This window comes from Sulfurovum aggregans, assembly GCF_055385215.1.
The window spans coordinates 691,551-749,221 of record NZ_AP042387.1; the positions used below are offsets into that span (position 1 = coordinate 691,551).

Below are 57,671 nucleotides of genomic sequence, written 5' to 3' on the forward strand. Positions count from 1 at the left end.
ACACAGGTCAAGGCAATGACATCATGTCTGTCATGATGGAAGAAATCACTGAGTGCCCGGTGTGGTTTTCGTCCCTGTCTAGGGAAAGAGAACTCATGGACCGCTCTGCCGACAATGTTTGCCAGAGGCTCCCTGTTGGCATTTGCATCTACATTCCACCCTTCACTCTCATCAAAAAGTATCAACTCCTGGTCATTGCTTCTGCATGGATAGTAACCGTAGATGATGGTAGGTTCAAAAAGATCTTTCTCTATAAACTCTCGTTTTAAACGTTCATAGGCAGGATAAACTGTTTTATCAAGGAGTTTTTGGTACTCCTCTTTACTCATACCCTTGCTTTTGTAACCCCAATGCATCTTGATAACTGTTTTCTGGTTTACCCAGCTAAAGACCATATCCAGATCCAGATCTTCTTTTTTAAGTACCCTTCTTCCCCAGAACGGCGGTGTAGGTACCGGTGCCGGCTCCGGCATTTTGATCTCTTCAAAAGGAGGGATGACTACCTCTTTTTTGGCCTTCTTCTCACGTTCGACCATATCTCCTGCCAAACGGGTATCCAGTCCGACACTTGGGTCTTCATTGTACTTTTCTATACGACTCATAGCAATGACCCCGTCAAACGCATCACGACAGTAGAAGATAGGACCTTTGTAGATGGGACGGCAGAAGTCATCCACAAAACTGCGTGTCAATGCAGCACCGCCTAACAGTACCGGTATCTCCATACCCATCTCTGCCATCGCTTCAAGATTGTCTTTCATGACTGCTGTGGACTTTACCAGCAATCCACTCATTCCTATGGCTTGTACATTGTGTTCCCTGTGTGCTCCAAGGTAGGTTTCCAGATCTGTTTTGATCCCTACATTGATGACTTTAAAACCGTTATTTGAAAGAATGATATCTACCAGATTCTTCCCTACATCATGCACATCCCCTTTGACCGTACCGATGACCAGTGTCGTATCTGTCTCTTTCTCCTGCTTGGTCAAATATGGGTTCAGATAATCCACAGTTGTCTTCATGGTCTCCGCTGACTGCAGAACAAACGGCAACTGCATCTGCCCCGAACCAAAAAGTTCACCTACGACTTTCATCGCATCTATAAGTATCTCATTGACGATATGGTCCGGGTCTATCTCTTTTCTGGCCTCTTCAACCAGAGGTATCATACGCTCTTTGTCACCGTCAAGGAGCAGTTTGGAGATCTTCTCTTCATAGCTCATTGCTTCATACTCTTCATCTGTAGCAGAATCATCTACGGTTTTGTCTGAAAAATGTTCGATGAACTTAAAGAGTGACTCATCATCAGGATGGAACAACAGCTCTTCACAGATATCAATATCTTCCTGGCTCATCTTTGCCATAGGAATGATATGTTTTACATTGATGATCACCGATGTCATTCCCGCCTGGATACAGTGGTGCAAAAAGACTGAATTGAGATAGATCCTCGCATTCTTATCGAGTCCGAACGAGATGTTGGAAAGTCCCAGTGTAGAACCTACTTCAGGGTGTCGTTTATGCAGTTCGCGTATGGCTTCAAGCGTTTGTATGGCTGCATCACGGTACTCCAAATCACCTGAACCCACCGTAAAAGTAAGCATGTCAAATATGAGATTTCTGGGATCAATGCCGTGACGGTTCACGCAGAGGTCATAGATACGTTCTGCCATAGCAAGTTTGTCTTTTGTCGTCTTTGCCATCCCTGTCTCATCAATGGTCAGACAGACCAGTGCTGTTCCGTAACGTTTGGCCAACTGACAAATGGCATCAAGTTTCTCTTCCCCGTCTTCAAGGTTGACTGAGTTGATGATGGGCTTTCCGCCAATACATTTCAACCCTGCTTCCATCGTGTTCACGCGGGTGGCATCAGGCATAAGCGGCAGAGGTATCTTTTGGTTATATAACTCCATCACTGCTGCCATATCTGTAGCACCGTCACGCCCTGCAAACTCTACATTCACATCAAGACAATGTGCTCCATCGCGTACCTGTGCCTGCCCTACCGTTAAAGTTCCCTCATAATCTCCAGCGATAATGAGCTCCCGGAACGCTTTAGAGCCCGTAGCATTACTTCTCTCACCTATAAGTAAGGGTGCCGGTTTTTGAAACAATTCGACACTGTTGAAAAGTGAAGCAATACTTGGTTCTATACTCCCTGTTGGCTTTTTAGGTTTTATAACTTCTACAGCTTTTTTAAGTGCCTGTATATGTTGTGGTGTTGTTCCGCAGCATCCACCTAAGAAACTTACTCCATCAAAGGCTGTGAACTCCAACTGTTTTTCAGTGAATTCATCCGGTCCCATAGGGTAATAGGTATACCCTCCACGGTTTTGGGGAAGTCCGGCATTGGCATGTACTGAAATAGGTATGGCACAAAGTTCACTCAGTGTCTTAAGATGTTTTTTTACCTGGTCCGGCCCTGTACCACAGTTGAAACCAAGCGATAGAATGTCAAACGGTTCCAAGATCGTTACGATGGTCGTTGCATCTGTACCGATAAGCATAGAACCACTAAGTTCTATCGTTACAGAGACCATAACAGGCAGTTCAACTTCTCTCTCTTTATTTGCATCCTGACAGGCATGCAGTGCTGCTTTTATCTGTAGCGGATCTTGACATGTTTCCAAAAGGAAGAGATCACATCCACCATCAATAAGACCCAATGCACAAAGTTTATACCCTTCATACATTTCATCATAATGAATATGCCCTAAGGATGGCAGTTTTGTTCCCGGGCCTATGGAACCCAGTACAAATCTGGGTGCTTCATCTGTACCATATTCTTCACATATCTCTTTAACAAGCAATGCACCTTTTTTTGAAAGTTCATACGCACGTTCACCCATTTGATATTCATCAAGTACCCATGGCATTGTTCCAAAAGTATTGGTTTTAATAAGGTCTGCTCCAGCCATCGCATAACGTTTATGTATACGTTTTATAAGATCAGGAGCAGTATCATTAAGAAGTTCATTACATCCCTCCTGATCCGTACCCTTATCATCGATCCAGGCTTCTTTTGGTACTTCAAGATCTTGTATCTGTGTACCCATGGCACCATCAATCACTAAAATACGTTCTTCCAATAATGAATTTATCGTTTCATCAATAGACAAAAAACTTCCTTTAAAGGGGTATTACATCACCAACTCTGAAGAGCTTAATATTCAAGGCAGTGTTTTCACCCGTATATAATGTTGTAATTGTAGCAAAGTATGGAATAAATCTAATTAAAGAAGCAACTATCTTGTCTCTTATAACTATATAAGCTATAGATGGATATTATTACAAAGTATATACATTGTAAAAACTAAACTCATTGTGAAGTGAGGACAGAAAGTCATGGGTCTTATATAAAGATTGCCAGATTGCCTAATTGTATTCTGAGATATATCCTTTCTTGTTTCTACTCAAAACTGCTGAACTTCCAATGCTAAAAATCCTCTGAATAATGGAGCTACATATGGGACAAACTATAAAAAATATTATTACCGGTAAAACAATTACGAAACCTGAACCTATAGATGAAGAAGTGATCTTTGATGGCGGTGTGATGATCACAGAGACAGATACTGCAGGGATCATTACTTATGCCAATCGTAAATTCAGAGAAATGACAGGCTATTCAAAAGAAGAACTGATCGGTTCACCGCACAGTATCAACAGACATCCGGATATGCCAAAAGCTGCTTTTAAAGGTATGTGGGAAACAATTAAAGGCGGGAACTACTGGGAAGGCTTTGTCAAGAACATGACAAATGAAGGAAAATATTATCTTGTTGTTGTCTGGATCAAACCGAAATTTGATGATAATGGAGAAATTATTGGCTATATTGCAGGAAGAAAGATCCCGGATAAAGACTCTATGCAGAAAGCCCTCTCCCAATATAAAGAGATGGTTGCTGCTGAGTAATCAGCAGCTTTTTTACATTAGAGACTTTTTTTTGCTTCTTGCAAAGCAGCGATCACCGCATCAATATTCGTTTTAGGGATATGCACTTTCCAATCCGGTTCTCCGGCATCAGCCTGAAGAGAGATACCGATACTTGCTACACTTTCACTACCCTTCCCATAAGGCTCAACTATGGTTGTAATAGAGATTTTTCCATCTTTTGTGCTTCCAAGTGCAATTTCATCTATTTTTGTTACTGTCCCACTCATATTAATCCTTTATATTATATAGACTGATTATATCACAATTATTTTCGTTTCAGTAACCCAGCTATCTTTGCTTGCATACGCAACCACATTTTATGGTCTATGGCAGGAAAACCAGCATAGGTTTTTCCTCCTTCAAGCGATTTTGTTACACCGCCTTTACCGGCAATAGTCGCAAAAGCACCTATTGACAGATGACCGGCTGTTCCACTTTGTCCACCCATAACCACATTTCTGCCTAAAGTAGTGGAGCCGGCAAGTCCTACCTGTGCTGCACAAAGCGTATGTTCTCCTACATCACAGTTATGTGCGATCTGTATAAGATTATCCAGTTTGGTACCTTTACGGATAATAGTAGTACCGAATACTGCTCTGTCTATGGTACAGTTTGCCCCTATCTCAACATCATCTTCTGCCACAGCATTACCATTTTGATAGATCTTTACATGCTCTCCCTGTTTTGTATGTGCAAAACCATATCCGTCACACCCGATCACCGTACCACTGTGAATAATACATCTTTTTCCCAGCTTTGTTCCATGATATAGCGTTACATTTGGATGCAGTAATGTATCTGAGCCTATTGTCACATTATCACCGATATAACATCCTGCCAATATAGTTACATTATCTCCAAGTGTAACATTTTTACCAAAATATACACGCTTGTCTATATCGCATCCTTCACCCATATGAGGGTGTTCGCCTTTAGTCTCTAATTTATGTGCAAAGAATTTAGTAGCCAATGCTAATTTCAAGTAGGGCTCATCTGTGATAAGTGCCATAGTCGTTGAGGGTAATAACGCTGCATGTTTTTTCTCTATAAGTACGGCTGCTGCTTTTGTATGAGCTAATTGTGATGCATATTTACTATCATTAAAAAAACTAAGCTGTGTAGGTGTTGCTTCACTTAAAGTATGAATACCATCTATATCTATGTCATTTCCATTAATATCTATGTTAAGTTCTTGAGTAATTTGGGAGAGTTTGTAAGTCATAAAGAGAATCCTTTTATTAAAATAACCCTCGTTCCCACTCTCCTGAGTGGGAATGCATACTTCAATAAAATCAAAGAAATAAGCTTATACTTCTATAGCAAAACTCTTATATGCATGCCCACACAAAGCATGGGAACAAGTTCAGTAGTTAAATTATCTTTCAATAGCCACAACACCACCACGTACAACTTCACTAGGATTATAACGTTGTGCAGCTTCAATAAAATGTTTGATACGGTTCGGTTCATCAGCCACTTGGGCAATAACCATTTCTGTCCCTACATTCACAATACCGCCATTATAGGCAGCACATAATGCCGATATATCACTAAGATTCTCAGCAATAGGGAATTTTACAAGGACCATCTCCTTTTCAACCATCTCTTCATGCTCGATCACCTTATAGACAGGGATAAGCTTATGAAGCTGTTTTGTGATCTGTTCCATCACTTTTGTAGAACCATTGGTCGCAATAGTAATATGTGACATATTGCTGTTAGGGATAGGTGCTACAGTCAATGACTCGATATTATACCCGCGACCGGCAAAAAGTGCTGTGACACGGGCAAGTACAGAACTCTCATTCATTACAATAACAGAAATAACCCGTCTTTCATTTTTAGAATTGGCCATTACTTCTCCTCCCCGTTATTTTCTGTTTTTTGGGGCAACATCATATTGAACAATGCCCCTCCTGACGGAACCATCGGAAGTACATTTTCAAAACGATTTACTGCAACATTCATAAAGCAGACTTTATCTTGCTTAATAGCATCTTTAAGTGCTGCATCAAACTCCTCTTTCGTCGTAACATCATACCCGATGCCCCCACATGCTTCAGCCAATGCTTTAAAGTTTGGCTGGAAAGTCAGATCCGTCTCAGAATAACGTTTCTCATAAAAGAAGGTTTGCCACTGTCTTACCATTCCTAAAAAATGGTTATTCAAAATAATATTGATAACTGGGATCTTATACTCGGCAGCAGTGACCAGTTCCTGCATATTCATCAAGATAGAACCATCACCGGTAATGTTGATAACCGTCTTCTCAGGGCATGCTTTTTTTGCACCGATAGCTGCGGGGAAACCAAAGCCCATTGTTCCCAAACCGCCAGAATTTATCCATTGACGCGGTCTGTCAAACGGATAATGCTGTGCAGCCCACATCTGGTGCTGTCCGACATCCGAAGTGATAATAGCATCTTCACCTATAAGCTCACCGATACGCTCTATAGCCCATTGCGGTTTGATCACCTCATCAGAATCCACATAGGACTGAGGATGAAGTTCATCATAACGCTTGAGTATCTCTCTCCATGCCTGATATCTGTCAGTATCGACATCATCAAGCAGAGGTATCATCTTCTCAAGTACCTGTGTCACATCACCTACAATCGGATAATCCACATCTACCAACTTCGCAATATTGGCAGGGTCAATATCAACATGTATCACATCTGCATATTTTGCAAACTCAGAAAGTTTGCCTGTCACCCTGTCATCAAATCTTGCACCAAGAGAGATGACCAGATCTGTTTCAGACATCGCCATGTTTGATGCGTAATTTCCATGCATACCGAGCATACCGAGAAGGAGTGGGTTTTTCGCACCCAATACGCCTCTGGCCATCAAGGTTTCAACCGCTGGTATCTGTGTTTTTTCTGCAAGCTCCCGTACCAGGTCACTTGCATTTGAAAGAACAACTCCGCCACCGATATACAGCAGAGGTTTTTTTGCAGACTTGATCGCTTCAACTGCTTTTTCTATCTGTCTTTTATTTCCTTTGTAAGTCGGCTTATAACTGGGGATATCTACAGAATCAGGATAGACGAACTCACCGATCTCGACTGTGATGTCTTTTGGAATATCCACAAGTACCGGTCCGGGTCTTCCACTGCGGGCAATATAGAATGCTTCTTTAAGTATACGGGGAAGCTCCTCAAGAGTACGCACTAAAAAATTATGCTTGGTACATGGCCTTGAGATACCTACAGCATCTATCTCCTGAAAACCGTCCGTACCGATAAGGGCCAAAGGTACCTGCCCGGAGATAACGACCAGGGGAATAGAATCCATATAAGCTGTTGCAAGTCCGGTAACCGCATTCGTGAACCCCGGTCCGCTGGTCACCATGGCAACCCCTACTTCACCCGTAGCTCTTGCATAACCGTCTGCTGCATGAACAGATGCCTGTTCGTGACGGTTAAGTATATGTTCAAAACCGTTTTGTTTGTAAATTTCATCATAAACGTGCATGATCGCACCTCCGGGATAACCGAATACGGTCTTAACCCCCTCAGCGATAATTGCTTCACATACCATTTGTGCACCACTCATCTGCATGGTTTACACTCCATTAAATTAGAATTTTTTTGATTATAGCTAAAAAATATTAGATGTGCCTACCTAACTGTACTTTTCTTGATGAAAATCATGAAAATATTCATCTTTTTTTACTATACTTATCAGATGGATTTTACACAAGCAATAGAAATCGCCAAAGATATTTACTGGGTAGGGATGTATCTTAAGAATGACCCTTTTCAATGCCACCCCTATTTCATAAAAAACGGCAAGGAATCTGTATTGATCGATCCGGGTTCCATGCTGGAGTTTGATGCAGTGGTAAAAAAGATCAATTCTATAAGTTCTATGGATAATGTAAAATATATTATTTTACATCATCAAGACCCCGATCTGGCAGCCTCTGTTCCAGAGATGGAAAAACTCATTGACCGTAATGACCTTCGTATCATCACCCATAGTCGTATGGTACCTCTGGTCAAACATTATTTGATACAGTCAGCTTATTATGAGATAGACAAACATCAGTATGAACTGCAATGCGGTAACTTGAATTTAAGATTTTTAACCACACCATATTGCCATTCACCCGGTGCTTTTGTCACCTATGAACAAAAAACAAAAACACTCTTTTCCGGTGATATTTTCGGCGGCCTGGAAGAGTCCTGGGATTTTTTTGCAGGAGATGACTATTTTGAAAAAGCCAAACAGTTCCACGCAGAATATATGCCAAGCCGGGATATCTTTAACTATGCTCTCTCAAAAATAGAAACGTTGGATATGGATCTTATAGCACCTCAGCACGGGTCTATCATTCAAAAGGAGAGGATTGCTCCCCTGATCACTCAGATGAAAGCATTGGAATGCGGACTTTATATTGAAGAGGGCTACAAGGATGAACTCATCTATACGATCGAGGCACTGAAACAAAAAGACCTTGCACTTGTAGCTTCACTTAAACAGCTAAAGGAAAAGGAGGAATTTCTTTTCCAAAAAGCCAAAATGGCAGATATGGGAGAGATGATAGGAAACATTGCACACCAATGGCGACAGCCTCTTGCCATCAACAATACTATTATCTCTATTCTTAAAGAGAAAAGCCAAAGGGAGATACTGGAAAACAGGGAACTTATGAGTAAACTCAAAGAGATGGAAAATAATATTCAATATATGTCAAAAACCATTGATGATTTTATGCGTTTCTACCATCCGGAAAAAACAAAAACGAATTTTTCTGTTTCTGATGTTGTTGATCATGCGCTGACGATCATGCGCCCTATGCTGAACAAAGCAGGAATAGAGATTCTTTTTCAGAACCACAGTTCCTCCTGTGTAAGCGGCTATATGAATGAATACACCCAGGTCGTTGTCTCCATTTTAACCAATGCCAAAGATGTACTGATTCACAAAAAAGTCAAGGATGCTTATATCCGTATCATTTTATCCGAAACAAATACCAGTATTGTACTTACCATCAGCGATAATGCAGGAGGGATCAAAAAAGAACATATACATCGTGTATTTGACCCCTATTTTACAACCAAACACAAATCCATGGGAACAGGATTGGGGCTCTATATCTCTAAAATGATCATTGAAAAAAATATGGGTGGGTCATTAAGTGTAGAAAATACCCGAGAAGGTGCAGTATTCAAAATAACTATGGAGAGGGTCAATGGATAATACAAAGATAGGTGATATTTCTATACTCATTGCTGAAGATGAAAAAAAACTGCTGCATTCAATGGTAGAGTATCTACAGCTTTTCTTTACACATGTGTATACTGCCGAAGACGGTATCAGTGCATATTCTATCTACCAAAAAGAAAAACCAGATATCATTGTTGCTGACATTCATATGCCTCGTATGGATGGCCTCTCCATGATAGAAAAGATCCGTAAAAAAGATAAAGAGACAAAGATCATCATCACTACTGCACACTCGGATAAAGAAAAACTTTTACAAGCTATCGAGTTGCACCTTGTAAAATATTTGGTAAAACCTGTGCAAAGCGATCAACTAAAAGAGATCCTTCTTTCCATTGTAGATGAATTGCGGAAAAAAGATCATTATACCTATCTGAAAGAAGCATTTTATTGGGATAAGACAAAAAAGAAACTCTTTCAAAACGGAAATGAGATCGAACTGAAACCTAAAGAGCAAAAAGTACTTGATCTTCTATGCTCCAAAGCAAATCAAACCATTTCATCGATTGATATTTACAATTATCTGTATGAAGACCAACCCGAACGTGACTTCTCTTCAAATGCAATTACTTCTCTGATGAAACGCATTCGTCATAAACTTCCAAAAGGGACAATAAAAAGCAATTATGGTGTAGGATACATCCTTCAGACAAATTAATCAAAAAAAGTTATTTTGACAAACTTTGACAAACTCTTCTATTATACTTCCAAAAGGAGGTGAAATAGTATCCCCCCTTTGTAATATACTAAAGAAAAACACCTCTAAATGACTGCACTAACTTAATAGGTTTCTTCCGGCCTATTGAATAACAGACTTCACCTTGTATGTCTTTCTTCTTTTTTAAGTTGGTTAGTGTAGGATTTACATCCTTCTAAAGCCACACCCTCACGTAATCCGTCATCTATCACTATGCAACTGTCAAACTCTACAATACTGAAAAGTTGTTTCAGTATAAGTATTCCTGCAGCGATCAGGTCACTTCTCCCGATTCCTACAGTCATTTCCCTCTTTTCAAAAGGCATGGCAAGCAACTTTTCCAAATAGAAATCCAATTCTTCCACTTTCAATGAAGTGCCATTGACTTTTTTTGCATCATATGTTTCATACGTCTGTCCCAGTTTCATAGCTGCAACTGTCGTAGGTGTACCCGCCGTAGCCACAAAAGAATCTACTTTTCCCCGTATCGCATACATTTCTGCACATAACATTTGCATCTCCAACATTTCCGATGGCAGTATATTTTTGATATTTTCAAGCGTTTCATATTGCTGAGCAATCGTTACGATACCTACAGGGAAACTTTTAGAGATGGTCTCATCAGGATAATGGAAAATAAGTTCCGTCGAACCTCCGCCTATATCAACAAGGATAAAAGAATCTGATGCATATTGCAGTTTGGCAAGTCTGTATTTGACTGCCATAAGTGTCAGTCTTGCTTCTTCATCACCTGAAATGATCTCAAAAGAAACACCTGTCTCTTTTTTGATCCTACTTAATACTTCATCAGAATTTGAAGCCTGACGTACAGCCTCGGTTGTTACTGCTCTTATCTCCTGGGAAGAGAAATCGATCTGTGTCTGTGCTTCTTTTATCGCTGCAATGATCCTGGCCTCAGCATCACGGTTTATCACACCATATTGTACCAATCCGTCTGCTGTTTTTACTATTTTTTCAAACTCGGCTATCTGCTTCGCACTATCACAGTCATACTCCAATACACGCAATGTATTTGAACCCAAATCTATGGCTATCACTATTTTCCCTTACGTTCTTCATTGCTCATTGCTACCTGCTCACTCTTTTTAGTGTTCTTCCTTGAAAGTAAAACCGCCCTCTTGCAGTTTCTGACGGATCAACTCCTGATGCTCTTCACCTTTTGTCTCCAAAGCTACCGATACATGGGCATCTCCAAATTCCAAATCTATCGAGGTTCTGTCATACCCTATCTGAACGATATTTGCACCTACCTCTGTAAGTATCTGTGTAAATGACTGCAATGCACCCGGTTTATCTACCAGTGTCACCATCAGCTTCATCTTTCTTGCTGATTTCATCAGTCCTTTTTCTATGATAAGTGCGAGCATCGTTACATCAATGTTCCCTCCGCTGAGTACCACTCCTACCCTGCTGCCTTTTGGCAAGTTCAACTTTCCATGTAACAATGCGGCAACACCGACTGAACCGGCACCCTCTACAAGTACCTTTTGTCTCTCCAGTAAAAAGAGTATGGCTGAAGCTATCTCATCTTCACAGACACTTTCAAATCTATCCACATACTTTAAGATATACTCCAAAGTAACAGGTGAGGTGTCACGTACTGCTATCCCGTCAGCAATGGTCCGTACAGATGTGGTATCAAGCGGTTGTTTTGCATCATAAGAGTTCTTCATTGCAGGAGCACCCTGTGCTGAAACACCGATCACTTTTACCTCAGGCCTGATCGCTTTTGCCGCGACGGACATACCTGAGATCAGTCCTCCTCCGCCTACCGGAACAACAATAGCATCAAGATCTTTAACCTCATCAAACATTTCCAACGCAACCGTACCTTGCCCTGCCATCACTTCATCATCTGTAAAAGGGTGAACAAAATTATAGTTATTCTCTTTCGCGAAGGCTACAGCATATACATAGGCTTCATCATAGTTAGCACCATGAAGAATGACCGTAGCACCAAACTCTTTTACCCCCTGTACTTTTGTTAACGGCGTTGACTCAGGCATGACAATAGTAGCATCTATCCCAAAGTGTTTAGCAGAAAATGATACACCCTGAGCATGATTACCTGCAGAGGCAGCCACAACACCACCTTTCTCTCCACTCTCAATTAACGAGGCTATTTTATTAAAAGCTCCCCTCAGTTTAAAGGCTCCTGTACGCTGAAGATTCTCTTTTTTAAGATAGACTTCATATCCGCTCATCCGGCTCAAAATAGGTGCATAGGAAAAAGGTGTGTGATATACCACCTTTGACACTCGTGCATAAGCTTTTTTTATACTGTTTAAGTCTAACATTATCTTTCCTAAGTCATAATTGGCGCAATTATATCACAATCCTATTTATGGGATAGGGTTAAAACGAAGGATAAAGTATGGAATGTGAATTTCCAACAGTCAATAGTAACAAAGAAGAGATGCAAGAGATATTTAATATGGTTAAAACCATTGCTGTACTTGGGCTCTCTCCGGATGAAAGTAAAGCCAGTAACCGTGTAGCACACTATTTACAAAGTGTAGGTTATAAGATTGTTCCGGTTTACCCTAAAGGAGAGACCATTTTAGGGGAAAAGGTCTACCGTTCACTGGCAGAGATCCCTTTTGAGGTAGACATGGTAGACATCTTTAGAAAACCCGCTGCCTTTGATGCCATAGCAGATGCATGCATAGCCAGAGGAGATATCAAAGTATTTTGGGGGCAAGTTGGACTTGTTAATAATGATGCCGCACAAAAAGCCAAAGATGCCGGGATGAAAGTTGTACAAAATTACTGTAGCATGGTAGAATATAAAGCCTTGGCATACTAAGACTTTTTCTGTAAACACACCCCACTCTTCACATGTTCCGTATGCGGGAATTGGTCATATATTGCTGCTTCTATATACTTTCGTCACTTAACCTAGAATTTCTAAAGTTTAGAATCAGTTAAACAATGATTATTGGGTTTAAAATTAAAGATTTTAGTTTTATTTGAATATACCCGGTTTAAAAATTGACAATTTTCCCATTAGTAATAGAATTAAAGGGATTATATATTATATAAAGATAAAAAAGATGCATGAAACACTTTAAAAAGATACATAAATATATTAAAATTAAAGCAGGTGCTTTTATGGTAAAATTGTAAAATCCTCTAAATATCTTAACTCCCAAACTGAGAGATTGTAAAGAACTGCAGCCTTTCAAAAATTAAAACTTCAGCCATAACTAAAATTAGACTTATATTAGTAATAATAAGAGTCTAAAAACTTTTTTTAAAAAATGATATAATAGTCCTGCTTATTAAACAACATATAAAGTGAGATTCTATGTTAGATGCATTTTTCGAAGTTTTTTTAGCTGATACCCCTGAATCAAAAAAAATTCATTATCATATACGATATAAAGTTTATTGTGAAGAACGCGGCTTTGAAGATAAAGCTTCCTTTTCCAATGCTATGGAAAAAGATGAGTGGGACCAGGATTCCATCCATTTTATTGCAAGGAACAAAAATACCCATGAATGGATAGCTGCTATACGCCTTGTCCCCCACCGTAACAGGAAATTTCCTATCAATAAACACTGTCTTTTTGTCCCTCCATCTGATATTTTAACTTATGAAGCGATGGAAGTCTCCCGTTTATGCATTATTAAAGCTTTCAGATGGGAGGAACAGCCTGAATTGAACAATACAAATATGGTCCAATCTGCCAGAAAACAGAAAGTTGTTCAAAAAACACTGAAAAAAGAACATCAAATAAAACATGCATTAACTTTACGTCTACTGCAAGCTGCCTGGAAATATAGTCTTGAACACAACATCAAATACTGGTACTTTTTAACAACCGGTGCATTGGCTCGAATGCTTAAAAGAGAAAATATTATGCTACAACCTGCAGGCGAAGCCTGTGAACACCGTGGCATACGTTATCCTTACATCGTTATTCTAAAAAAATATGAAGCAAAAATGCTGAAACTTCTGAATAATCCAAATAATGCAAAACCTTTTATCACAGGAGAGAAAGAGAAATTCTATCGTACCTATTCACAATTACATTCATCTGAAAAAAAGGAGTATACTTCCCATGTATGAAGATCTGAGTATTGTTCTTTCCGCTTTTTCATCGATCATTGGTGAAACACATCTGATTACTGATAATGAAGAGCTAGAACGTTACGGAACAGCCACTTTCAAAACCAATAAAAATATACTGGCTGTCCTTCGTCCAGGATGCAGAGAAGAGGTACAGGCATGTGTTAAAATCGCCAATACATACCATATCCCACTCTATCCTATCAGTACTGGATTAAATATCGGGTACGGTTCACGTGTACCTACAGCAGACAATTGCATTATTCTTGAGCTGAAACGGATGAAAAGAATTATAGATTTTAACAAAGAACTTGCCTGTATTACTTTGGAACCAGGTGTTACCCAGGGAGAACTTTATAATTTTTTACAAGAGCAAAACAGTGGCCTGTGGATGGATGCAACCGGAGCATTCTCTACACATAGCATCATTGGAAATATCGCTGAACGTGGATTTGGACACACACCTTACGCCGACCATTTCGCCTATGTCGGAGGAATGGAGGTAGTTCTGCCTGAGGGTGATGTTATCCATACTGGATTCGGTCGTTTTGAAAATGCCAAAGCTGCCGGTATTTACCGCTGGGGGGTGGGCCCTTATATAGACGGATTTTTTACACAGTCCAACTTCGGTATTATTACCCAGGTTACATTATGGCTAATGAAGGCGCCAGAATATTTTCAGAGTTTCTATTTCAGTGTAACGAATGATGCTGAACTTGAAAAGGTGATTGAACTTCTCAAGCCACTCAGACTTGAAGGAATCATTGACAGTGCAATGCATATAGGCAATGACTACAAAGTATTCTCCTCTATCCAACGCTTTCCCTGGGAAAAAGCTGACGGAAAAACAGCTCTCTCAAAAACACTGCTGAATGAATTTGCCAAAAGCTGGGATTTTGGGGCATGGAATGCCTCTGGAGCACTTTATGGTACAAAAGAGGAAGTTGCCTATGCTCGGAAGCGCATTAAGAAACAACTGAAAGGAAAGGTAAAAAAGCTTCGCTTCATTGATGAACGTACCCTCAAACTGGCTGAAACATTGAAAAAACCCCTCCAATGGCTTACCGGTACCAACTTTACAGAAATGCTTAAGATCATTAAACCGGTTTTTGGCATGACCAAAGGTATTCCTACCGATGCGATAATGGCAAGCAGTTACTGGCGGAAAAAAGGGGATATTCCCAAAAATATGGATCCGGATAATGATGGATGCGGCCTTCTCTGGTGTGCCCCTGTTGCTCCAACCAACGGAAAATATGCCATGGAGATGTGGAAGATCACACAAGAAACTCTCTTAAAATACGGATTCGAACCTGCTGTATCCATCACTCTGATCACTGAAAGGGCAATGGACTGTATCATTTCCATCACTTATGACCGTACTATTGAAGGAGAAGATGGAAAAGCACAGGCCTGTCATGATGAATTGTTAGGAAAACTGACTGATGCAGGCTACTACCCTTACCGCCTTGGTATTCAGTCGATGCAGGGGTTACCTATGGCAGAAGAAGCATATATCTCTTTTATGCAGAAACTTAAATCATCACTGGATCCCAAACAGATCCTTTCTCCAGGCAGGTACAGTCCCAAACCACCTAATAAAGTTCTGTAATAGGCCGCCGATAGGACAGGCGGTATAAAAAAAGACCCTATACCAATTTCAAGTAGCACGGGACCCTCTATTTCCAAGAGATAAAGTTCTGCCTGCTCCTTAATTCTTCTTCTGTAAAAACACACCACTCTCCACATGTTCCGTATGGGGGAACTGGTCATACATCGCTGCCTCGACCACCTCATGCGTTTGCATCAATATCTCAAGATCCCGTGCAAGTGTTTCCGGATTACAGGAGATGTAAATGATATGCTCTATATCTGAGATGAGTTCTATGGTTCCTTCATCAAGTCCAGCACAATAAATTTTTACCTTTGCTGACTCATGATAACCAAAAATGATTCAAATGTATTGGTAATATGTTCCTTAATGCTGTATTAGAAAAGAAGTTCTCTGTCTTCATCTTTAGCAAAAAAATAAAAAAGATACAAATTACCTAAATAAATCCAAACAAAGATGGTTAAAAACAGGCTTAAGGAACTAAGTTCCTTAAGCCTATCTATCTGAAACTCTTAATTTAAAACAAAATTATTTGAAATTTTTTTAAGAGTTAATAAACAATGTCATCTATCTTATTGAGAAACTATCCTGAATGAAACTCCACAAGAATAAGATTAGAGGAATATTCTAACACTATCATTAACTTTAGTTATGAATATATATTAAGTTAATAATTAAGTTAATCCCAAATCCCGAAATAGAAAAACAAAAGAATAAGTGAAGATGCCGTAAAATACGAAGAAAGCCAGAGAAAAAGCCCACTCAACGCTTTCACCCAATGGGTGAGCTTTTTCCAGGAGGATAAAAGTATGGCACAAAGTGTTTTAAATTTCACTGTAGAGAGCACCGAAGAGAGACTGACACCCAGAGCAGGAGAGGCAGTCTTTGGAGAGTTTTTAAAAGCAATCAAGCTTGATCGGTTATGCAACCGATATCTTCCTTTACCTAAAAGTAACCGAGGCTACGATCCTTATACCTTTATCCATTCACTTGTTCTAATGTTACACAGTGGAGGCAGATATCTGGAGGATATCCGCACCCTTCAGTCCGATCACGCACTTCAAGAACTACTTGGGATAAAGCATATTCCCACAGCAGACAGTATCGGCAAATGGCTCAAACGCTCCGGCAAAGTCAAGATGTCGGGGATGGAAAAACTCAACCGTACCTTGCTACAACGCTATCTTCGCAGAATAGATGAACCTTTGGTGCTTGATATTGATGCAACCGTGATAGAAAGCCATAAATCTATTGCGTTTACCACCTATAAAATGTTCCCGGGATTTACTCCCATCATTAGGCATCTTAATGGCGGCTATGTGATTCATCAGGAGTTTAGAGCCGGTAATGTAGCACCTGCTGATCATAATCTTGCATTCGTCAAACAGTGTGAAGCACAACTTCCCAAACATCGAAAACTCTCCTATCTGAGAGCCGATAGCGCTTCGTATCAGTCATCACTGTTCAATTATTGCAATAATCGTAATATCATCTATGTGGTAGGCGGGCATCTTGACAGGAGTGTACTGACAAACATTGAAACAATTGATTCCTGGGAACCCCTTAGAACAATAAAAGGTACCGCACATCATCTCAAAGAAGAGGTAGCAGAATTTTACCACACGATGCAGAATACCGATCATGCCTTTCGTATGATTGTGATTAAAAAAACCACCACCCCATTGCTGCATGGCATGGAGGCGTTTCTAAGCCAGGAAGAGAAGCTGGCACTCGCTTCTGAACGTTACAGTGTGATTGCCACCAATGACTTGGAGAAAACAGCTGAAGAGATTGTACGCTTTTACCGACAACGGGGTGATACCAGTGAAAACCGAATCAAAGAACTGAAAAACGGGTTCAATCTGAAGTACCTGCCAACTTCAGACTTTCAAGCCAATGCGCTCTACTTTCATATCGGTACATTGGCATACAACCTGTTCATACTCTTTAAACGTATATTACATGTCAGCTGGCAAAAACACACCATTCAAACCCATTCGCTATAAACTGTATCATATTGCAGGTAAAGTAGTCCATCATGCTCGCCAAATCGTGCTTAAAGTCAATGAAGCGTTTGTGGATATCCTCAATCACATACGGCATCAATGCTATTTGCTCAGTTTAGAGTAGCAACTTCACCACTGCGGCATTCCCTTTATCATTTCTTCTTCAGACAAAGTGACAGGATAGCTATGTCAAAAAATCAGGAAAATGGCTTTAAAAAGAGTATTTGACGCACCACTTTGTTGACATAGGGATACAAAGAGCTCTTTTAAGCACACTTTTTTACAGTTCGGAGACAAAAACGGGTTATAGTCTCTCAATTTTTATGAAATGAATTTTCTATTTCGGGATTTGGGTTAATAATTAAGAAATACTTTATATAATAACTGTGTTTAACTTCGATTAAACATACTCTGCAAAAAGCCAAACTATCTGCGAAGATAGGACGGAAAGCTATGGGTCTCAAGTAGATCGCCAAGCCTTACTCAGATTTATTATTTTATCGGTAGATTTCAAAAATATATGTTCATAGAATAATCTAATCTTTTTTGAAATGGAGGAGGTCGGAGATATTTACTTCAAAATATTTCCTAAAGAATAAGGGTATGAAATGTACCTGACAATAACTTGAGAAGGAGTTTCTAATGAAAAAAAGTGTCATATCCATAGTGTCTCTTCTGGCATTAAGTGGACTATCCTATGCTGGCGGCAAAATAGCACCAGTTAAAGAGCCGGTGCTTACTTTACCTGCCATTGTAGATAACAGTACCATATATGTAGGTGCCGGATATTCTATATTAGACTATAATGAAGTTTATAGTGACGGTGTTTCTGCTGATGTTGACCTAAAAGGTTTAACATTGATTCTGGGATACCAATTCAATCATTACTTTTCAGTTGAAGCAAGATATACAAAAAACCTAGGTAGCTCCGATGAAGAGTGGAGTGATGGGAAAACAAGAAATGACGTTGAAAATGAAATGACAAACCTAGCACTTTATCTTAAACCAAGCTACCCAATAGGTGATTTTAAACTTTATGGCCTACTGGGATATGGCCAACTCACTTATCAATATGAAGGTACTGAAAAGCAGACAGAAAATAGTTTTCAGTGGGGGCTAGGAACAAGTTATAGTGTTAATGATAGTCTATCTCTTTTTGTAGATTATACCAAGTTATATGATGATACCGGTTTCGATAATTATATTGCGGACTGTGATTATGAAGCTGATTCATGGACGGTAGGCATAACATATACATTTTAGAGATGGAATCATGAACTTAAGATGTAATGGTCAATAGGCGTTATCTAGGAAACTAGATCAGGAAAACTATTATCTAGTGCTTATGAACAATTTTTAAAAGCAAAAGATATATGAAAAAAGGAGTTTTAAAAATGAAAAAAGTTTTTAGTTCAATATTGTTGGTTTGCAGCATTGCAAGTGCAACCCCGATTATTATGGAAAGCGGTTATATTAAAGCTGGAGTAAGTGATGACGGAACATTTGGAGTGGGCAGCTCTACTTCTCCCGGAATTTTATTTGATGAAAACGGAACAGGAAACTACATAGAGGATGACTATTTGACACCAGGTAACCCTTATGAATTTTTTTCAGTTAAAGCAGATGGAGCACTCTATACAAATAATAATGATAACTATGATTCTCCTGATATGGATACAAATATATCAGGAGACTCACATAATGTCGAAGTAGTATCGGTAACTCCTGATAATGCATTACGTATTACTCAAACATATACTTTAGAACCTGGTTCCAAAGTGATAGACATAGCAGTAACTATTAAAAACATTTCTGCTGACACCATAGGAGAAGTCCATTACGGCAGAGGGTTGGACCCGGATGTTGATGTTCAAACTTATGATGTCTATGATACCAATAATACACGAGGTCTAACTACTATTCCAGCGAGTGATATCGTTATAGCAGCAGGAGAGATGACTAAGAAAATTATTGCATTGCATACGAATGCAACATATGAACATAATACAAGTATTGATATGGACTGGTCAACAGATACGGATGTAATTTTATCAGGTAAAGATGATGGATATGGTGATAATACTATCAATATAGCTTTTAATTTAGGTACATTAAATACCGGTGATGAAGTATCGTTTTCATATCAATATATTCTGGGAAAGGATGTTATAGATTTAGGTGAAATTATAGTTGATGGAAGTTTGAGAAATGACAATCCACTGGTTCCAGCTGAAGGTGATGCACCAGCTTATGGTTTTGGAAGCCTTTTATTAATGTTTCTTATGTTCGGACTTCTGTCTTATCTAAAAATGACTGGCAGGGAGGTGAGAGATTAAATCTCTCCCTCTTTTTCATCCATTGGCTCTATTTTTTGTACGTTACCTGCTGACGTTTACTATTATCCTTTTAATATTTTATTTCCCTTTCTCTTTTAATTTATCCTTTTTGACTACATTACATACAAACTTAACTTATTCTTCCATGATAGGTATTATAGATTTTTTCGCATTTCCTTTCTCTTTTCAAGAAAACAGCATAGTATTATCAAACTATTTCATTGTGAATATCATTGATGACTGTAATGCTTTTTTACCTTTTTTACTGTTCTCTGCTGCTATTATCACCACAAGAGGGAAAGTAAGTATAAAATTATACTGGTTACTGTTTAGTTGGTTTGCAATTATGCTATTTAACATCATCCGTATTTTAATTATACTTCTCATAACAGATAAAAATAAAAATTTATTTTTTATAACACATGATATATCTACTTATTTTTTTATGCCACTTTTTATCTTGATCCTTTATTGGTATTTTTTAAAAAAGATTGATACGGTATAAAAGATAATAAAATGCAAATGTTCAACTAACAAAAAAGTTATTCTTTCTTCTTTCTTTGTAAAAACACTCCGCTCTCCACATGCCCGGTATGCGGGAACTGGTCATACATTGCTGCTTCTACTACATTATGTGTATCGGTAAGTGTTTCCAGATCACGTGCAAGTGTTTCCGGATTACAGGAGATGTAAATGATATGCTCTATATCTGAGATGAGTTCTATGGTTCCTTCATCAAGTCCAGCACGCGGCGGGTCGACAAGTACGGTACTGAAATCATAGGATCCAAGGTCGATATCCTTGAGCCTGTTAAACTCTCTTTTTCCGCTTAATGCTTCTGTCATTTCCTCAGAAGCCAGTCTTGCAAAAGTAATATTCTCTACTGCATTGAGTTTACAGTTCTCAAGTGCTGCATGAATGGAGCGTTTGCTTATCTCTGTAGCTAAAACCTTGTCAAAATAATGTGAAAGAGGCAGTGTAAAGTTACCTAACCCGCAGTAACTCTCCAAAAAGTCTCCATACCCTACTTTTTTAGCCTGTTCAATGGCCCACTCTATCATTTTTACATTGACTGTCGGGTTTGGCTGGGTAAAACCGCTCTCATACTGCACATAGGTAAAAGTTTTACCGTCAATATCAAGCTTTTCAGTCACAAACTCATCTGAAAGAATAACCTTTTGTTTACGGCTTCGTCCCATGATCTTACAATTCAATGATGCCTCTAAAACTTTTGCTTCTTCCCTCCAAGCCTCATCCAGCTTTCTGTGATACAGCATGGTAATAAGACACTCATCTGTAGTGGTTGCCAAAAACTCAACAGCAAAAAGACGCTGTTTTAGCACTTCAGTGGAAGCATTGATCTTTTCCAACAGTTTCCACATACGTTTTTCAATGGGTGCTATGACTTTAGGACACTCATTTATGTTGACGACACCCTTTTTTTCTATATTCCCCATAGCATAATCACACTTGTCCCCCTCATGCCAGATACGGAATTCTGCCCTGGCTCTATAATGTGATTCAGGAGAGTCAAATACTTCCAATGCTTCTTGATAAAAGGGTGACAAAAGCCCACTTACCCTCTCTTCTTTACGCTTTAACTGTTCTACATAACTCAACCCGTAAAGCCCGCAAGAACCACAGCTTCCAAAATGTTTACATGTCATTTACCACTCACTTAATTTCAATTAGATATAATCACAAATAATTAAATATTTTTTCATATTTTATCGTAAAGGTTCCAAAAATGTCTATAAGCGTCGTAATACTTGCAGCAGGTCAGGGTACGCGAATGAAATCCGCCAAACCCAAAGTACTTCATGAGATTTCCGGGAAACCCATGCTTTTCCATGCTATCGATGCTGCCAGAGAGATCAGTAACGATGTGGTCATTGTACTTTACCATCAGGCAAAACGTATTCAGAAGATGATCGAAGCGCACTATGAAGGTATACGTTTCCATATGCAGGATGCACAACAGTATCCTGGTACCGGTGGTGCGATGAAAGGGGTAACGACTCAGCATGAACGTACCCTTATTCTTAACGGAGATATGCCACTCATTACCAAAACTTCACTTGAAGCACTGACGGCCGGTGATGCCGATATCAATATGTCGGTGATCGAACTGGAGAATCCTTCAGGGTATGGGCGTGTTATCATCGAAAACGGAGAGGTTAAAGAGATTGTCGAGCAAAAGGACTGTACTTCCGAACAGTTAAGAGTTAATACCGTTAACGCAGGTATTTATGCTGTAGATACCGTACTGCTTGAACGCTACATTCCACAACTCAATAACAATAATGCCCAGGCAGAATACTACCTTACAGACATTATCAAAATGGCTGTCGATGAAGGCAGGAATGTACACCCTGTCTATGTTCCGGAAGAGGAATTCAAAGGAGTCAACTCCAAACTCGATCTTGCCCATGCCGAAGAGATCATGCAGCAACGCATCAAAGAGTCATTGATGATGGCAGGTGTCACCATGCGTCTGCCTGAAACCATCTATATCGACTCTCGTGCCACTTTTGAAGGGGAATGTATTTTAGAGAACGGTGTGAGCATCCAGGGCAAAAGTAAGATCATCGATTCCCATATTAAAGCAAACTCTGTGATTGAAGATTCTCTAATTGAGAACTCAGATGTCGGACCTATGGGGAGAGTAAGGCCAGGGTCAACACTCATAGATACACATATCGGTAACTTTGTTGAAGTAAAAAAGTCTATACTGACCGGTGTAAAAGCAGGTCATCTGGCTTACATCGGTGATGCAAGCATAGACAAAGGTTCCAATATCGGTGCAGGTGTGATCACCTGCAACTATGACGGGAAGAAGAAATCTAAAACCACTATCGGCAAAAATGTATTTGTAGGTTCAGATACACAGCTTGTCGCACCGGTCACCATAGAAGATGATGTGATCATTGCAGCAGGAAGTACCATTAACAAAAATATAGCTCAAGGTGAACTTGCTATTTCAAGAGCACCGATAAAAACTGTTAAAAACTTTTTCTATAAATTTTTTCTCACAGAGGGTAACAAGCATAAGGGAGACAAATAATATGCAAATAAATTTGAACGGGAAGTCTGTACTTCTAGGTGTGACAGGAAGTATTTCTGCTTATAAAGCCTGTGATCTGGCACGTCTTTTTATAAAAGCCGGAGCAGATGTACATGTACTCATGACACCAAGTGCCGAACGTTTTGTCTCTGCTTTGAGTTTTGAGGCATTGACAAGGAATCCTGTACTTACAGAAAAAAGCGAAAGCTGGAGTTCTGAGCTTAACCATATTGAAATCGGTAAAAAATGTGATGCTTTTATCATTGCTCCGGCAACGGCAAATACACTGAACAAACTAAGCAAAGGCATCGCTGATAATATCCTGACACAGACAGCCCTCGCATATGCCGGACCAATGCTCGTTGCCCCTGCTGCCAATACACAAATGCTTCAAAACCATTACACTGCAGGATCACTTAAGATGTTAGGAGTAAATGATTATACGATCATTGAACCGCAAGAGAAACTGCTAGCCTGCGGTGATGTCGGAAGTGGTGCATTGGCGGAACCTGCAGAGATCTTTTTTGAAACAGCAAGAGTTCTTTTGGAAGAGGATTTCTGGAAAGACAGGCGTGTAGTGGTCACAGGCGGCGGAACACGTGAAAAGATAGATGAAGTACGTTACCTCAGTAACTTCTCTTCCGGGAAAATGGCAAAATCACTCTCTCTTTCTCTTTACCTTAAAGGTGCTGATGTCTGCTACATTACCACTATGGGAAATCACAGTCTGCCACAAAGTATCTATACCATAGATGTAGACGATACACAGGAACTTCTGGAGTATACACAAGATGCGATAAGAGTTGCAAAAAAAGGAAAGATGAGCAAAGCCAGTATGAACAGTGCCGATCCCAGACAGCTCATCCAAAAAGAGCCGTATCTTTTTATGGTAGCTGCTGTTTCTGACTTTACACCTAAATATCCGCAAAAAGGAAAACTCAAAAAAAGCATGATCGGTGAAACATGGAACCTGGAATTGAGGCAGACACCGGATATACTCAGCTCTTTGAACAAAATGGATATCAAAACAGTTGCTTTTAAAGCAGAAATGGACAGTGAACATGGTTTGGAAAATGCCCAAGCACTCCTTGATGAAAAACAGGTAGATGCAGTGTGTTATAACCTTTTGAACAATAGTGAAAGTTTCGGTACTGCCGATAATGAGATCACCTTTATTACAAAAGAGAAGCAACTATCTCTTGGAAAAGCTGATAAACTCACTCTCTCAGACAAAATACTCACTGAATCCAAGGCCCTTCTTAATGAGTAATACCCCTCTTAAACATCTCGCTATTATCATGGATGGCAATGGCAGATGGGCAAAACAACGCGGACTGAACCGGACCAAGGGTCATGAAAAAGGTGTTGAGATCATTAGAGATATCACAACATATTGTGCAAACCATCCTACCATTGAGACAACGACTTTCTATGCCTTCAGTACAGAAAACTGGAAACGTCCGAAGCTTGAAGTTGAGTTCCTTATGAAAATGCTGGACAGCTATTTAAAAAAGGAATTACATACGTATCAGGAATACAATATCCGTTTTCAGGCTATCGGGGATCTATCACGATTTTCAAAATCTTTGCAAAAACGTATTTTAGATACACAGGAATTTACAAAAAACAATACAGCCCTTATACAGATATTGGCATTGAACTATGGAGGAAGAGCAGAAATTACATCGGCAGCCAACAAACTTATCTCTGAAGGGAAAAAGCATGTTACAGAGGAGGATATCTCTGCTGCACTGCAGACTCCTTATACAGATATAGACCTCCTTGTCCGTACCAGTGGGGAAGAACGTATCTCCAACTTTCTTCTATGGCAATTAAGCTACGCAGAGTTTTATTTTACTCCTACTCTCTGGCCTGATTTCACAGATAAAGAGTTGGAAGAGATCATAGAAGATTTTGAAAAACGTACCAGACGGTTCGGTGGTGTGTAATGGCAGAAATAGCACTTCTTGTATTCATCTTTGGAACTATGATAGGCTCATTTTTAAATGTTGTTATCTACCGTATACCAAAAGGTGAAAGCATTATCTTCCCTGCATCCAAATGTCAAAGCTGTCAGACCAGTCTTAAATGGTGGCATAATATTCCTGTTTTCTCCTGGCTATTCCTTCAAGGAAAATGCTATTTCTGTAAAGAAAAGATATCAGCGCAATACCCCGCTATAGAATTTCTTACAGGTATACTCTTTACCCTACTCTATTTTAAACTGGGACTTGTCTGGTATCTTCCGTTTGTTGCAGCCTCTTTCGCTGCATTGCTTGCCTTGGTCATGATAGACTTCAAATATATGGCTGTACCTGACAGTGTAAACTTTGCAGCACTCCTTTTTGCTCTTGTACAGCCAGAGTTTTTTCAGGCCTGCCTGCATGCAGCTATTGCTGCGGGAGGACTTTATCTTATAGGACTGCTTTCTTCTCTTATCGCAAGAAAACAGGCAATGGGCGGAGCAGATGTTATCGTTGCCGGTACAATGGGGGCTCTGCTTGGCTTCCCCAATTTTTTTGTTGCGATCTTCTTCTCTGCACTTTTAGCGATCATCCCTTCACTAGTGAACCGTGAGAACGGTGTACCTTTTGTACCTTTTTTAGCTTTAGCTACATTTATTGTCTACCTTTATGATACTCAGGCAACACAACTTTTGGAGACTATTATCTATGGTTAATATACGGGGATACATTTCGTCAAACTTCACCAAAGCATTTTTGACTATATTTCTACCTTTTTTTCTTATTATTTCTCTTGTATACCTCGTAAAGATATCTTCGCTTACCTCAAAAATCCAAATCACTTTCGGTGAACTGATCACACTTTACACCTATTCTGTTCCGGATATCGTCTTTTATACATTGCCGCTCTCTTTTATCGCAGCTCTAGCCAATGTTCTTATGAAACTTTCACAAGACAATGAACTTATCGCACTCTATGCCTTAGGATTGAATGCCGGTAAAGTACTTAAAGGCCTATTACTACTTGGTATACTCTTCTCAATCTTGTTAGCCTCTATCTCTTTTTTAGCCATGCCTCTAAGTAAACAGTACTATAAATCTTTTAAAGAAGATAAAAAAAATGAAGCAACACTCAATATTGTACCGGGGAAACTCGGTCAGAAATTCGGGAACTACTATATTTATGTAAAAGAGAAAAAAAACAACATCTTTCATGATATCGTTATTTATAATCGTACCGATAAAAATAAAGAGCAGTTTTTTTCTTCACAGAAAGGCAAGCTGAACAAAAAACAGAATACCACTTCTCTTTTACTTAATGACGGATACGGCTATACATATTCAAAGGCAAAATTACAGCAGGCTGAGTACAGGACCCTTGAAGTATATGATACCAGCAAAAAGAAAGGATTTCATTTTAAAAATATTATCACATACTGGAGCAAGGCAAAAGAGAATATCAAAATGATGCATCGTGTCCTCTTTTTTATTTTTGTAAGTCTTATCCCGTTGCTTTCAGTCTATCTGGTCGCATCTTTTACAATGATCAATCCGCGTTACCAGGCAAACCATTCCTTTATCGTTATCTTTGCAACCACACTTCTCCTTTATCTGTTAGCCTCATCTCTGGAGAAATGGGGGAACTTTCTGATCTTGGGTTTTGTAATCACTATACTTTTTATTTTCAGCAAGTGGCTGTTTACACAGCGTGTTGCAAGATACTTTTAAGGTACTGACCTATGCGTGTAAAAGCAGTTATCACCTACGATGGAAGCAGCTATCAGGGTTTCCAAAAACAAACTGCTACAAACAGAACAGTGACAGGCAGTATAGAACACGCTTTACATTCCCTGCAGATAACATCACCTATTACAGGCAGCGGCCGTACAGATGCCGGTGTTCATGCAACAGGGCAAGTGATACATTTTGATCTCCCGGAATTCTGGTCTGATCTTTCTAAACTCAAACTGAGTCTTAACAGAAAACTGACAGATATCAAATTCAAACATATCTCTCAAACAGCAGATGATTTTCATGCCCGTTTCTCAGCAAAAAAAAGACTTTACCGTTATATTTTCAAAAGCAGGGAACCCTCTGTATTTGAACAGAAATATATTTCCTATTATCCTACCTTTGACCCTGTTCTGCTTGAACAGGCTTTACCTCTCTTTTTAGGTGAACACGATTTTAATTATTTTCACAAAACCGGTACCATGACCCATACTAGTGTAAGAAAAATTTACGCCGCATACTACATCCAACGCAATCATTACCATTATATCTATTTTGAAGCAAACGGTTTTTTACGTTCTCAGGTAAGAATGATGGTAGAAGCGGCAATGCAGTGTGCCAGAGGGGAAATGACTCCAGAACAACTTCTGGAGCAGATAGCATGTCAGGAGAAGCATACTACAAAACTTGCTCCTCCTTATGGACTTTATTTAGCCCGGATACTCTACTAGGTCACCTTTCCAATTTTTTCTGAACATATTCAATATTTGCCTTTTCTTCCAGAACATCACAACAGAAATCATCGTCTTCTGATGGATTACGCACCAATACAAAAGGTTTGGCTCCATTATCGCGGATAATATCTGCAATCATACATTTCATATTTACAAAGGGTTTTATATCATATATCACGAATTGATATTCTGTATCATCCAGTCTGTCTAAAAAAGTCTGATCATTAGTAGTGATGTCTACATCATATTTCAGGTTTTTCAATATACTCCCATAAAGATTGGCAATTAATGGGATAGAGTGGAAGACTAGTATATCAGATTCTCTTTTTATATTCAAAAGTTCTTCTATCTTCTTTTCTGCCTTTACATCTGCTTTTTGTTCTTCAAGAACAGGAATACCGTTTTGTATTTCCATATTCTCTTCTATTACAATTTCATCACTCTTTTCAATATTGATATTTTCTTCCACCTCAACAATATTCTCATGATTCTCTTTCTCTCTATTCTTTTCACTTGCTTCTTCTTTCTCTACAGCGACCTTATGAGGGAAATACTCTTGTATCAGCAGATTTAATTTCTCAAGTTCTATAGGTTTCGAAAGATAATTATCCATACCTGCATTGATATATTTATCTCTGTCACCCTCTAGAGCATTTGCTGTTAAAGCCACTATAGGAACATGATGTTTACAGTTTTTTTCTTCAAAATCCAAAATTCTTTCGGTTGCCTCGATCCCGCCCATAACAGGCATTTGGATATCCATGAATATCATATCATACTCATTATGGCTACGTAACTCCAGGGCTTCTTCCCCATTGTTTGCAAGTGTTACTTCTATACCAAAACCATTCAGAACATTCTTGATCAGCTTCTGGTTGATACTGTTATCCTCTGCTACCAGTACATGTATTCTTTCAAAAGATATATCATGTTTACACTCCCCGCTTTCAGATGACTGTTTAGTCTCTTTTTCTTCATAAACCACATCCAGTGCTTTAATGGTTTTGGTAAGGTTGACCGGTTTATATAATATTCTGTCAATATTCTCCAGAATATTTTTATAGATACTCTTTTTCTTTTCTGCTGTGGTAAGAAGAATGATCTTTGTATCAAGATCCATATATTTCTCAAGCTCATCTTTTCTTTGATAATATTTATGGTCAATGAATATCGCATCCGGCAAGGATGACTCTTCCAGTGATTCAATACCGTAGTAGACATTGAACTTGGCACCGGTATAGTTGACGTATGTCTCTAGGTTTTTATTCATCCGTTTTTCAATCTCCTGATCAGGCACGATCAAACCGATGTTGAACCCGCGCATATTGATCACCGTTCTCTGTTCCGCTTCGTCTGACTTTTCAAGCTTTAATGTAAAAAAGAATGTAGATCCCTGGTCTTCAATACTCTCTATCTCCAGTTCTCCTCCCATAAAGGAAACCAATTTACCTGAAATAGCCAAGCCCAGACCTGTACCTCCGAATTTTCTACTCGTACTGACATCTGCCTGGGAAAATGCATCAAATATCTTCTTTTTCTGTTCTTTTGTAATACCAATACCAGTATCTTCAACAGAGAATTTGACAGTAGTATCATTATCGCTTTCCGAAATCTTTTCTATTCGGACATCCACAGCACCGTTTGAAGGTGTAAATTTAATTGCATTACTGATAAGATTGACCAGAACCTGTGAAATCTTGGTTGGATCGCCTATTACTTTAGTCGGTAGCTCAGGATCAATGTAAACACCCAGTTCAATCTCTTTCTCTGCAGCTCTTGCAGCATAAGATTCTATAGAAGATTCAAACTTCTCAACAGGATCAAAAGATATACTTTCCAATTCGATCTTGTCTGCTTTGATTTTCGAGAGATCAAGTATATCATTTACAATGGTCAACAGGTTATCCGAACTGTGTTCGATCACTGTTACAAACTCTTTCTGCTCTTCCGAAAGAGGTGTAGATTTAAGTACCTGGGTAAAACCTACAATACCGTTCAACGGTGTACGGATCTCATGAGACATATTTGCAAGGAAAAGATCTTTTGCCTGATTCGCTTCTCTGATCGTATTGGTCAGGAATTTGTATATCTGATTTATTTCCCTGTTATCTATCAGAGCTTTCAACTCTTTCTGCTGTTCAAGGTTGAGTACTGTCTCAATATCTCTTAGCGTATCTTCAAAGAGTTGTTTATCTTTATTGATATTGTAATAGATCACAAACAGTACCAAAAGAAGCAGTAGCGTAAAGAGAGTCCCTATCGCGTATCTGGTCATTACTTCTTTACTTTCTGCCACTTTGTTTTTTGTATGCTTCTGGATAGTTGAGGAGAGTATACTTTGTGCCAGTGCAATATATTTCATTTTTTTCTCAACTTGACCAAACCATTCATTCGTTGTTACCGGATATTCCCCTTTATATGCCCCATATAGTATTTCAACACGTTCTTTTGAACCGATTTTACTGAACTGCTCTGGAGAAAGCAGTGCATTAAGCCTGGAAACAATCGTCTTATTTTGCAGGGCATCAAACTCCGGCAATGTATCATTTACTAAAAGAGAATCCCATAACACCAGATCTTTATCACTCATTTTTCTGGATCCGCTCAAAATAAAAAAAATACCTGTATTTTCCAATGCAGTATTTTCTTTCAACTTGCTAAATCGTGTATATGTCGATAAATAATTCTTCATTTTTACAGAAGGATCATTCGCCGAAACTATTCTCATTGCACCTATGAGCGATTCAAAGATTCTATTATGATAGATCTCAAAGAAAATATTTTTATAGTCTGAACTTAACGTATCTATTTTTGTCCGCACATATTTTAAATTCTCTTTGGCAGCTTCTAATCTCTTTTGATACATTCTGAACTCTTTATGCTTGCCTATAAATGCATTGAGTTCTTCTATGGCACTGTCCACTTCATTTCTTGCTTTTTGTACCTTCTTAAATCCTGTTTTTCCTTCAGTACCCATATAGGCGGCACTATAAAGTCTCTCTTTCTCTATTCTGTCGAGCACTTCCTCCATTTCTTTGAGAAAAGATATACTTTGTGTACTCTTCTGGGTAGATTCATACTTCATATAAGAATTATAAGTATAGTAAGAGAACAGTCCCAATACTGCTATGACTACAATAATGAGAAAAGTAAAGACATTTTTATTATTTATAATTTTCATTTCCACTCTCCTCTTATTGGTTTTTACTATGATAAAGTGCTAACTTTATGGCCATATCTTCAAGATAATCTACAGAAAGGAACATTAATTTTGGAATAAATAAATTTTCGGATTTACTGAAAAAGATTCTATTGGCTTTCCAGGATTCATCAATCTTTTTTTGTATGCTTTTCATTTCTTTGGGATAGTTATACAAAGATATTTCCAGCAAACTCTCTTCAATAGCAGCCATAACCTTTTTCATTTGTTCTTTATTGGTAGTACTGTCAAAACCTACATGAAGTGCCATATAATATTTGGTAACTCTTTCAAAAAGATATTCCATTTTTTTGGTTACCATTAACATCTCCTCTTCTCTGGAAAAATCATATTTATGCGCAGCAGCAATGGAATCTGCCCCTTCAAGCAGTGTTTCACTATAATCAAGCATCAATGCAGCTTTTTCTTTATCCGGTGTTTCCTCGAAGATCTGTGCTATCTGATCCTTGCTGTAGGCAAGAAACTCAAGAATATCTTTTGTATCGGTATCCTTGGTTGCTGTAGCAATAATCCTGAAATCATTATTTAACCTGTTCAGTGCTTTTTTCAGTTCATCCTTCACTAATTTTTTATCAGGATGTTTATAAAGGAAAAGATAATCTTTTACCATCTTTTGACTAAGGTATCTAATATTTTCCGAAGCCTCAATAATATTTACATCTCCTCTTGTTGCCGCTTCACTGAAAAGTGTCGATCCTAACAAAAGAAAAAATATATAAAATATTTTTTTCATTATTCATCCTTATTTATATAGCTCCACATAAAGCTTCGTTATCTCATTCATCTTTTTGGTAATATTATCCGTTGTATTAAAAACAATTAATGGCAATCCGCCTTTTTCAATATTAAGATAGAACTTATATACAATTTTCCAAAGTCTGTCTATTTCATTCAATTTCCGGTTGATCGCCGGTGTATTTGCCGGATTTTGCATAAGTGCTGCATGAGACTCACTAAACAACTTTACTGCCGCTTTCATCTGCTCAACTGTATTTTTATCTTTAATCCCTGCCTGATAAGCAATATAATATTTGGCAATACGCTGTGCAAGCATACGCTGCTTTCCTGCAATACCTACGATTTTAGATTCTTTGATCTTTACCGTCTCTTTTAATGAATCAACAACATACTGGCTTCCTTCCAGCATTGATTCACTTAAATCTATAACCAATTGTGCATTATCGATTGTAAATGGTTCATTTGCCGTTATTTTAAGGTCTTCTGTACTCATTTCAACAAAAGCAAGAAGATTCTTGATCTCCGGGTCATTAATGGACTTCACAAGCACTTTATGGGATTTTACAAGTTCGGAAAGAGATTTTTCAAGCTGTTTATTCGCCTTTGCCGGAGCAATCTTCATACCCGCATAAAGGTAATCTTTTGCAATTCGCTGGGAAAGCATTCTTTGTTTACCTGCTATATCTATCAATTTTACAGTATCTGCTATCACTGTCACATCTGTTGAAGGGGCCTTTAGCTCTTCTGCTGTACACATCCCTGACAATATAAATATTGCTGCTGCCATTCCTATATTTTTGATCATTCTATTTTTCATCCTGTCTCCTTTTATTTGGTTTTTAACTCAACATATTTTTGTGTTACACTGTTCATATTCAAAAGAATATCATTTGACTTCTTGTATATCAGCGTTGAAACGAACTTGGATTTTGATCTGTCCATTATTTCAGAAAACATAAATGACCGTTTGACTTTTGCCAAAAGGCCGTTTATCTCATCAGTATTCAAATTTGAACTTTTCAGTTTTGTCAATGAATCAAAATGGTCTTCAAAAGTTTCTGCTATCTTCTTGAGGTCTTCACCCGGTTTGCCAAAAGTATTTCCCCTTCCTACCATTGCATAATCTTTCAACATATGCTGGGTGAACATTCTCTGCTTCCCTGCTATATCAACTGCCTGTACAGTACTGGTTATTTCTATCGCTGGAACTGAAGTAATAAAAAGTGAAACTGCTACCAAACCCATTTTAATTTTTTTTACTGCCAATCCGTATTTCCTACTTTTCCTGTGCGGCATAAAGGCCTGTTGCCGTGTTCATATCTTTTAACATCTCATTTGATTTTTTGTAAATCAGTGACGGAATAAATTTCGAACTTGATTTATTCATGATCTCAAAAAACATAAAAGACTTTTCTGCTTTTTTCAGCAACTTATTGATCTCCGGTGTACTCATATCGGATTTCATCAGTTTATCCAATGAAGTTTTAAACAAATTCATTGCCTTGTCCATCTTCTCTTTGAACTGAGGGTCATCCACACCCCATACTTTAAGCATATAAAGGCTTGCCATCCTTTGGGAAAGCATTCTTTGCCGTCCCGATATATTGATGATTTCTCCGGATGTTTTTCCTGTCTGCTTTGCAAAAAGTCCGACTGCTTCATTTGACTGTTTGAGCAGTGCCTCCAGATCTTCTTGCATTTTCCCTGCTTTTTCTTTACTTGGTGGTTCATTTAATGCCGCTTTGATCGGACCCCACATAGCTTTGACTTTTTCTAGACTTTTTTCTGTGGCAGGATCCGTATTAAACTCTATAAGTGAATTCAAATGGTTCTCGAATAATCCCATTATTTTATTAAGGTCTTCTCCAGGATTTCCAAAATGGTTTTCCAGCCCTACCATCGCATAATCTTTCAACATACGCTGTGTAAACATTCTTTGCTTCCCGGCAACATCTACAGCTACAGAAAGATTTTTGATTTCAATTGCAAAAGCATAACTGGAAATAAGAGAGGGAAGAAGAACAATTTTTATTGCTTTTTTCATAAAATCAGACACTATAAACTCCTTTTTTACTTAGTATATTAAAATAACAGAATACTAAAAAAGACAAAGAAGAAAGAAAAGCTTATACTTAAATTAAGCAGTCTGGCAATCTTGCATTCAAAAGACCCATAACTTTCCGTCCCTGCTTCACAACAGGTTTGGCTTTTTCAATTAAACATCGTATTTACTACACTATTAATTGTACTTCTTGTAAACTTCAACAATACTTATAATCCCAAATCCCGAAATAGAAAAACAAAAGAATAAGTGAAGATGCCGTAAAATACGAAGAAAGCCAGAGAAAAAGCCCACTCAACGCTTTCACCCAATGGGTGAGCTTTTTCCAGGAGGATAAAAGTATGGCACAAAGTGTTTTAAATTTCACTGTAGAGAGCACCGAAGAGAGACTGACACCCAGAGCAGGAGAGGCAGTCTTTGGAGAGTTTTTAAAAGCAATCAAGCTTGATCGGTTATGCAACCGATATCTTCCTTTACCTAAAAGTAACCGAGGCTACGATCCTTATACCTTTATCCATTCACTTGTTCTAATGTTACACAGTGGAGGCAGATATCTGGAGGATATCCGCACCCTTCAGTCCGATCACGCACTTCAAGAACTACTTGGGATAAAGCATATTCCCACAGCAGACAGTATCGGCAAATGGCTCAAACGCTCCGGCAAAGTCAAGATGTCGGGGATGGAAAAACTCAACCGTACCTTGCTACAACGCTATCTTCGCAGAATAGATGAACCTTTGGTGCTTGATATTGATGCAACCGTGATAGAAAGCCATAAATCTATTGCGTTTACCACCTATAAAATGTTCCCGGGATTTACTCCCATCATTAGGCATCTTAATGGCGGCTATGTGATTCATCAGGAGTTTAGAGCCGGTAATGTAGCACCTGCTGATCATAATCTTGCATTCGTCAAACAGTGTGAAGCACAACTTCCCAAACATCGAAAACTCTCCTATCTGAGAGCCGATAGCGCTTCGTATCAGTCATCACTGTTCAATTATTGCAATAATCGTAATATCATCTATGTGGTAGGCGGGCATCTTGACAGGAGTGTACTGACAAACATTGAAACAATTGATTCCTGGGAACCCCTTAGAACAATAAAAGGTACCGCACATCATCTCAAAGAAGAGGTAGCAGAATTTTACCACACGATGCAGAATACCGATCATGCCTTTCGTATGATTGTGATTAAAAAAACCACCACCCCATTGCTGCATGGCATGGAGGCGTTTCTAAGCCAGGAAGAGAAGCTGGCACTCGCTTCTGAACGTTACAGTGTGATTGCCACCAATGACTTGGAGAAAACAGCTGAAGAGATTGTACGCTTTTACCGACAACGGGGTGATACCAGTGAAAACCGAATCAAAGAACTGAAAAACGGGTTCAATCTGAAGTACCTGCCAACTTCAGACTTTCAAGCCAATGCGCTCTACTTTCATATCGGTACATTGGCATACAACCTGTTCATACTCTTTAAACGTATATTACATGTCAGCTGGCAAAAACACACCATTCAAACCATTCGCTATAAACTGTATCATATTGCAGGTAAAGTAGTCCATCATGCTCGCCAAATCGTGCTTAAAGTCAATGAAGCGTTTGTGGATATCCTCAATCACATACGGCATCAATGCTATTTGCTCAGTTTAGAGTAGCAACTTCACCACTGCGGCATTCCCTTTATCATTTCTTCTTCAGACAAAGTGACAGGATAGCTATGTCAAAAAATCAGGAAAATGGCTTTAAAAAGAGTATTTGACGCACCACTTTGTTGACATAGGGATACAAAGAGCTCTTTTAAGCACACTTTTTTACAGTTCGGAGACAAAAACGGGTTATAGTCTCTCAATTTTTATGAAATGAATTTTCTATTTCGGGATTTGGGATAATAATATCAATAAAATATGTTATAAAAGAGATATTTGCAATCTTTTGCTAGAATACTAAAAAAACGGATCTGTTGATATGAAAAAGCTTCTTATTCTGCACATATTTTCATCTATACTTTTTGCTTCTACCGATGCTGAAGCACTTTATCTTAAAAATGCCTGCAATTCCTGTCATGGTATGTATGCGGAGGGGATGGGGGCTTCACCTAGATTACAAGGTGTAAGAAAAGATATATTATTGCAAAGATTAAAAGATCTTCAACAGGGGAAAACACGTACTGCATTTGGTTCCGTTATGATATCTTTTGCTAAATCACTGGATGAGAACCAAACCATTCAAATGGCAGAGTATCTCTCCACGCTTAAAACAACTGTAAATAAAGATCGTTATGAAATAGAATATGACCCTGCAGGAGATGGCGGGTCATAATAGAAAACCATGTTTTCTTAATGTGTAGCTATTTGCGGTTTTTCCGTCTCTTGAGGAACCACTTCGACTTTTACCTCTTCTGTTTTCTCATTCACTGCCGGGGCAGCATCATCTGAAGTCTCTTTTTCTTCTGTTTTTACATCTTTGCTTACTGCTTTTTCAGAATCTGAGGTTGTTTCTGGAGAAGCTGCTGCAGCAGGTTTCTCTTCTTCTGTTTTTACAGATTTACTTGCTTCTTCCAACTCTTCGAGTTCTTCTTTGAGATCATCAAGTTCACTGTCCAGTTCTTGTACTTTTTCAACATTCACACCATACTCATAAACAAGCTCTCCTCCCTCTTTACCTTGCTTCAGTATACCTGCAACAAATAGGATAAGCACTAACAGATAAAGTGCTTTCATGAGCCCTCGGCTAATTAGTGCGGAGAGTATTTTAAATACCAGTACCACTACAGAGAAGAACATAAGATAAGTACCTAAAAGTTTATGTGATTTAAGTTCTCCCTGCGCAGCTTCACTGAGTAACGGGAAAGCCTCCTTACCATCTACACTTCCTGTCAAGTATGCAGCAACAGCTACTACCACAGTTAAAACCAGTAAAAAGAAGGACGCAACCCCTATGGCTCTTTTCTTTACAATAAGATTGGCAATTTCCAACAAAAGAACAATGATCGGCAATGCGATAATAAAATGATCTATTGGGGGATGTAACAATACAGGGATATCAAACGGAAGTTCGATTTGTGGTAATTTAATAGCTGGCAATTCCATACTTTAATTCCTTTTATTTTTGAATTTGATTATTATAACACAAAATTATTTACAATCATAGCTTTTAAAATGGTTTTACAACTACCATAATTACGATACCTATCATAAGCAATGTAGGCACTTCATTGTAAAATCTGAAATATTTGCCGCTTTTATAAAACGGATCCATGATAAGTTTTTTACGGATCATATTCAGTGAAAAACTATATACGATCAAAAATATCAGAAAAAACAATTTCACATGCATCCATCCGCCACTTTGGAAAATACCAGGGTTCAGATAAAGCATAGATCCTCCGGAAATAATAGTCGCCCACATTGCAGGTGCTCCTATATATGTATAGAGTTTATATTCCTGTATCTTTACTACTTCGCCAAACGCTTCATTATCTGCATGCTCTCTATGGTAGATAAAGAGTCTAGGCAGGTAAAACAACATTGCCATCCAAGAGGTAAAACTCATTACATGAAATGCCAATATCCAATTATAGTACGCCATTTATTTCTCCAATATATCAAAATCTTTTTTACTGTAAACAACCAACTGTAATTTCTTATAATATCCAAGATGGGCATAGCCTATCTTTAGTTTACTGCCATCAGATAGTCTATTTATCTTTTTTTTAAAATAGAGGGGGATTTCTTTTCCCCCTATAGTAATTTTTTTATTATGATAGACCCCTGTTATATTACGTATTACTTCATTTTGCTTTAAATTACTCTGATATATCGCTTTACTTGAATAATAGTAAGCATCTAAACTTATCTTCCCTTTCTCTTTAAGTTTGATAACATCCGTGACCTCTTTAAGTCCATGATATGTTGTGATGTTTTGTACCAAAAGGTCATATCTGTACCCCTCTTTTAAACCTTTCGCACAACCGTACAGGTAGACACCTCTACCATGCAAAGTCTGTTTGATGATGGCATGATTTCCCCGTTTCAGTATCACAACAGCATCTTTTAGCATAACTTCATTGCTTAATGACTCTACACTGTAAAGATACTCAATATTTTGATTGGCAGTTTTACTACTTCTTCTTATCTGTTTCTCAGGGACATACGGTTTCATATCAAAAAGTGCATAAATGGGTAGATGGTCAGAATACCCTTTTGCCATATGTTTACCATTTTTATATCTCCAACTGTTGATATACCCTTTTTTGGTAAAAAGATAAGGGGCTTTGAAAACCTTAAAAGAGTTATTGACATAATCAATACCTTGATGATCGAACATAGCGGAAGGAAGCAGGATATGATCCAGTGTACCTTTATGTCCATAGAACTTATGACTCCAACGATATTTAAAAGGCAGTTCCTGCCAGGTATTGTAATGTATACCATGATCTGCTTTTAACATTTGATGTTCCTGTACAAGTTTTTTGTTGATCACTGTTTGCAAAATATCACCTATAGCCGTCACACCATTGGTGTCATTCAGCCTTTTATCTAATGTCAAATGTGCATTATAAGGGCTGTTCAGATCACCCAGAACAATATACTCTCTCTTTGCAGGCAGAGAGGAGATTCTCTTTTGCAGGGTCTTCGCATATTGAATACGTTTACTCTCTACCCCTTTCCTGCCTTTTGATTTCCAATGGTTCACAAAAAGTGTTAAATGATTTCTCTCTACCTCTACCTCAACTTCTAAAATATTACGTACCAAAGGTGAATAGCTTACCTGTAACTCTTTTTGATAAACGATAGGAAACCTTGAGAGAAGTGCTACTTGAATAGGTGCTCCTTTTTTATGTGTGATAGCACTGTAACGATACCCGCACCCTACCCGTTTCAAGCGTTTGATCAATGCTTCAAATATCATACTGTTCTCCACTTCTTGAAGTCCAATGATATCTGCATCCAGATCACAGATCACTTCAGCAGTATGGTTGAGCTTTATCTCCACCATCTTTTGATTCCAATTATGTTTACCGGGGATGTATTCTTTATATTCTGTACCCTGAAAGTTGGCATCAAAAAGGTTTTCTACATTGTATGTAGCTACTTTAAATGGTTTTGAAAAAAGTAAAAATGGGAATAAAAAGAGAAAAAGATATCGCACAAACAATCCTGCATTTTTAATAGTATTGTAGCAAAGTAATCAACGGGAGAATAAAAAGCTGTCAAATTGTCATAAAAAGCGTTGAATATCCATTTGTAACATTCAACACTTATTACAAGTTTAACGGAACATCTTTCCAAGCATATCCATAGCAGCACCGGGTCCACCTGTTCGTGCAAGCATTTCATCCATAATCGTACCTTCTCCCGATGTTGCCCGATCTACCAGTTCCGGAAGTACCTCAGCCAAAGCAGCTTTGGCACTCTCTTCACCCAGTCCAAGCTGTGAAGCAAATGCAGAGATTTTCTCAGAACTCAGCAGATCTGTGATCTGATCCATAGAAATAGATCTGTTCTCTCCATTTCCCAACCAGGAACCTACGATCTCACCTAAACCATTTTGTGACAAGCCGCTTACAAGTGAAGCTAAGTCAAGTCCACCTTCACCGTTACTGATCAATTCGTTTAACGCAGTAGCAATATCATCAACATTAAGCCCGGTGGTTGCATTATCACTGTTACCCTCTATCATCGAAGCACCCATTTTCAATAAATCCATTAATTCCATATCTTTTCCTTTATACTATTGATAAGCTACTTAGCTTCTTCTTTGACAGATTTTAACAATTCCAAGAACTCATCTATCGTCCCAAACCCCTCTATCATGTCTATGATCTCTTTACCGTCACTTGAGATAAAGTAGAATGATGGTGTCCCCAGTCTCTTCATACCTAACGGCAGTTTTTCTATGAGTAGATTTTTCTTAACAAGAAGAAAATCTTTATTGAGTGCTTCTTTAACCACAGGATCTACCATCACTTCTCTATCCATACGCATACAAAAACGGCAATAGGGGATATATCCTTCGATCATAATGATCTTACCCTCTTTTTTGGCAAGTTTCAATGCTTCTTCATAACTGTATCTTTTTACACCATGTTCAATCATCATTGCTTCTGCATAGTCATAGATATACCCTGTAACTGCTTCTATCTCTTCTTCACTGAGTTGCCCTTTCATACTTGGCATTGTTTTAAAAAATCGGTTAATTTTTTGAGGGATGACTCCTCTTTTTTTATCTGGATTCTTCAAATATTCAGCAATGAACTCTTCTATTTCGAACTTTTGGGATTCGGCATCGGTCTTTCTATCACCTATCTGATCTTTTAATGTAAATGAGAGTTGATTGAGTGTTGGTGCTGTAAGATTCAACTCTGTATTGTTATGATCTATAAAATTGCTTAACAACTTATTTTGGGGAATATAATCATTATGGCAAGAAGCACATTTTTTTTCAAATACTTCTTCTCCCGATACTGCAAAAAGTAAATTTACAAAAACAAGCATATAGCTTAAAATTCGTTTCATTCTCTTATACCCCCTGTAGCAACCTGATTGAACTCTCAAGCAATTCGATCTCTTTATTTTCTATCAGACAGGTCAATGCCCGTTTAAAATTCTTTTTACTCAATCCAAAGACTTTTTGTATCTCTACAGCATCACTTTTATACGTAAATGCCAATTCTCCATTCGCCTCTTTAAGAAGTTGCAAGACTTTTGCTTCTGCTTCACTCAGTTTGGCTTTCAGTCCTATGGGTTGCAGAGACATATCAAGTTTACCATCTTTTCGTGTAGCTTTTATGTAACCTTTTTTTCTATCACCTATACGCAGATCTTCAAAGATCTCGTTGGTAAAAAGCATACCCTCATATTGATTATCGACAATCACTTTGTATCCCAATGGTGTTTTGGCAAGGATAAGCATATCAAGTACTTTATTTTGATGCAAGCCTTTTAGATCACGGTTAAAATATTTGCCTATCTTCTGCGTAGCATAGAGACGCCCGGTCTGTTCATCCAAACAGACCCTTAACACATATTTTTTACCAATGTTAAAATACTCTTTTTGCTGTGACAAAGGGACAAACAGATCTTTAGGCAGTCCCCAGTTTACAAAAGCACCATAAGATTTATAGTCTACTACTGTAAAGTACCCATATTCACCAAGCTTGGCATAAGGCATCTTCGTTGTGGCTACAGGTCTGTCTTCTGAGTCTGTATAGACAAAAACATCTATCAGTGAGCCCATAGGCATCTCATCTTCCATTACATAGACATTAGGCAATAGTACCTCATTTTCATCTTTTGCTTCAAGAAAATACCCATAGTCTGTATCACGCATCACTTCTAAAGTGTTTACTTTGCCTATCTCTATACTTAAATTTTTTGATTTTTCATTCATGTGTTATTCCGTTTTTTTTGATGTTTTGTGATGTACTCACAATCTCTTACACGTATTATACCCTAATAAAAATTTTTGCTATAATTGTTATAAAAATTAAGAGGGAAACAAATGCTTCCAGGATTTTTAACCAAAACATCAACCACTAAATCAGGTAAAAAAATAACACATCTACAATGGTGGGTCACACTTATTATGTCTATGGCTTTAGCTCTTGGAACGTGGAATCCGACAGGGCACCACTTCATACACTATATCAGCAGTGTAGATAACCTTCTTTCGGGCTTTAGACCTTTTGGTATCCTTATCATGTTTGCACTTTGGTTCCTTGCGGTCAAATCTATCTTCCAGAGTTTAAAGTTTTACGGGGCTATCATGACCGTCATCATCATCGGTGCATTTATCTGGGGACTTCAACAATACAATATCATCAATGTTACTGAGTTTGAACAGGCTGGTTGGGCTGCGACCATAGGCGTAGGACTTCTTATCTGGTTTGGTCTGAATGCTTCTATCATTTGGAAAAAGCTTACAGGTGTTTACACTACAGATGCTACAGATGAAGACTGATATTTATATGAAACAGAAAAAGGGAGGGGAAAAGAAACAAATCTCCCATCATCCTCGGACTTGATCCGGGGATGACGAGCAAGCTGAAAGATATAGCTACTTCGCCACGCCTTCCAAATGTTTCGCAAACGCTTCAGGCTTGATAAACCCAGTCAAACTTTTTTCTGGTAGATAGTTATTCTTTTTGTCAAAGAAGATGATATTTGGGGTACCAAAAAGTTCAAACTTTTTCAGTAGAGCTTTATCTTCTTCCGTATTTTTCGTCAAGTCTATTTTAATAAAAGTAAAGTTCTTCAACTGCTCTTTGACTTTTGGGTCAGGAAATGTGATGTGTTCCAACTCTGCACAAGCCGTGCAAGAGTCTTTCCCGAAGTCTACAACTACTGGTTTGGAAGAGGCTTTTACCTCTTTCATAAGACGTGCCACCGAATACCCCAAATGCCCACTTTTATCTTCTTGTACAACAGCTGTTCCTTTAACACCGGAAGTAAACTTCTCAAACGGATCCAAAATAGAACTTGCTCCACTGAGTGCCCCTATGAAAAGTGCTGCTCCATACAGCAAGAATACCATGGCAAGAAGCTTGAAGAGCTTCATCATCCCTTCACCTGCTTTTGATTCAAAGACACCCATATAGAGGGCTGAACCTATGAAAAGCAGTGACCATAGGATCATCGTGGCAACATCCGGCAGTATGCGTCCCAGCATGAAAATGGCAAGTCCAAGCATCATCACACCGAAAACTTGTGAAACTGCTGTCATCCAGCCACCAGGTTTAGGCATGAACTTCCCTGCTCCTATTCCTACAAGCAACAACGGAACACCCATACCCATACTCATCACAAACAGTGCAACACCACCGAGCAGTGCATCTCCTGTGTGGGAAATGAATAGAACAGCTCCACCCAGTGGAGGTGCGACACATGGTCCTACGATAAGGGCTGAAAGCAGTCCCATAACAGCCGTTCCGACTATACCGCCTTTTTGTCCTGCATCATCACTGGCTTTTGAGATTTTAGACTGCCAAGAGGCTGGAAGTCCTATCTCATAGTAGCCAAAGAGTGAGAAGGCAAGTGCTACGAACATCGCTGCAAAAACGGTAAGTACCCAAGGATTTTGCATCGCAGTTTGGATGTCAGCCCCCACTAGTCCTGCGACTACACCTACCACAGTGTAAGTAAGTGCCATAGAAACCACATAAACCAAAGAGGTAAAAAAGGCTTTTGCTACACTTGGTTTTTCATCACCCGCTTGGGAAACGATGATAGAGGATAAGATGGGTATCATCGGGAACACACAAGGGGTCAGTGCTAACAAAAGTCCAAATATAAAGAAAAGCAAGATGATGAAAAATGAACTCTCACTTCCTAACACCTCTGCTATTTTGGCAGTATTTCCTTCTTTCATCAAGGCACCTATCTTATCAAAAAGGCCAAGTTCTGCACCTTTGAAGTTAAATGTTTTTTTGATAGGCTGGTAACAGATACCTGCATCCGAACAACCTTGAAACTCTACTTCAAGCGTGTAGTCACCTGTAACTTTAGATTCAATCTCTTTTACAGGGATCGTTACAATAAGTTCTTTCTCAAACACTTTATCGCCATCGAACTCATGAGGTGTGGGCTTGTTAACTGTGAGTTCAACTATAGATGGAGAAATGATCCTATAATGCAGTGAATCATCATAGATGTGAATCTTGTCCGCCATTGTGATCTTTGTCTCTATGACATCTGCTTTCTTTACTGCTGCTACCTGAAATGCCACTTCTGGCGATAAAAACTTCTGTTTTTTCAGTGCAGAATCAAATCCTGCTAAAGCAAATGAACTCAGGAAGACACTTGCTAAAAGTAACACTTTGAAAATATTTCTCATTTTTCCTCTTCTCTCTTTGAAATTTTATACAATTATATTATGATATATGTGTATAGAGTGTGTAATAATTGTAAAATTATAACGCATTATAGTCAACATAATATTAACCTTTACAGATAAAAAGGTATAAAAAATAATAATACTCACACTAACGCAACCAGACGCATAACTCTTCTCCAGGAGAGGGATTAGCATCAGTGTAGTATATGGAACTTTCTTTCGTATGCGTTCCAATCAATAGTTAAAGGTCTAAAATGGCAAATCATCTTAAAAACGAACACTCACCTTATCTACAGCAACATGCCGATAATCCTGTAGACTGGTACCCCTGGGGTGAGAAAGCATTTAAAAAAGCAAAAAAAGAACATAAACCCATCTTTCTTTCTATCGGCTACAGCTCTTGCCACTGGTGCCATGTCATGGAGCATGAGTCTTTTGAGGATGAAAAAACTGCAAAGATCCTGAATGAATATTTTGTCTCCATCAAAGTAGACCGTGAAGAACGACCTGACATTGACAAACATTTTCAGGATGTCTATCAGCTCATGAACGGTCGCCCAGGCGGCTGGCCTGCCTCTATCTTCCTAACCGAAGATCTTAAACCTTTTTACTCTGCTACCTACATCCCGGATGAGCCAAAGTACGGGATGATGAGTTTCACTTCACTTTTGGAAATCGTAGCCGATAAATACAAAAATGAAAAAACAACACTGGTAGATGAAGCAGACAAGATACTGCATCACCTCAACCCTAAAGAGGACAAGATACAAGCCACAAAGTTAGATAAGAGCATCGTCGGCAGAGTCATAGACCAAGCCAAACAACTCTTTGACAATCAAGAGGGAGGATTTAACAAAGCCCCAAAATTCCCTCAAGCCTCCATCCTTGACCTGCTCCTGGATGTTTACAAACTCACTGATGACAAAGAGACACTTAACATGGTTCTGCTCTCCCTCTCCTCTATGGCAAGGGGTGGGTTACGAGATCTGGTAGATGGTGGATTTTGTCGCTACTCTACTGACAACGAATGGCTTGTTCCCCACTTTGAAAAGATGACTTATGATAATGCTTTACTTTCAGAAGTATATCTCAAAGCCTACCATACCACAGGAAATGACTTTTACAAAAATATCGCGTTTGAAACCTTGGATTTTATGCTAGAGAAGATGAGCCATAAAGGGCTTTTCTACTCAGCCAGTGATGCAGATACAGAAGGGGAAGAGGGAAAATACTTTGTTTACTCCTATGACAAAGCACTCAAGTCTTTTGAAAAAGCAGGCATACCAAGTAAAGCACATGAAACATTAGCACAAGCACTACATATCACAAAAGAAGGAAACTTTGAAGGTAAGAACATCATACGTGTCGATGATGCAAGTTCACTGAACATTCCTCACTATGCAGAAGCTATAGAAGCACTTAAAAAACGTAGAGAGAAACGCACCTACCCGTTTATAGACAAAAAAGTCATCGTCTCTTGGAATGCGATGATGATAAAGTCACTCTTTAAAGCGGGAAGAACGGATGAAAAGTATCTCAAACTTGCGATAAAGTCTTTAAGCAGACTCTTGGAGTCTATGTATATAAACGGACAACTTTTCCACTCTGTATTGATAGACAAAGAGCCTAAAATACACGCCTTTTTGGAAGACTACGCCTTTTTATGTGAAGCACTCATAGAAGCCTATGAAAGTACCTTGGACGAAGTCTATCTTGTCACGGCAACCAAACTTGCCAACAATGCTATAGAAAAGTACTTTGCAGGTGGAAAATGGAAGTTCTCCCGAGGTGAATTTGAAACCAATGCAGATATTTATGACAGCTCTTACCCATCCTCAGTATCTACCATGATCTCGGTACTTTACAGCATCTCATCTCTTGTTGACATCGTCTATAAAAAATTTGTCTTTAAAACACTTGAGATCTACTCTTATGATGTCATGCGCCAACCTATCTCTACTCCGAAGATGAGTAAAATGGTTATCCGCTACCTTAAAGACGACATCATTATCAAAGCCAAAGAAGATAAGCTCAAACCCTACATCCCACAGCTAGATACCCTACCTCACCCTTTTTCACTACTCAAAAATGACACCAATGATGGGTACATGCTCTGTAACTCTAACAGCTGCTTTGGACATGAAAAGGATTTTGAGGGAATTGTGAAGATTTTAGAGAAGAGAGTATGAGGATTCTCTTTCTTTTTACTCTTCCCTTACTTCTGCTTGCTCAGACACCGATGTAGACACGTACTCAGATACTCATGGGAACCTATGCAAATACTCTACTTCCTCAAAGCAAGCATGAGCACATAAGTAAAGCATTTCAGATCATCTCCAATGTGGAACACGCACTTTCAGTTTATCCACATCACTATTTGCATTGAGTGATATACTCAACAATGTACTTGTTAGAGCTACTGTTAATTTCTTTTTCATCATATTCTATTTATTGATATTTATTATTGAAATCGTAATTTAGCAGAAAGTATCTTTGTAAAGAAACTTGGACCTGAAGCACTTCATTTTTTACAAATGCATTTAAAACCTATCTCCATTCCTAAAAATACACTTCTTTTCTATCAAGGTGATATTTGCGACAACATTTTATGGCTCATCTCAGGATAAGTACGTCTCTATTCCCAATCTGGTGAAATCGAAGAGATCACACTCTATACCCTGCAGGCAGGTGAACAATGCATTGTCAATACCACTCTTCCCTGCTTTCACAGACAGAAGCGATAGCATCTGCTGAGAGACTCACAGATATTGAAGGTTATCTCATAGATGCCCAGAGTGTCAAAGCACTCAGTAAAATGAGTGATGTCTATCAAAACTATCTTTTTTCACTCTACCAGTTACGATTTGAGGAACTTACAAGTCTTAAGTTTAAACGTTTAGATACACGCATTTTGGAATGGCTTAACAAACAATCTGAAAAAACAATAGAGATAACCCATGCACAACTCTCTACAGAACTTGGAAGTTCCAGAGTGGTTGTAAGTCGTTTACTCAAAGAATTGGAACAAAAAGGTGCAGTTGCTTTACATAGAGGGAAAATAGAGCTTAAATAAGCGTACAATTACATTAAATTGATATAACTTACTATCATGAAAGAAAGTTTGAAACTATTTGCCGGAGACCTTAAAAATTCTTTTAGGGACCTTCTTCCTATTATCATTGTTGTTGCACTGTTTCAGGGAGTCATTATTCAGGCTGTACCGGAGAACATTGTTTCTATTGTCATAGGATTGACTATTGTAGCTATCGGGCTGGCACTTTTTATCCGCGGGCTTGAACTTGGTATCTTCCCCATAGGAGAAGGTCTTGCTGTAGATTTTGCAAGCAAAGGATCAGTTTTTTGGCTTCTCACCTTTGCCTTTACCATAGGTTTCTCTACCACAGTTGCTGAACCTGCTCTCATCGCCATAGCTGATAAAGCAGCACTCATCAGTAATGGTCTTGTTGATGCTTTTTGGCTGCGCATGACTGTGGCTCTCTCAGTAGGGTTTGCTATTGCGCTGGGAACACTCCGTATCTTACTTGGGCATCCCATCGCATATTACATCATCTCTGGCTATATTTTAGTTGTTATTATTACCTTTTTTGCACCAAGAGAGATTATTGGACTGGCATATGACAGTGGTGGAGTTACTACCTCCACTGTAACTGTACCTTTAGTCGCAGCATTAGGGATAGGTCTTGCCTCAAGCATCAAAGGGCGAAATCCTGCTATCGATGGCTTTGGACTCATCGCTTTTGCTTCACTTACCCCTATGATATTTGTTCAAATCTATGGCATCATCGTCTATAACTTAGGAGACAACAGTACTGTAATATCTGTTATTACAGAAGTGGCAGAAAATACCAAAGCTGTTGCTACTGTATATACTTTTTCTGCGATGGATACCTTTATGGAACTCATTGGTGTTATCAAAGATGTCGCTCCCATACTCATAGTGATATTCTTTTTTCAGTATATCATCATCAAAAAACCTGTGGCACATTTACATAAGATAGCTACGGGTATCATTATGGTGATTTTAGGGCTCTACGCTTTCATCGTAGGCCTTGAAATGGGGCTTTTCCCTATAGGAGAGACGATTGCTTTTCAACTCACAGATATGGGTAATAATCTACTTATCTACCTCTTTGCATTTCTTATAGGTTTTTCCACAACTATGGCGGAACCAGCGCTTCTGGCCATTGCGATAAAAGCAGAAGAGATCAGTGAAGGAAACATTAAACAAAATATCCTTAGAATGGTGGTAGCATTTGGAGTTGCGATCGGTATTGGATTGGGTTCATACCGTATCGTAGCAGGTGATCCTATACATTACTATATCATAGCTGGATACCTCATGGTCATACTCTTTACCTACTTTGCACCCAAATATATTGTGCCTATTGCCTATGATAGTGGTGGCGTAACTACTTCAACCGTCACTGTGCCATTAGTAACTGCTTTAGGACTGGGATTAGCAGAGAATATAGAGGGGCGTAATCCATTAATTGATGGTTTTGGCCTCATTGCTTTTGCATCGCTTTTCCCTATGCTTACAGTAATGGGATATGGTATTTATGCAGAGTACTATAAAAAGAAGAAGTTAACCATGACGGAAAATAAAATCTGATATAATAAAAGTATGACAATTTGCCATATTTTTAACTAAATCTCAACTTTTTTGATAAATTAGCCTAAACGTAGATTGAGGATAAAGATAATGGTAACAAAAAATTTATTTGATATAACATGCTTACATGAATAAAGGATACACAATCAAAAACCTAACATATATATCTCTTTTTAGTAGTGCAGGAATTGGTTGTTATGGATTTAAGGAGCAAGGTTTTCAATGTATCGCAACCAATGAATATTTAGAAAAAAGAATGAAAATTCAACAATACAATCAGAAATGTAAATTTGATAGTGGCTATATTCAAGGGGACTTATCAAATCAAGAAATTCAAGATAAAATTTATAAGGAATTGGACAACAATAATATAACAGATTTAGATGTACTTATTGCTACACCTCCATGTCAAGGAATGTCAGTTGCCAATCATAAAAAAAATGAAAATGAAATAAAAAGAAATTCTTTAGTTGTTGAATCCATTAAAATAGTTGCTAAAATCAAACCAAAATTTTTTATTTTTGAAAATGTAAGGGCATTTTTAAATACAATTTGTACAGATACAGATAATGTTGATAAGCCTATCAAAAATTCAATAGAATTAAATCTTAGTGGTAACTATAATATTTTATCAAAAATAATTAATTTTAAAGAATATGGTTCTCAATCTAGTAGAACACGAACGCTTGTTATTGGCGTTAGAAAAGATTTGATCAATATAAGTCCTTATCAACTTTTCCCAAAACAGCATAAAGCTAAAAAACTAAGAGCCTTAATTGGCGATTTGCCTTCTTTAAAAGTTATGGGTGAAATATATGAAGATGATATATATCATTCATATAGAAATTTTGATAACAAAATGCTACCTTGGATAGAGAACATAAAAGAAGGAGAATCTGCATTTGATAATCTAGAACCAAATAGAATACCCCACAAAGTAATAAATGGAGAAATAGTCTATAACAAAAATAAAAATGGGGACAAATACGCAAGATGGTATTGGGATAAAGAGGCGCCATGTATACATACAAGAAATGATATTTTAGCTAGTCAAAATACTATACACCCATCTGACAATAGAGTATTTAGTATTCGAGAGCTGATGAGAATGATGACAATACCAAATGATTTTAAATGGTCACCACTGGATTTAGATTCACTTAACAATTTATCTAATAAAGAAAAAAAAGACTATTTAAAACAAAATGAATTAAATATAAGACATTGTATTGGGGAAGCTGTTCCCACAAAAATATTTGAACAAATAGCAAAAAACATAAAAAATGTTTTAAAAAAGAAAGTATTATCCATAAATGAAATAGATAAAATAATCAAAGTAGACAATCTTCAAAAATTAAATAATTTGCATCATTTTATAAGTAACAACCACAATAGATATGACTTAAACACACTTTACAATATTGCTGAATTATCAAATTTAAAACGAGTAGATACAAAAGCATATTTTACAAGAGAAGATATTGTTTTCAATGTCATAAATAAATTACCCTCATTTAAAAATAAAAAAGCTTTACGAATACTTGAACCATCTGTCGGAATAGGTAATTTTCTACCTTTACTTTTCAATAAATATAAAACTATACAAACTGTAATTTTAGATGTTATTGATATAGATGAAAATTCACTTAATACATTGAGACTATTATTAACCAAAACAAAAATACCAAAAAATTTTACTATCAATTTCGTGCATGCAGACTTTCTCTTATGGGAGAGTAAATATCAATATGATCTGGTAGTAGGCAATCCTCCTTATGGAAAGGTTACAAATAACAAAGCTCTGTTGGGTCAATATAAATTGAATACTCAAAACAAAAATACGAATAATCTATTTGCATTTTTTATAGAAAAGTCAATAAGCATAGCTAAATATGTCTCTTTAATAGTTCCCAAAAGTCTCATCAATTCTCCAGAGTTTAATCAAACGAGAGTATTGCTTGAAAACAAAAATTTACATTCGATTACTGATTATGGTGAGAAAGCATTTAAAGGGGTTAAGATAGAAACCATTAGTTTTTTATTAGATACATGCCAAAAAGAAAAATCCGAAGAGATAAAGATCGAAAGCTATATTACAAATACCCTTGCAATTCAAAAAAAGAGTTATATATTTTCTAAAGATTTTCCTTATTGGTTAATTTATCGAAATAGTTTTTTTGATACAGTAGTGAATAAAATGGAATTAGATGTATTTGAAAGTTTTAGAGATAGACAAATTACAAAAAAACATACCATAGCTAATGGTAAAATTCGCGTACTAAAATCAAGAAACATAGTCAATAATGGTATTAAAAATATAGATAATTATGATTGTTTTATAGATGAAATAGATAGCTTTGTCGTGTCTAAATATTTAAATCAAAATAACATTGTTCTTGTCCCAAATTTAACATACAACCCAAGAGCAACATTTTTACCAAAGAATACAATTGCAGATGGTTCGGTCGCACTTTTAAAAGCTAAAAAAAATACTATTATAACTGCTGAGCATTTGGAATATTACAGTAGTAAGGAGTTTATAGAATATTATAAAATAGCAAGAAATAGAGGAACAAGGTCTTTAAATATCGATAATAATTCTGTTCAATTCTTTGGATTATTAAAAGAAGCTTAAATAAAAAATAATATAAACACAAGGAACTAAGATGTATCAAGAAAACTTTGGAAGAAATAACCCAGCACAAATTCAATTTAATAATGAAAGTGAATACTATAAAGCTCTAGGTTACCTAGCAAGAAATAACAATTCAACTAGTTTAAATTGGGAACATAATCAATTGCAAGGAGCATGGGGAAGCGAAGGAAGAATACATTTTTTTATTTCTAACCCATCTATTCCTGGAAATTTTAGTTTGACTGCAGGAACTGGAAATATAGCATATAGAACTAACTGTAATGAATTTCTTTCTAATTTATATAATAATTATGGCTTTGTAAATGGAAGAACACAGAATGTGGCTATTATTCGTTCAAATATTCCTCCTGCCTATAGAAATTACTTTGATTTAGGATTGGCTTTGCCAAATTAGCATTATGAAAAATAAAATAGAAATATATTTAGATAATCTCGATTTAGATATTAGAAAAACAGGTAATGCAAGGTTTTTTGACCAAAAGGTACAACCTGATGTTTTGAGTGCAGTTTGTGAATGTATATTAATGTGTATTGATATATCACTAGAATTTACAAATAACGATATAAAAGAGTGTGATTTTTCTAATGAAATAGTTACCGAAATATTCAATAAGCCAAGTGTAAAGGTAGCAAAAAGAGAATATGATAAATTTTTTGGGCAACCAATAAAAATGTTAGCGTATTGTGGGCTACTTAATGAAAATAAAGATAAAAAACCATATAAATATAAAGTTATGCATAAAAATCTTATTGAATATATCTCACTTAGAGATAGGAATGCTTATTATTTTATTTCAGCATATCTTGAAAAAATTTTAAAAGACAGTAACATATGGAGAGACTTTGATAAGTTCTTTAAAGTACAAGACAAAAGTGCATTATATGAATTGCGCGATAAATATACAGATTTCATTATAAACAATACACCTATCAATAAAGAGCTAGAACCAATTAGGATATTCAATCCTATGCTAAATACACTAGCTTTCAGATATAAAAAACTCGGCACTAAATCAGGTGATATAGCTGAAATAAATTATAATGATTTACTATATAATAGAGTAAACTGGAGAGACATAAAAAAAGATAAATCTATAACTAGAGAGGAATTCTCCAGTACATTTATAGATGAAAATGTTGATAACATAAAATCCTATAAATACTACATTGAAAAAGCAAAGAAATTTGTAAAATCCATTCATAAAAATAGTGAAATACATAGATTTGATAACTATCCTGCAACTCAGGCACATCATATATTTTTAGCATCCCAATTTCCTGAATTAGCTGATACTCCAGAAAACATTATTGCAATAACTCCAAATCAACATTTTTATAGGGCACATCCCGGCAATAAAACTAGCGTCTTTGATAAATCATATCAAGCAATTTGTTTAATTTCCAAATTAGATACTATTGAATATGACTACAGAAATGATTTAGGAAACTATTCAAAAGAAAATTTTATAAATATAATCAATACCGGATTGGATTTGGATATTAAGCATACAATCGAGTTTGAGCAACTCAAACACACTTTGATAAAATATTTTATTTAGGAGAGATACTATGAAATTTGTAGCACTTATTGCTGTCATACAAGATAAAGATGAAGAGGATGCTATTAAAGTAGCCAAGGAAGCCGGTGCAGGTTCCGTTACTATCCTACATGGTAAAAATATTGGTCTCAAAGAGAAAAAAGTCTTTTTCGGTCTTACCCTGGAAGAAAATGTTTCTGCCTTGCTTTTCATCTTGCCGAGAAAACTCTCAATGAAAGTTATGAAAGCCTTACGTGTAAATTTTGACTTGGATAACCACGAAAACAGTGGATTTGCATTCACTATGCCGCTTAGCCATGTAGCAGGACTGGATACGGATGAACTTCATAAGTTTGAAGACGATATTAAAACAATGATATAAAGGAGATATGATGTTAGTAAAAGATGTGATGACCCCAAAAGAACGATTGGTGAGTGTTTCACCTATGGCAACAGTCAGAGAGGCACTTACTCTGATGAAAACAAACAAAGTTCGTTCCGTGATCGTAGAGAAATCAAATGATGATGGTGCTTATGGTCTGCTTACTTTTAAAAATATCTTACAAAGCATTGTTGCAGAAGATGGGGATATCGATCTTTTGAATGTCTATGATATTGCTGCAACACCTGCTGTTTCAGTCTCTGCTCAACTCAATGTAAAATATGCTGCAAAAATGATGGTACAAAGCAGTATCAAGCGTCTTTTAATCATTGACAACAATGAACTTTACGGTATTTTAACCATGACAGATATCATCGGTATCCTTATGGACAGTGTTTCAGAATAATATTATTATTTATTTTTCAGTTTGGGGAAAACAAGCGTGAAGGTGCTTCCCTCCCCTTTTTTGGACTCCAGGTCCAATTTTATCTTGTACTCTTTGCAGATAGTGAGTACGATATTCAGTCCTATACCAAACCCTCCTCTCTCTTCATTGGCACGATGATACCGTTTAAAAATATCTTCCTGCATCTCCCTGTCTATACCTATACCTGTATCTTTAACTTGCAAAACACTCTCTTTCAGCGTAATAAAAATACTATCTCCCACATCACTGTACTTGATCGCATTTGACAAAAGATTATCGATCAGCCTGTAAGCACTGCCTCTATTCATCCATATCTTGGTTGATTCAAGTTCAAGTTGAATACAAATACGTTTAGAATCTATAAGTTCTTTCATATACTCTACACGTTCATGAATGATCTTTTCAAGATCCAATAACTCTAAAGACTCTACTTTTCCCTCAAGTCTATAGGTCAAGGAACTATACATCACACTCAGTCTTTTTGCACTTGCTTCAAGCCGTTTAAGTTTTTTTTCTTCGAGACCTTTAAGACTTTGTATGGTCATCAATATTGCAGAGATAGGCGTATTGAGTTCATGCGTGGTATCTGAAATGAATTTATCCAAAGACTCTATCTGTTCCCTTACCGGTCGTAAGAAAAGTCTGCCTAAAAAATATCCTACTACACCCATTAAAATAAAAGAAAGAACCAAATACCCTATGATCTTTATCCTTAGTTTATGCAATGTTCCTGCAAGCTCATTTTCTTTGAGTACAATATATCGTACTCCCAAATGTTCACTCTTGTCTTCTGTCACTGTATAACATTTCATATCTTTGATAAAAAAATCTGTATCAAACCTACTTGCATTCGCAATTTCTGTATAGAGAGGTTTTTTATCTTTAGTATAATACCCTGCTTGAAAACGACAATGCTTTAAGTTTTTTAAAAAATGTTCTTTATTGAAATCTTTCAGCAATGCTTCTTTATTCTGCATGGCTTTCATTATGATCTTGGATGAAAGCATACGTGCCTGGTACATCATCTCAAATTTCATCGCACTTTTCATAGAAGCACGATTGTTTTCAAAAAAAAGGTAACCGATAATAGCCAACAACACAAATACGGATGAGAGATAAAGCGTTAAAAAACGAAAAAGTGACTTACGCTCATAGGATGTTAAAACGATAACCTTCTCCTTTGATATTGTCAAAATACTCTTTGTCAAACATCTTTCTTAAATTTTTTATATAGGTTCGTATAGTAGCATGTGCAGGAATATTCTCATCATCCCAAACATTCTCAATGATCTCATCACAGGAGATAATCTTGCCTTCATTACGCATAAAATACTCCAATACCTGTGCCTCTTTCTGCCTCATCTCTATCACTTTTTCATCCATCCGGATCTGATGTGCTTTGGGAATGAATATCATACCGTCAAACTCTATCTCTTCCTGTAAACGGTAAAGTCTGATAATATGTTCTATTCGTGCTTTAAGTTCCTCAAGTTCAAAAGGTTTTTTCAGGTAGTCATCAGCACCAAGATCAAAACCTTTTTTAAGATCACTTATACCGGACAGAGATGTAATATAAATAGCCGGTGTGGTATTGCCTATTTCTCTCAGATATGAAAGTATTTCAAATCCGTCTATATTAGGAACATTCACATCCAATAATAACATATCATAGCGATGTGCTCCTATTGCATCCAAAGCCTTTTCACCATCAAAATAACTTTCTACTTCATACTTATTCTCTATAAGAAACTCTTCAATAATCTCTTGAAGGATCACATCATCCTCGAGCAATAATATTTTCATTATTATCCTTTTATTCTCTATATTGTAGCATACTATTTGTGTAATGAATTACACAAATAGTTCTCTCTAAACAGTATATGCTATAATCCTGCCATGAAAAAATCAATCATATTTTTAATGGTATCTTTGATGTTACTTTCGGGATGTACACAGGTTGTAACCGCTCCTATACAAATAGCCGGAGCTGCTGTCAGTACAACTATGGATATAGCAGGAAGTGCTGCACATGCCATTGCCGGTTCAGAGGATGAAAAAGAAGAATAGGATTTTTCTGTATTGTCAGACTCCTGCAGATACAGAAAGTCCTGTGTGCAAAACACTTAAAAGTATGATAATGCTGTTATATTTTCTTTATCAGTGGACCTATATAACCAGGCACCTTAAAAACTTTTGGCATTATTAAACTCAGCTATTTCACTCTCCACCATTGCATCGATCATTCTTACATAAAGATCATTAATAAGATTTGGAGAAAGATCAAGGGCTATAGCCTGTTCACGCACACGGGAAATGACATCAGATATTCTATCCTCTGCCTTTACTTCTTCCACACTTGTCTTGAAATGTGCTATCTGCTTAATATAGTCATTACGCTTAGCGATAAGTTTAACGATCTCTTCATCCACCTTATCTATCTCATTTCTTGCTTCCTCTAATGTAGTACATTGTTTAATTTGCATAGTTTTATCCTTGGATATATATTAGGAATATTATAGCCTAAAAATACATGAAATAATCTGCCTTATATTCTTTCGATATAATTATTGAATGAAAAACAAAAAATATTTACTTTTATCTTTTTTAACCTCTACTGTTCTCTCCAACGGTCTTTTACATGCTTCGGAGGATAACAATCTGACGAAAAATAAAGACTGGATCATTCTACCTTATGCCTTTTCCAGTGATTCTACCGGTTTATCCGGCGGGATAGGTGCCATAAAACAAGGGTTGTTTCAACCCCAGACAACATTGGTCGCCTCTGTATTTGCCGGCTTAACACAGGATATTACAATAAATGGACAACCTGAAGAAAAAAGTTTTTCCGGAGGAGCAGTTTCTTTTTCAGATTTTAAGCTTCCCTACACAAAGCGACTTTTCTTTTCATTATTGGGCATAAAAAGCTATTTCCCAAAAGGAAAATATTTTTTCGATGGTTCAAATAATTCCAATAAGGACAATGTCCTCATCACTTCAGGAGATGCAAACTTTTTCTATACAACCTTAAGATATGTACTTCCCATAGGTGAAGGGTTGGAAAATCCGGAAGGACTCTATACCCTCAAAGACGGATTTGCTGTAGGCAGGGAAGATTATGGAAACGGTATTCCCTTTGCAACTGGCAGAACATCCATAGGATTAAAAACATTTTATCAATACAACAGTTTTGAGAATTGGCAGGGCAATATACAATGGGATGAGAATAATGCTCTGACAGAATGGTCTTCCAACGGGCTGCGGTTATTTCTTACACATGATAATACAGACTTTGATCTCAACCCGTCAAAAGGATACCAGTTCCAAGTACAGTATTCAAAAGATTTCGGATGGGGTGATTCATTGCAGAGCTGGGATTTCCTGGAATTCAAATATAATCAATATTTTAACCTTGATACATTTTCTTTCACCAGACAAAATGTCCTTGCACTTAGTATTTGGACAGGGTACTCTTTCTCCTGGGACACTGAAAAAGAGATCGTTCCGGGGATCGATGTACACCGCCCTCCTCTGGGAGAAGGTGCCAGACTGGGTGGATTTAATCGTATGAGAGGATATGACAATAACCGATTCTCAGATAAAGCTGTGTTTTATGCTACTGCCGAATATAGAGCTGTCATTAACTACAACCCTTTAAAAAACAGCTCTTTGGTCCCTGTAGCTGTAGATTGGTTTCAGATAGCTGCTTTTGTAGAAGTGGGGAGAGTCCATAACCGATACAATTTTGATCTTTTAAGTGATATGAAATATGATGTGGGTATCAGTTTACGTGCGATGGTTGCCAAACTTCCTGTCCGTTTGGATGTTGCTTACGGAGATGAAGGTACAAATATATGGCTTATGGTATACCAACCGTTCGACTTTTAAGATAACACTCAAAATAAAAAACAAAAATTCTCTATTTTAAACTTTATCATAAGGGGACAAGCCCCTATGAAGAGATGACTGAAATAAATTCTTATTCCATCTCAGCAGTCGGCTCTTATATAAAGAGCCGAATTATGGTGAATTACTCTACTTCAGCATCGATAACATCGTCATCATCTGCTTTTTTTGCACCTTGATCAGTACCTGCTTGAGCACCTTGTTCTTTAGCATACATTGCTTCAGCTAATTTGTGACTTTTTTCAGTCAATGCTTTTACTTTCTCTTCGATCTGCTCTTTAGTAGCATTGTCATCTTTAAGTACAGCTTCAAGCTCCTCAATAGCAGTTTCAATGTTTGCTTTTTCTGTCGCATCAAAGTTTTCACCCAGGTCAGTCAAGGACTTTCTTGTTTGATGGATCAATGCATCCGCCTGGTTTCTGCTTTCAACCACTACTTTTCTTTTTTCATCTTCAGCTTTATGTGCTTCTGCATCCTGTACCATTTTTTCGATCTCTTCATCAGAAAGTCCTGACGAACCGGTAATCTTGATCTCTTGAGATTTACCAGTACCTTTATCTTGTGCCGATACTGTCAAGATACCATTTGCATCGATGTCAAATGTTACTTCAATCTGTGGTACACCTCTTGGTGCTGCAGGAATGTCTCTAAGTTCAAACATTCCAAGTGATTTGTTATCTTTTGCAAATTCTCTTTCACCTTGAAGTACGTGAATACTTACCGCCGGTTGATTATCTTCCGCTGTTGAGAATACTTGTGACTTCTTCGCCGGGATCGTCGTTCCTTTTTCAATCACTTTAGTTGTTACTCCGCCTAAAGTTTCAATACCAAGACTAAGCGGTGTTACATCAAGTAAAAGAACATCT

The 57,671-nt window shown here is 37.6% G+C and carries 52 protein-coding genes, 2 pseudogenes and 3 riboswitches (2 of these 57 cut by a window edge); of the genes and pseudogenes, 29 read left to right on the forward strand and 25 right to left on the reverse strand.

Annotation, left to right across the window (positions count from 1 at the left end):
* Positions 1 to 3,119, reverse strand: the 5' portion of a protein-coding gene (gene metH, locus ACZ48W_RS03445) for a methionine synthase (protein ID WP_464829937.1). Its footprint begins 388 nt before the window's first position; only the first 3,119 of its 3,507 coding nucleotides appear in the window; the start codon lies at positions 3,117 to 3,119; its stop codon lies beyond the left edge, outside the window.
* Between the two features lie 183 nt (positions 3,120 to 3,302).
* Positions 3,303 to 3,379, forward strand: a riboswitch (cyclic di-GMP riboswitch).
* Positions 3,380 to 3,466: 87 nt separating this feature from the next.
* On the opposite strand from metH, the gene ACZ48W_RS03450 reads away from it, so the two are divergent.
* The gene (locus ACZ48W_RS03450; protein WP_464829938.1) at positions 3,467 to 3,916 is read left to right on the forward strand and encodes a PAS domain-containing protein; all 450 of its coding nucleotides are present in this window, start codon (positions 3,467 to 3,469) and stop codon (positions 3,914 to 3,916) included.
* A 17-nt stretch (positions 3,917 to 3,933) separates the two neighbouring features.
* On the opposite strand, the gene ACZ48W_RS03455 is transcribed toward ACZ48W_RS03450, so the two are convergent.
* The 4 genes from ACZ48W_RS03455 to ACZ48W_RS03470 all read right to left on the reverse strand — a co-directional run bounded on the left by ACZ48W_RS03455 (position 3,934) and on the right by ACZ48W_RS03470 (position 7,501).
* Positions 3,934 to 4,164, reverse strand: coding sequence for a hypothetical protein (locus ACZ48W_RS03455; RefSeq protein WP_464829939.1), 231 nt, complete (start codon positions 4,162 to 4,164; stop codon positions 3,934 to 3,936).
* Positions 4,165 to 4,202: 38 nt separating this feature from the next.
* Positions 4,203 to 5,159: a UDP-3-O-(3-hydroxymyristoyl)glucosamine N-acyltransferase gene (lpxD, locus tag ACZ48W_RS03460; protein WP_464829940.1), complete on the reverse strand. Its 957-nt coding sequence runs from the start codon at positions 5,157 to 5,159 to the stop codon at positions 4,203 to 4,205.
* 153 nt (positions 5,160 to 5,312) lie between these two features.
* Positions 5,313 to 5,792, reverse strand: coding sequence for an acetolactate synthase small subunit (gene ilvN, locus ACZ48W_RS03465; protein ID WP_464829941.1), 480 nt, complete (start codon positions 5,790 to 5,792; stop codon positions 5,313 to 5,315).
* Positions 5,792 to 7,501, reverse strand: a complete 1,710-nt coding sequence (locus tag ACZ48W_RS03470) for an acetolactate synthase large subunit (RefSeq protein ID WP_464829942.1) — start codon at positions 7,499 to 7,501, stop codon at positions 5,792 to 5,794. Before ACZ48W_RS03470 ends, ilvN begins: the two co-directional genes overlap by 1 nt.
* 126 nt (positions 7,502 to 7,627) lie before the next feature.
* Between ACZ48W_RS03470 and ACZ48W_RS03475 the strand changes: the two genes are divergently transcribed.
* Together ACZ48W_RS03475 and ACZ48W_RS03480 are read left to right on the forward strand one after the other, a co-directional pair.
* Positions 7,628 to 9,145 (forward strand): oxygen-binding di-iron domain-containing protein, encoded by a 1,518-nt coding sequence (locus ACZ48W_RS03475; protein ID WP_464829943.1) that lies wholly within the window; start codon positions 7,628 to 7,630, stop codon positions 9,143 to 9,145.
* A complete protein-coding gene (locus ACZ48W_RS03480) occupies positions 9,138 to 9,827 on the forward strand; it encodes a response regulator transcription factor (protein WP_464829944.1) in 690 nt (229 codons plus the stop codon). The genes ACZ48W_RS03475 and ACZ48W_RS03480 overlap by 8 nt, the downstream gene beginning before the upstream one ends.
* Positions 9,828 to 9,985: 158 nt before the next feature.
* On the opposite strand, the gene ACZ48W_RS03485 is transcribed toward ACZ48W_RS03480, so the two are convergent.
* Together ACZ48W_RS03485 and ilvA are read right to left on the reverse strand one after the other, a co-directional pair.
* Complete coding sequence (locus ACZ48W_RS03485; protein ID WP_464829945.1) at positions 9,986 to 10,924, reverse strand: Ppx/GppA phosphatase family protein; 939 nt, start codon at positions 10,922 to 10,924, stop codon at positions 9,986 to 9,988.
* Between the two features lie 48 nt (positions 10,925 to 10,972).
* Entirely contained in the window at positions 10,973 to 12,184 is a 1,212-nt protein-coding gene (gene ilvA / locus ACZ48W_RS03490; protein ID WP_464829946.1) for a threonine ammonia-lyase, read from the reverse strand.
* A 77-nt stretch (positions 12,185 to 12,261) separates the two neighbouring features.
* On the opposite strand from ilvA, the gene ACZ48W_RS03495 reads away from it, so the two are divergent.
* From ACZ48W_RS03495 to ACZ48W_RS03505, 3 genes are all read left to right on the forward strand, one after another.
* Positions 12,262 to 12,693 (forward strand): CoA-binding protein, encoded by a 432-nt coding sequence (locus ACZ48W_RS03495; RefSeq protein WP_464829947.1) that lies wholly within the window; start codon positions 12,262 to 12,264, stop codon positions 12,691 to 12,693.
* Between the two features lie 501 nt (positions 12,694 to 13,194).
* Positions 13,195 to 13,959 (forward strand): PEP-CTERM/exosortase system-associated acyltransferase, encoded by a 765-nt coding sequence (locus tag ACZ48W_RS03500; RefSeq protein ID WP_464829948.1) that lies wholly within the window; start codon positions 13,195 to 13,197, stop codon positions 13,957 to 13,959.
* On the forward strand, positions 13,952 to 15,571 hold the full coding sequence (locus ACZ48W_RS03505) for an FAD-binding oxidoreductase (protein WP_464829949.1): 1,620 nt from the start codon (positions 13,952 to 13,954) through the stop codon (positions 15,569 to 15,571). The genes ACZ48W_RS03500 and ACZ48W_RS03505 overlap by 8 nt, the downstream gene beginning before the upstream one ends.
* A 99-nt stretch (positions 15,572 to 15,670) precedes the next feature.
* Here ACZ48W_RS03505 and ACZ48W_RS03510 read toward each other — a convergent pair.
* A pseudogene (locus ACZ48W_RS03510) lies at positions 15,671 to 15,868 on the reverse strand (tRNA (uridine(54)-C5)-methyltransferase TrmA); the annotation flags it as partial.
* A 512-nt stretch (positions 15,869 to 16,380) separates the two neighbouring features.
* On the opposite strand from ACZ48W_RS03510, the pseudogene ACZ48W_RS03515 reads away from it, so the two are divergent.
* The 4 genes and pseudogenes from ACZ48W_RS03515 to ACZ48W_RS03530 all read left to right on the forward strand — a co-directional run bounded on the left by ACZ48W_RS03515 (position 16,381) and on the right by ACZ48W_RS03530 (position 20,418).
* Positions 16,381 to 17,701, forward strand: a pseudogene (locus tag ACZ48W_RS03515) (IS1380 family transposase).
* A 286-nt stretch (positions 17,702 to 17,987) separates the two neighbouring features.
* A riboswitch (cyclic di-GMP riboswitch) is annotated at positions 17,988 to 18,064 on the forward strand.
* A 155-nt stretch (positions 18,065 to 18,219) separates the two neighbouring features.
* The gene (locus tag ACZ48W_RS03520) at positions 18,220 to 18,840 is read left to right on the forward strand and encodes a porin family protein (RefSeq protein WP_464829950.1); all 621 of its coding nucleotides are present in this window, start codon (positions 18,220 to 18,222) and stop codon (positions 18,838 to 18,840) included.
* A gap of 110 nt (positions 18,841 to 18,950) precedes the next feature.
* Positions 18,951 to 19,913 carry a hypothetical protein gene (locus ACZ48W_RS03525; RefSeq protein WP_464829951.1) on the forward strand — a complete coding sequence of 321 codons (963 nt, stop codon included), beginning with the start codon at positions 18,951 to 18,953 and terminating at the stop codon, positions 19,911 to 19,913.
* Positions 19,914 to 20,058: 145 nt separating this feature from the next.
* Positions 20,059 to 20,418 carry a hypothetical protein gene (locus tag ACZ48W_RS03530; protein ID WP_464829952.1) on the forward strand — a complete coding sequence of 120 codons (360 nt, stop codon included), beginning with the start codon at positions 20,059 to 20,061 and terminating at the stop codon, positions 20,416 to 20,418.
* Between the two features lie 37 nt (positions 20,419 to 20,455).
* Here ACZ48W_RS03530 and trmA read toward each other — a convergent pair whose 3' ends face one another.
* Positions 20,456 to 21,580 carry a tRNA (uridine(54)-C5)-methyltransferase TrmA gene (gene trmA / locus ACZ48W_RS03535; protein WP_464829953.1) on the reverse strand — a complete coding sequence of 375 codons (1,125 nt, stop codon included), beginning with the start codon at positions 21,578 to 21,580 and terminating at the stop codon, positions 20,456 to 20,458.
* A gap of 80 nt (positions 21,581 to 21,660) precedes the next feature.
* Between trmA and glmU the strand changes: the two genes are divergently transcribed.
* From glmU to truA, 6 genes are read left to right on the forward strand one after another with little or no spacing between them, the layout of a single operon-like run.
* Positions 21,661 to 22,977, forward strand: a complete 1,317-nt coding sequence (glmU, locus tag ACZ48W_RS03540) for a bifunctional UDP-N-acetylglucosamine diphosphorylase/glucosamine-1-phosphate N-acetyltransferase GlmU (RefSeq protein ID WP_464829954.1) — start codon at positions 21,661 to 21,663, stop codon at positions 22,975 to 22,977.
* A gap of 1 nt (position 22,978) precedes the next feature.
* Positions 22,979 to 24,247, forward strand: coding sequence for a bifunctional phosphopantothenoylcysteine decarboxylase/phosphopantothenate--cysteine ligase CoaBC (gene coaBC, locus ACZ48W_RS03545; RefSeq protein ID WP_464829955.1), 1,269 nt, complete (start codon positions 22,979 to 22,981; stop codon positions 24,245 to 24,247).
* Positions 24,240 to 24,926, forward strand: a complete 687-nt coding sequence (locus ACZ48W_RS03550; protein ID WP_464829956.1) for a di-trans,poly-cis-decaprenylcistransferase — start codon at positions 24,240 to 24,242, stop codon at positions 24,924 to 24,926. The genes coaBC and ACZ48W_RS03550 overlap by 8 nt, the downstream gene beginning before the upstream one ends.
* On the forward strand, positions 24,926 to 25,657 hold the full coding sequence (locus tag ACZ48W_RS03555; protein WP_464829957.1) for a prepilin peptidase: 732 nt from the start codon (positions 24,926 to 24,928) through the stop codon (positions 25,655 to 25,657). Before ACZ48W_RS03550 ends, ACZ48W_RS03555 begins: the two co-directional genes overlap by 1 nt.
* A complete protein-coding gene (locus tag ACZ48W_RS03560; protein WP_464829958.1) occupies positions 25,650 to 26,669 on the forward strand; it encodes an LptF/LptG family permease in 1,020 nt (339 codons plus the stop codon). Before ACZ48W_RS03555 ends, ACZ48W_RS03560 begins: the two co-directional genes overlap by 8 nt.
* An 11-nt stretch (positions 26,670 to 26,680) precedes the next feature.
* Complete coding sequence (truA, locus tag ACZ48W_RS03565) at positions 26,681 to 27,403, forward strand: tRNA pseudouridine(38-40) synthase TruA (RefSeq protein ID WP_464829959.1); 723 nt, start codon at positions 26,681 to 26,683, stop codon at positions 27,401 to 27,403.
* Position 27,404: 1 nt separating this feature from the next.
* Here truA and ACZ48W_RS03570 read toward each other — a convergent pair whose 3' ends face one another.
* From ACZ48W_RS03570 to ACZ48W_RS03590, 5 genes are read right to left on the reverse strand one after another with little or no spacing between them, the layout of a single operon-like run.
* Positions 27,405 to 30,587, reverse strand: a complete 3,183-nt coding sequence (locus ACZ48W_RS03570; RefSeq protein WP_464829960.1) for a response regulator — start codon at positions 30,585 to 30,587, stop codon at positions 27,405 to 27,407.
* Positions 30,588 to 30,600: 13 nt separating this feature from the next.
* On the reverse strand, positions 30,601 to 31,359 hold the full coding sequence (locus ACZ48W_RS03575; protein WP_464829961.1) for a hypothetical protein: 759 nt from the start codon (positions 31,357 to 31,359) through the stop codon (positions 30,601 to 30,603).
* Positions 31,360 to 31,368: 9 nt separating this feature from the next.
* On the reverse strand, positions 31,369 to 32,181 hold the full coding sequence (locus tag ACZ48W_RS03580; RefSeq protein WP_464829962.1) for a type IV pili methyl-accepting chemotaxis transducer N-terminal domain-containing protein: 813 nt from the start codon (positions 32,179 to 32,181) through the stop codon (positions 31,369 to 31,371).
* Between the two features lie 11 nt (positions 32,182 to 32,192).
* On the reverse strand, positions 32,193 to 32,630 hold the full coding sequence (locus ACZ48W_RS03585; protein WP_464829963.1) for a hypothetical protein: 438 nt from the start codon (positions 32,628 to 32,630) through the stop codon (positions 32,193 to 32,195).
* Between the two features lie 10 nt (positions 32,631 to 32,640).
* The gene (locus ACZ48W_RS03590) at positions 32,641 to 33,420 is read right to left on the reverse strand and encodes a type IV pili methyl-accepting chemotaxis transducer N-terminal domain-containing protein (protein WP_464829964.1); all 780 of its coding nucleotides are present in this window, start codon (positions 33,418 to 33,420) and stop codon (positions 32,641 to 32,643) included.
* Between the two features lie 81 nt (positions 33,421 to 33,501).
* A riboswitch (cyclic di-GMP riboswitch) is annotated at positions 33,502 to 33,581 on the reverse strand.
* A 186-nt stretch (positions 33,582 to 33,767) separates the two neighbouring features.
* On the opposite strand from ACZ48W_RS03590, the gene ACZ48W_RS03595 reads away from it, so the two are divergent.
* Positions 33,768 to 35,087: an IS1380 family transposase gene (locus ACZ48W_RS03595; RefSeq protein ID WP_464829965.1), complete on the forward strand. Its 1,320-nt coding sequence runs from the start codon at positions 33,768 to 33,770 to the stop codon at positions 35,085 to 35,087.
* 310 nt (positions 35,088 to 35,397) lie between these two features.
* Complete coding sequence (locus tag ACZ48W_RS03600) at positions 35,398 to 35,751, forward strand: c-type cytochrome (protein ID WP_464829966.1); 354 nt, start codon at positions 35,398 to 35,400, stop codon at positions 35,749 to 35,751.
* Between the two features lie 17 nt (positions 35,752 to 35,768).
* Here ACZ48W_RS03600 and ACZ48W_RS03605 read toward each other — a convergent pair whose 3' ends face one another.
* The 6 genes from ACZ48W_RS03605 to ACZ48W_RS03630 form a co-directional block, all read right to left on the reverse strand.
* Positions 35,769 to 36,521: a DUF2231 domain-containing protein gene (locus tag ACZ48W_RS03605; RefSeq protein WP_464829967.1), complete on the reverse strand. Its 753-nt coding sequence runs from the start codon at positions 36,519 to 36,521 to the stop codon at positions 35,769 to 35,771.
* Positions 36,522 to 36,585: 64 nt separating this feature from the next.
* Positions 36,586 to 37,020 carry a protoporphyrinogen oxidase HemJ gene (gene hemJ / locus ACZ48W_RS03610; RefSeq protein WP_464829968.1) on the reverse strand — a complete coding sequence of 145 codons (435 nt, stop codon included), beginning with the start codon at positions 37,018 to 37,020 and terminating at the stop codon, positions 36,586 to 36,588.
* Positions 37,021 to 38,583 carry an endonuclease/exonuclease/phosphatase family protein gene (locus ACZ48W_RS03615; RefSeq protein ID WP_464829969.1) on the reverse strand — a complete coding sequence of 521 codons (1,563 nt, stop codon included), beginning with the start codon at positions 38,581 to 38,583 and terminating at the stop codon, positions 37,021 to 37,023.
* 120 nt (positions 38,584 to 38,703) lie between these two features.
* Entirely contained in the window at positions 38,704 to 39,150 is a 447-nt protein-coding gene (locus tag ACZ48W_RS03620; protein ID WP_464829970.1) for a YidB family protein, read from the reverse strand.
* Between the two features lie 26 nt (positions 39,151 to 39,176).
* Positions 39,177 to 39,950, reverse strand: a complete 774-nt coding sequence (locus ACZ48W_RS03625; RefSeq protein WP_464829971.1) for a c-type cytochrome — start codon at positions 39,948 to 39,950, stop codon at positions 39,177 to 39,179.
* Between the two features lie 4 nt (positions 39,951 to 39,954).
* Positions 39,955 to 40,824 carry a CvfB family protein gene (locus tag ACZ48W_RS03630; RefSeq protein WP_464829972.1) on the reverse strand — a complete coding sequence of 290 codons (870 nt, stop codon included), beginning with the start codon at positions 40,822 to 40,824 and terminating at the stop codon, positions 39,955 to 39,957.
* Positions 40,825 to 40,935: 111 nt separating this feature from the next.
* Between ACZ48W_RS03630 and ACZ48W_RS03635 the strand changes: the two genes are divergently transcribed.
* Complete coding sequence (locus ACZ48W_RS03635; RefSeq protein ID WP_464829973.1) at positions 40,936 to 41,394, forward strand: DUF6524 family protein; 459 nt, start codon at positions 40,936 to 40,938, stop codon at positions 41,392 to 41,394.
* Positions 41,395 to 41,490: 96 nt separating this feature from the next.
* Here the strand turns inward: ACZ48W_RS03635 and dsbD are convergent, their stop codons facing one another.
* On the reverse strand, positions 41,491 to 43,266 hold the full coding sequence (dsbD, locus tag ACZ48W_RS03640; RefSeq protein ID WP_464829974.1) for a protein-disulfide reductase DsbD: 1,776 nt from the start codon (positions 43,264 to 43,266) through the stop codon (positions 41,491 to 41,493).
* A gap of 254 nt (positions 43,267 to 43,520) precedes the next feature.
* Here dsbD and ACZ48W_RS03645 point away from each other — a divergent pair, with 254 nt between their 5' ends.
* The 8 genes from ACZ48W_RS03645 (at position 43,521) to ACZ48W_RS03680 (ending at position 52,881) form a co-directional block, all read left to right on the forward strand.
* Positions 43,521 to 45,455, forward strand: a complete 1,935-nt coding sequence (locus tag ACZ48W_RS03645) for a thioredoxin domain-containing protein (RefSeq protein WP_464829975.1) — start codon at positions 43,521 to 43,523, stop codon at positions 45,453 to 45,455.
* A gap of 506 nt (positions 45,456 to 45,961) precedes the next feature.
* A complete protein-coding gene (locus ACZ48W_RS03650; RefSeq protein WP_464829976.1) occupies positions 45,962 to 46,339 on the forward strand; it encodes a Crp/Fnr family transcriptional regulator in 378 nt (125 codons plus the stop codon).
* 36 nt (positions 46,340 to 46,375) lie between these two features.
* On the forward strand, positions 46,376 to 47,899 hold the full coding sequence (locus ACZ48W_RS03655) for a DUF1538 domain-containing protein (protein ID WP_464829977.1): 1,524 nt from the start codon (positions 46,376 to 46,378) through the stop codon (positions 47,897 to 47,899).
* A 127-nt stretch (positions 47,900 to 48,026) separates the two neighbouring features.
* A complete protein-coding gene (locus ACZ48W_RS03660) occupies positions 48,027 to 50,534 on the forward strand; it encodes a DNA cytosine methyltransferase (protein WP_464829978.1) in 2,508 nt (835 codons plus the stop codon).
* A 31-nt stretch (positions 50,535 to 50,565) separates the two neighbouring features.
* Positions 50,566 to 50,949, forward strand: a complete 384-nt coding sequence (locus tag ACZ48W_RS03665) for a hypothetical protein (protein ID WP_464829979.1) — start codon at positions 50,566 to 50,568, stop codon at positions 50,947 to 50,949.
* Positions 50,950 to 50,953: 4 nt separating this feature from the next.
* Positions 50,954 to 52,114, forward strand: a complete 1,161-nt coding sequence (locus ACZ48W_RS03670) for a restriction endonuclease (protein WP_464829980.1) — start codon at positions 50,954 to 50,956, stop codon at positions 52,112 to 52,114.
* A gap of 10 nt (positions 52,115 to 52,124) precedes the next feature.
* Positions 52,125 to 52,475 carry a transcriptional regulator gene (locus ACZ48W_RS03675; protein ID WP_464829981.1) on the forward strand — a complete coding sequence of 117 codons (351 nt, stop codon included), beginning with the start codon at positions 52,125 to 52,127 and terminating at the stop codon, positions 52,473 to 52,475.
* Positions 52,476 to 52,485: 10 nt separating this feature from the next.
* Positions 52,486 to 52,881 (forward strand): CBS domain-containing protein, encoded by a 396-nt coding sequence (locus ACZ48W_RS03680; protein ID WP_464829982.1) that lies wholly within the window; start codon positions 52,486 to 52,488, stop codon positions 52,879 to 52,881.
* A gap of 5 nt (positions 52,882 to 52,886) precedes the next feature.
* Here ACZ48W_RS03680 and ACZ48W_RS03685 read toward each other — a convergent pair whose 3' ends face one another.
* Positions 52,887 to 54,095 carry a sensor histidine kinase gene (locus tag ACZ48W_RS03685; protein WP_464829983.1) on the reverse strand — a complete coding sequence of 403 codons (1,209 nt, stop codon included), beginning with the start codon at positions 54,093 to 54,095 and terminating at the stop codon, positions 52,887 to 52,889.
* A complete protein-coding gene (locus ACZ48W_RS03690; protein ID WP_464829984.1) occupies positions 54,052 to 54,705 on the reverse strand; it encodes a response regulator transcription factor in 654 nt (217 codons plus the stop codon). Before ACZ48W_RS03690 ends, ACZ48W_RS03685 begins: the two co-directional genes overlap by 44 nt.
* A gap of 93 nt (positions 54,706 to 54,798) precedes the next feature.
* Here ACZ48W_RS03690 and ACZ48W_RS03695 point away from each other — a divergent pair, with 93 nt between their 5' ends.
* Positions 54,799 to 54,969, forward strand: a complete 171-nt coding sequence (locus tag ACZ48W_RS03695) for a DUF6726 family protein (RefSeq protein ID WP_464829985.1) — start codon at positions 54,799 to 54,801, stop codon at positions 54,967 to 54,969.
* 116 nt (positions 54,970 to 55,085) lie between these two features.
* On the opposite strand, the gene ACZ48W_RS03700 is transcribed toward ACZ48W_RS03695, so the two are convergent.
* The gene (locus ACZ48W_RS03700; protein WP_464829986.1) at positions 55,086 to 55,385 is read right to left on the reverse strand and encodes a chorismate mutase; all 300 of its coding nucleotides are present in this window, start codon (positions 55,383 to 55,385) and stop codon (positions 55,086 to 55,088) included.
* A gap of 88 nt (positions 55,386 to 55,473) precedes the next feature.
* On the opposite strand from ACZ48W_RS03700, the gene ACZ48W_RS03705 reads away from it, so the two are divergent.
* Positions 55,474 to 56,787: a BamA/TamA family outer membrane protein gene (locus tag ACZ48W_RS03705; protein WP_464829987.1), complete on the forward strand. Its 1,314-nt coding sequence runs from the start codon at positions 55,474 to 55,476 to the stop codon at positions 56,785 to 56,787.
* 142 nt (positions 56,788 to 56,929) lie between these two features.
* Here the strand turns inward: ACZ48W_RS03705 and dnaK are convergent, their stop codons facing one another.
* A protein-coding gene (gene dnaK, locus ACZ48W_RS03710; RefSeq protein WP_464829988.1) for a molecular chaperone DnaK crosses the window boundary here: on the reverse strand, positions 56,930 to 57,671 show its 3' portion. 1,142 nt of this gene lie beyond the right edge of the window; the window shows 742 of its 1,884 coding nt (coding positions 1,143–1,884); its start codon lies beyond the right edge, outside the window; the stop codon is at positions 56,930 to 56,932.

Excerpts from the sequence above, each read along its gene's own strand:
- ACZ48W_RS03450 (WP_464829938.1), top strand. The coding sequence starts at position 3,467 with ATGGGACAAACTATAAAAAATATTATTACCGGTAAAACAATTACGAAA.
- ACZ48W_RS03455 (WP_464829939.1), bottom strand. The coding sequence starts at position 4,164 with ATGAGTGGGACAGTAACAAAAATAGATGAAATTGCACTTGGAAGCACA.
- lpxD (WP_464829940.1), bottom strand. The coding sequence starts at position 5,159 with ATGACTTACAAACTCTCCCAAATTACTCAAGAACTTAACATAGATATT.
- ilvN (WP_464829941.1), bottom strand. The coding sequence starts at position 5,792 with ATGGCCAATTCTAAAAATGAAAGACGGGTTATTTCTGTTATTGTAATG.
- ACZ48W_RS03470 (WP_464829942.1), bottom strand. The coding sequence starts at position 7,501 with ATGCAGATGAGTGGTGCACAAATGGTATGTGAAGCAATTATCGCTGAG.
- ACZ48W_RS03475 (WP_464829943.1), top strand. The coding sequence starts at position 7,628 with ATGGATTTTACACAAGCAATAGAAATCGCCAAAGATATTTACTGGGTA.
- ACZ48W_RS03480 (WP_464829944.1), top strand. The coding sequence starts at position 9,138 with ATGGATAATACAAAGATAGGTGATATTTCTATACTCATTGCTGAAGAT.
- ilvA (WP_464829946.1), bottom strand. The coding sequence starts at position 12,184 with ATGTTAGACTTAAACAGTATAAAAAAAGCTTATGCACGAGTGTCAAAG.
- ACZ48W_RS03495 (WP_464829947.1), top strand. The coding sequence starts at position 12,262 with ATGGAATGTGAATTTCCAACAGTCAATAGTAACAAAGAAGAGATGCAA.
- ACZ48W_RS03500 (WP_464829948.1), top strand. The coding sequence starts at position 13,195 with ATGTTAGATGCATTTTTCGAAGTTTTTTTAGCTGATACCCCTGAATCA.
- ACZ48W_RS03505 (WP_464829949.1), top strand. The coding sequence starts at position 13,952 with ATGTATGAAGATCTGAGTATTGTTCTTTCCGCTTTTTCATCGATCATT.
- ACZ48W_RS03520 (WP_464829950.1), top strand. The coding sequence starts at position 18,220 with ATGAAAAAAAGTGTCATATCCATAGTGTCTCTTCTGGCATTAAGTGGA.
- ACZ48W_RS03525 (WP_464829951.1), top strand. The coding sequence starts at position 18,951 with ATGAAAAAAGGAGTTTTAAAAATGAAAAAAGTTTTTAGTTCAATATTG.
- ACZ48W_RS03530 (WP_464829952.1), top strand. The coding sequence starts at position 20,059 with ATGATAGGTATTATAGATTTTTTCGCATTTCCTTTCTCTTTTCAAGAA.
- trmA (WP_464829953.1), bottom strand. The coding sequence starts at position 21,580 with ATGACATGTAAACATTTTGGAAGCTGTGGTTCTTGCGGGCTTTACGGG.
- glmU (WP_464829954.1), top strand. The coding sequence starts at position 21,661 with ATGTCTATAAGCGTCGTAATACTTGCAGCAGGTCAGGGTACGCGAATG.
- coaBC (WP_464829955.1), top strand. The coding sequence starts at position 22,979 with ATGCAAATAAATTTGAACGGGAAGTCTGTACTTCTAGGTGTGACAGGA.
- ACZ48W_RS03550 (WP_464829956.1), top strand. The coding sequence starts at position 24,240 with ATGAGTAATACCCCTCTTAAACATCTCGCTATTATCATGGATGGCAAT.
- ACZ48W_RS03555 (WP_464829957.1), top strand. The coding sequence starts at position 24,926 with ATGGCAGAAATAGCACTTCTTGTATTCATCTTTGGAACTATGATAGGC.
- ACZ48W_RS03560 (WP_464829958.1), top strand. The coding sequence starts at position 25,650 with ATGGTTAATATACGGGGATACATTTCGTCAAACTTCACCAAAGCATTT.
- truA (WP_464829959.1), top strand. The coding sequence starts at position 26,681 with ATGCGTGTAAAAGCAGTTATCACCTACGATGGAAGCAGCTATCAGGGT.
- ACZ48W_RS03570 (WP_464829960.1), bottom strand. The coding sequence starts at position 30,587 with ATGAAAATTATAAATAATAAAAATGTCTTTACTTTTCTCATTATTGTA.
- ACZ48W_RS03575 (WP_464829961.1), bottom strand. The coding sequence starts at position 31,359 with ATGAAAAAAATATTTTATATATTTTTTCTTTTGTTAGGATCGACACTT.
- ACZ48W_RS03580 (WP_464829962.1), bottom strand. The coding sequence starts at position 32,181 with ATGAAAAATAGAATGATCAAAAATATAGGAATGGCAGCAGCAATATTT.
- ACZ48W_RS03595 (WP_464829965.1), top strand. The coding sequence starts at position 33,768 with ATGGCACAAAGTGTTTTAAATTTCACTGTAGAGAGCACCGAAGAGAGA.
- ACZ48W_RS03600 (WP_464829966.1), top strand. The coding sequence starts at position 35,398 with ATGAAAAAGCTTCTTATTCTGCACATATTTTCATCTATACTTTTTGCT.
- ACZ48W_RS03605 (WP_464829967.1), bottom strand. The coding sequence starts at position 36,521 with ATGGAATTGCCAGCTATTAAATTACCACAAATCGAACTTCCGTTTGAT.
- hemJ (WP_464829968.1), bottom strand. The coding sequence starts at position 37,020 with ATGGCGTACTATAATTGGATATTGGCATTTCATGTAATGAGTTTTACC.
- ACZ48W_RS03620 (WP_464829970.1), bottom strand. The coding sequence starts at position 39,150 with ATGGAATTAATGGATTTATTGAAAATGGGTGCTTCGATGATAGAGGGT.
- ACZ48W_RS03625 (WP_464829971.1), bottom strand. The coding sequence starts at position 39,950 with ATGAAACGAATTTTAAGCTATATGCTTGTTTTTGTAAATTTACTTTTT.
- ACZ48W_RS03630 (WP_464829972.1), bottom strand. The coding sequence starts at position 40,824 with ATGAATGAAAAATCAAAAAATTTAAGTATAGAGATAGGCAAAGTAAAC.
- ACZ48W_RS03635 (WP_464829973.1), top strand. The coding sequence starts at position 40,936 with ATGCTTCCAGGATTTTTAACCAAAACATCAACCACTAAATCAGGTAAA.
- dsbD (WP_464829974.1), bottom strand. The coding sequence starts at position 43,266 with ATGAGAAATATTTTCAAAGTGTTACTTTTAGCAAGTGTCTTCCTGAGT.
- ACZ48W_RS03645 (WP_464829975.1), top strand. The coding sequence starts at position 43,521 with ATGGCAAATCATCTTAAAAACGAACACTCACCTTATCTACAGCAACAT.
- ACZ48W_RS03650 (WP_464829976.1), top strand. The coding sequence starts at position 45,962 with ATGCATTGTCAATACCACTCTTCCCTGCTTTCACAGACAGAAGCGATA.
- ACZ48W_RS03655 (WP_464829977.1), top strand. The coding sequence starts at position 46,376 with ATGAAAGAAAGTTTGAAACTATTTGCCGGAGACCTTAAAAATTCTTTT.
- ACZ48W_RS03660 (WP_464829978.1), top strand. The coding sequence starts at position 48,027 with ATGAATAAAGGATACACAATCAAAAACCTAACATATATATCTCTTTTT.
- ACZ48W_RS03665 (WP_464829979.1), top strand. The coding sequence starts at position 50,566 with ATGTATCAAGAAAACTTTGGAAGAAATAACCCAGCACAAATTCAATTT.
- ACZ48W_RS03670 (WP_464829980.1), top strand. The coding sequence starts at position 50,954 with ATGAAAAATAAAATAGAAATATATTTAGATAATCTCGATTTAGATATT.
- ACZ48W_RS03675 (WP_464829981.1), top strand. The coding sequence starts at position 52,125 with ATGAAATTTGTAGCACTTATTGCTGTCATACAAGATAAAGATGAAGAG.
- ACZ48W_RS03680 (WP_464829982.1), top strand. The coding sequence starts at position 52,486 with ATGTTAGTAAAAGATGTGATGACCCCAAAAGAACGATTGGTGAGTGTT.
- ACZ48W_RS03690 (WP_464829984.1), bottom strand. The coding sequence starts at position 54,705 with ATGAAAATATTATTGCTCGAGGATGATGTGATCCTTCAAGAGATTATT.
- ACZ48W_RS03695 (WP_464829985.1), top strand. The coding sequence starts at position 54,799 with ATGAAAAAATCAATCATATTTTTAATGGTATCTTTGATGTTACTTTCG.
- ACZ48W_RS03700 (WP_464829986.1), bottom strand. The coding sequence starts at position 55,385 with ATGCAAATTAAACAATGTACTACATTAGAGGAAGCAAGAAATGAGATA.
- ACZ48W_RS03705 (WP_464829987.1), top strand. The coding sequence starts at position 55,474 with ATGAAAAACAAAAAATATTTACTTTTATCTTTTTTAACCTCTACTGTT.